Raw genomic sequence first — 57,671 nt, 5'->3', positions numbered from 1 at the left:
CTCGATTGCGAGGAACAGCATGACCGTCGAGTTGAACCACACCATCGTCCTCGCCGAGGACAAGCAGGACTCGGCCGAGTTCCTGGCCGACATGCTCGGGCTCGCCACCACGAGGCTCGGGCCGTTCGTCCAGGTCACCACCGCCAACGGGGTCGGCCTCGACTTCGCGAACGCGCTGAGGGACGACATCAAGCCGCAGCACTACGCCTTCCTCGTCGCGGAGGAGGAGTTCGACGCGGCCTTCGCCAAGATCCAGGCCAGGGGCCTGACCTACTGGGCCGACCCCGGTCACGACAGGGAAGGCGAGATCAACCGCAACGACGGCGGCCGCGGGGTGTACTTCCTCGACCCCAGCGGACACAATCTCGAACTGATCACCGTCCCATACGGCGGCTGGCCCACCTAGTGGTCAAGAGGCCGCCAGGACGGCCAGAGCCGTCGTCTCTGCAAGCACGCCTCCGGCTCCTATCGTGTCGCCGCCCGTGCCCAGACGGCGGCGCCAGCGGCGAGAGGCCGTCAGCGCGACGGCGAGGCCCGCCGCCGCGGCGGCGAGGCCGACCACCCAGCCCCGATCGCCGACGAAGCCGATCACGGCGGCCAGAGCAGCGGTCCACAGCGCCGCGACGATGAGCGCGCCGCGAGTCGCGGCCGCGGCCGGGCCCGCGGCCAAGGAACCCTCCCGAGGCCGGTTCGCCCGCAGCTGCCAGACCAGGGACAGGCGACCGACGACCGGGGCGAGGGCCAATAGTGGCCAGGCGCCGACGGAACCGGCGATCGAGCCCAGCAATGCGAAGCGGAGCAGGAGGGTGACCACCAGGGCGGCAGCCCCCACAGCGCCGACACGCGGGTCCTTCATGACCTCGGCCACCCGGTCGGGAGGGCGGTGGCTCGCCAGCCCGTCGGCGGTGTCGGCCACGCCGTCCAGGTGGAGGCCGCCGGTCAGCGCGAAGTCGACCGCGAGCACCAGGGCCGCCGCCACTAGTGGTCCTCCGATGTGGAAGCCCGCCCAGGCCGCCCCGGCCCAGGCGAGACCGACGACCAGGCCGGCCAGTGGAAAGGCCGCGACGGCTGTACCGGTGAGCGGCCACCGGCCCCGGACCGGCAGGACGGTCAGGAAGCCCAGCGCGTCGCACACCGCCCGCATCAGGTCCCGAGCTCGTCGAGCCCGGCGACACTCCGCAGCACCGCGGCCGCGCTGCGGACCAGCGGGACCGCGAGGAGCGCGCCCGTACCTTCGCCCAGTCGCAGTTCGAGATCGAGCAGCGGTTCGAGCCCGAGATGGGCGAGTCCGGCGGACGCGCCGGGCTCGACCGAGCGGTGGCCGGCGATGAGGTAACCGGTCGCTTCGGGGCGCAAGGCGGCGGCCGCCAGCGCGGCGGCGACGGTGTTGACCCCGTCGACCAGGACCGGTGTGCGCCGCGCGGCGGCGGCGAGCGCCACGCCGGCTAGGGCGGCGTGTTCGAGCCCTCCGAGGGAGGCGAGGGTGCGCAGCGGGTCGCGGTCGGCTCCGTGGCGGGCGAGGGCGGCGGCGACCACGGCGATCTTGACCTCCAGGGTCCGGTCGTCGATGCCGGTGCCGCGCCCGGTGACCCGGTCGGCGGGTTCGCCGGTGAACGCGGCTATCAGCGCCGCCGAGGGGGTCGTGTTGGCGATGCCCATGTCGCCCAAGATGATCAGGTCAGCGCCGGTGTCGATCATGCGGCCCGCGAGCTCGGCTCCGGCGAGCAGCGCGGCGGTGCATTCCGCTTCGGTCATGGCCGGTTCGACACTGAGGTCGCGGGTGCCGCCCCGGATCCCGGCGGCGCTGAGCGCGGGGTGGTCGGCGGGCGGCTTGGCGACGCCGGCGTCGAGGACGGCGACGCGCGCGCCGCAGGCTGCGGCGATGGCGTTGGCGCTGGCTCGTCCGGCGCAGAAGTTCTCGACCATCATGGTGGTGATCTCCTGCGGCCACGGGCTGACGCCTTGGGCGTGGACGCCGTGGTCGCCGGCGGCGATGACCAGGGCGGGGTCCTCGACGGCGGGCGGCGGGCAGGCGCGGGCGACGGCGGCCAGACGCGCTCCGAGGGCTTCGAGGCGGCCGAGGCTCCCCTGGGGTTTGGCGAGTCCGTTGTGGCGTTCGGCGGCCAGGAGGGCGAAGCGGTCGTCGACGGGTTCGACATCGGCGAGGAGGGTGGCGAGTTCGTTCATGTCGCGCCTTTCAAATGACGGGTGAGTGCGGTTCGGAGTCGGTCGGTGGTCGAACCGTCGCGGACGGCGATGCGCAGGTGGTGGCGGTCGAGTCCGGGGAACGTGTCGCCGCGGCGCAGGGCCAGGCCGTCGGCGAGCAGGCGTTCGCGCAGGTCTGCCTCGTCGGTGCGGATGAGCACGAAGTTGGCCGCGGCGGGCCAGGTCCGCAGGCCTGGGATGTCGGCGAGGGCCTCCAGGAGCGCTTCGCGATCGCGGGCGACGCCTCGGACGCGTTCGGCGCGCTCGTCCTCGGCCGAGGCGCAGGTCTGGATCGCCTCCAGGGCGAGTGAGCTGACCGGCCAGGGTTGGCGGGCGGCGTCGAGGCGGGCGACGGTGGCGGCGTCGGCGAGGAGGTAGCCGACGCGCAGGCCTGCGATGCCCCACAGTTTGGTGAGGCTGCGGACCGCGACGAGGCCGGGCAGGTCGACGCGGGCGGCCATGCCCGTGCCGTCGGGCAGGAAGTCCGCGAAGGCCTCGTCCACGACGACGGTCCGCCCGGGGCGGCACAGGCGCTCGACGGTCGCCACCGGGTCGAGGGCGCCGGTGGGGTTGTCGGGGCGGGTGAGGAGGACGAAGTCGGCTTCGTCGGGGACGTCGGCGGGGTCGAAGGTCCATTGCCCGCTTTCGCGGAAGATCCTGGTGACCGGCACTCCGGCGGCACGGAGCGCCGCCTCGCCTTCGGTGAAGGTGGGGTGGACGCAGACGGCGTGCTTCGGGCGGAGCTCTTGGGCCAGCAGCCAGAACCCTTCGGCCGCTCCGTTGAGGAGCAGGCATTCGGACGGTTGGCGTCCGTGCCGGGCCGCCGCGGCGGCTCTGGCGGTCCTCTGGTCGGGGTAGGCGGCCAGGTCCTTCGCGGCCTCGGAGAGCCGGTCGGCCAGCCACTGCGGCGGCCCTTCGAGGACGTTCACTGCGAGGTCGACCGCGCCCTCGGGCACTTGGGTGTCGCCGTGTTCGCGGAGCCGGTGCTCGGGGAACCGCTCCGGCGCCTCGGTCCGCTCCATCGCGGGCAGGGGCAGCGCTCGCCCGGCCACCACCAGTTCGCACTCGTCGGCGCTCTCGCTGAGCACCTGCACGACCTCGCCGTGCAGGTCGAGCCAGCGGCGGGAGGCGGCGGCGGTCGGGATGAGTCCGCCGCCCGGTTGCCCGGCGGCGACGATGACCGGCCCCGGGCGGGACTTGGCGATGTCGCGCCACGCCTCGGCGGCCGCGAGGATCCGTTTCCAGGCCGCGCGTTGGTTCTCGTCGAGCCGGGCCAGGATGGCGTCGGTCCACAGCCAGCCCTGGCCCATCTGGTCGGTGATCCAGCTGTCCAGGTCGTCGATGAGGACGCAGGTGTCGCCCGGCAGGTCGCGGAGCGCGGCGTCTATGTCGGTCGTCTCGACCGTGCGCCACGAGTCGGGGCGTCGTTCGCGATGGGCGGCGATCCGTTCGGACATCTCCTCGTCGAAGGCCGATCCGGTGGCGACGTAGGCGACGGGGAAGCCGCTGCGGGCGGCGAGCTGTTCGGCGCGGGCGCTCTTGCCCGAGCGGGTGCCGCCGAGGACGAGGTGGAGGGTCATTGCGCTGCCTCCGCGTGGTGGTGCTCGTGGTGGTTACCGTGGGTGCCCGGGTCGTCGGGGTGGAAGTGCAGGGTCTGCGGGGTGCCCACCCGGTGTTCGAAGCCCGGCAGCGCGACCCGGTACTGGCAGGTGTCGCAGTTGACGGACGTGCGCCCGGCCTCGGCCTCGTCGGCGCGGGCCAGGAGTGCCTCGGCGACGGCCCGGTCCGGGCCGAGGTAGGGTGCGTCGACCACTTCGATCCCGGGGTGCTCGGCGGCCCATTCGCGGGTCTGGGCCCGGATGCGGCGCTCGAGCACGCCGGTGAACAGGAAGTACGGCAGCAGTGCGATCCGCTTCGCGCCCAAGGCGCGGCAGCGGTCGAGGGCCTCGGGCACCGACGGATGCGCGAGGCTGACGAACCCGGTCTCCACCAGCGGCCACGGACGGCCCTCCCAGACCATGCGCGCGATCTTGAACAGGTCGGCGTTGGCGTCCGGATCGGAGGTGCCGCGTCCTATGAGGACCACGGCGGTCTCCTCCCGGTGCTCAGCTGGAACCGCTTCGCACAGTCGACGGTCGACCAGTTCGAGCAATTCGGGGCGGACGCCCAGTGGCGCGCCGTAGGTGAACCGCACGCTCGGATGGCGCTCCCGCTCGGCGGCGATCGACGCGGGGACGTCTCCTTTGGCGTGACCGGCGCCCAGCAGCACCAGGGGCACGACGGTCATGCGGTCGACCCCGTCTGCCACCGAGGCTGCCACGCTCTCGCTGATCGGCGGCGGACACAGCTCCAGAAAGGATAGATCGGCGCGAAGGTCAGGGCGCAGTGCCCGCACCTCCTCCAGCAGCCGGAACGACTCGGCCTGCCCGGCCTCGTCCACCGTGCCGTGCGCGACGATCATCAGTTGGTGGCTCATCTCGGGTTCTCCTCGAATGCGGTAGGTGCGGAGTACAGGAGGGCGTTGACGGCGGCCGCGGCGACGGCGGAGCCGCCCAGTTCCGACCGGTTCGACACGGCCGGCAGGCCCGAATCGCGCAGCGCCGCCTTCGATTCGACCGCGCCGACGAAACCGACCGGCAGACCCACGACCAGCGCCGGGTCCGGAGCGAGGGCGATGACCGCCTCCAATGCGGTCGGCGCGTTGCCGACGACCCATACCGCGCCCGGACCGAAGCGTTCGCAGGCGAGCCCGATCGCCGCGGCGCTGCGGGTCGTGCCGCGCTCACGGGCCAGGTCGGCCACCCCGTCCCAGGTGAGGGGCACCGCCGCGTCGGCGCCGGTGATCCCGGCGGCGACCATGCGGCTGTCGGCGACGATCGGCGCCCCGTCGCGCAACGCCTCCCAGCCGAGACGCAGCGAGTCCTCGTCGAGCACGAGGTCATCGACGTAGCGGACGTCGGCGGCCGAGTGGACGACCCGCTCGGTCACCGCGCGGCTCAATGGCCTCAGATGCGACAGGTCGACTCTGGAGGCGAGGATGCGCATGCTCTCGACCTCGATGGGGTGCACCCGGTCGCGTCCCATGCGTCTCACCGGCCCACCTCCGCCGGCGGCCGGATCGCCTCGGCCGGGCAGACCTCGGCGCACTCGCCGCAGCCGGTGCACCGCTCCTCCAGAACGATCAGCGGCACCGGTCCGCCGGGCGACGGACGCAGGCACCGCTCCGGACAGGTCCGAAGGCACGCCCCGCAGGCGGTGCAGTCGGCCGTGACGGTGAACGGGGCTTCCATCAGGGCGCCTCCGACCTGTAGCCGCGCGGGGTGACCATGCGGCCCGCGACCATGCGGGTCCGGCTGGAGCCCACCAGGACCAAGGTGGTCATCTGGACCGCGTCCACATCGAGCCCGCCGAGGGTGGTCACGGTGACGGCCTGGTCGGGCCGCTCGGCGTCGCGGACGACGCCCACCGGCGTGCCCGGATCCCGGTGGCGCATGAGGATCTCCAGCGCCCGGGACAGCTGCCAGTCGCGTCCGGCGCTGCGCGGGTTGTAGAAGGCGATCGCGAGGTCGCCGCGGGCGGCGGCTTCGACGCGCTCCTCGATCAGCTCCCACGGGGTCATCAAGTCCGACAGGGAGATCGAGCAGTGGTCGTGGCCGAACGGCGCGCCCAGCAGCGCGCTGGCGGCCAGCGCGGCGGTCACGCCTGGCACGACGACGACGTCGATGTCGTCGCCGGCTCGTTCGAGGGTCGGCGAGGCCATGGCGTAGACGCCGACGTCGCCCGAGCCGACGAGGGCGACGGCGTGGCCGGCCCGCGCCAGCGCGACGGCCCTGTCGGCCCGTTCGACCTCCTGGCCGAGACCGAAGCGCTCCATGACGGCGCCGCGCGAGGTCCAGCGGGCGGCCTGGTCCACATAGGGGCCGAAGCCGACCACGACTTCGGCGGCGGCCAGTTCGGCGGCGGCGCGCGGGGCGGTGAGGTCGTCGGCGCCCGGTCCCAGCGAGACGAGTGCGAGGCGGCCGCGGGCCGGTCTCCGGGCGACGGCGACGGTGGCCATGGGGCTGCGGCGCTTGGGGACGAGGAGTTCGCCGCCGAGGTGGAGGGCGGCTGCCTCGGCCACCGAGGGGGTGCCGACGGCGGCGCGGACGGTCTCGGAGGGGTTGGGGACGTCGACGGCGGCGAGAGTGTCGGAGGTGAGGTGCACGATGGACCAGCCGCGGGCGGCGACGGCTTGGTTGATCCCGGGCTCGTCGGCCTTGAGGTCGACTGTCACGGCGGTGTGGACGGCGAGCGGGGAGAGCCCGGCGTCGGCGAGGGCCCGGTCGATGAGGTCGCCCACCTCGGCGGCGGGGGCGCCGCGGGAGGAGCCGATGCCGATCACCAGCGAAGGGGGGCGGTAGGAGACGTTGGGAGTGGTCTCGGGGGCGAGGCGGTCGCCCACGCGCAGCAGCGGTGCTGCGGGGTCGTCGGTCACGGGCGCGGGGATCGGCCCGAGAGGCCAGGCGAGGTCGCGTTCGACGCGGACGGAGCCGCCGGCAAGCACGTGTCCGCCGACTGCGGCGAGGTCGCCTTCGGCTCGGACGCCGAAGTGCTCACCGAGCGAGCCGAGGCTGGGCAGCCCGGCTGCCTCGGAAGCGGTGGTGACGACCGGGGCGGCACGGAGGTGGGCTGCGATGCGGTCGGCGAGGTCGTTCGCGCCGCCTTCGTGGCCCCCGCAGAGGCTGACTGCGAAGCGTCCGGCGTCGTCGACGCACACGACCGCGGGGTCGGTCCGCTTGTCGGACAGGTGGGGTGCGACGAGTCGCACGGCCGCGCCTGTGGCCATGACGAGGACGAGCGCGTCGGCGCGGGACCAGGCCGCGGCGAGCGCGTCGCGGGGGCGCCCGGTGCGGTGCTCGCCATCGAGATGAACGGCGAGGTCGACGGCGAGGCGGCGGCCGGTCTCGGTGGCGGCGAGGACGACGGTGCGGGGCGCGGTCACGGGCGTACTCCTTGTACGAGCAGGACGGGATTTCGCGGGTCGAGGCGGTGGCCGCCGCCTAGAGGCACCAAGTCGGCGACCTCGATGAGTTGACCGGTTGCGGTCCACCCCGCTGCTTCGAGTCGATTCATGACCGGCCCGACGCGCTCGATGGTGGCCAGCGCGACGACGATCCGGTCGCGGCAGCGAACCGTCGCGGCGTCGATGATCGCTTCGAGGTCGGGCCCTCCGCCGCCGATGAACACGGCGTCGGGATCGGGCAGCGGCGCGAGGGCCGCCGGGGCACGGCCGTGGACGAGGCCGAAGCGGACGCCGTGGGATTCGGCGTTGGCGCGGGACCGTTCGATCTGGGCCGCGTCCGCGTCGACGGCGATGACGCCCGCGCCGAGGCCTGCCGCTTCGGCTGCGACGCTGCCCGATCCGCAGCCGACGTCCCAGATGAGGCGGCCCGGTCCCGGGCCGAGTGCGGCGAGTGCCGCCGCGCGAACGGCGGGCTTGGTGATCTGTCCGTCGCGGTGCTCGAAGTCTTCGACCGGTCGGCCCCAGACGGCGGCGGGTCGGTTGTGGGCCAGGATCGTCGGTCCGGCCCCGGCGGCGGTCGGGTCGAGGATCAGCATGACGTTAGGGTCGGGGAATTCGCGGCCCGCGGCTTCGGGCAGGTCGCAGTGGACGACGGTCTCGTCGTCGTGGCCCAGGCGGGCCGCGACCGTGACCGCTCTCGGGCCGCAGCCTGAGTCCAGCAGGGCCTGGGCGATGGCGCTCGGGGTGTCGGCGGCGTCGGTCAGGACGGCGACCTTGGCTCCGGCGAGCGCGGTGGCGAGGGCCGGGCGTGGGTCGCGGCCGTGCGCGGAGACGACTTGGGCGTCTTCCCAGGTGGTGCCGATCCGGGCGAAGGCTCCGGAGACCGAGGAGGCGGCCGGGTGGACTTCGAGCGGGCGGTCGAGTTCGGCGAGTCGGCGGAGGATGCCGAACCATCCTGGGTCGCCCGAGGCGAGGACGGCGACCGGTCCGGTGACGGCGGCGATGCGTTCGAGCACCGAGTCGAGATCGCCCGCGATCGGGATGGCCTGCGCGGTGGCGGGAGCGTGGGCGGCCAGGTGCCGCTTTCCGCCCGCGACGGCTTCGGCGTCTCGGGGAATCGGTCGGGACGGGCGGCCGTCGGGGCCGATGCCGATCACGATCACCGGCGCGGTCATCCTCGCCTCCACAGTTCCGGGTCGGTTCCCGCTGCGGCGAGTCGTTCGGGGGCGCGGGTGCTCCAGGCGACCGGGTCCAGGTCGTCGAAGTCGACCAGGACGGCGTCGACCTCCAGTGCTCCCCCGCAGTGCTCGGCCCAGGCGGCCAGGTTGATCGCCACGTCGTCGCAAAGGGCGTCTCCCGCGGCCGCGAGCAGTCCGTGCCGCACCCACAGTTCGTAGGCGTGCCTGCCGGTGTTGGCTTCGCCGACCGCTTCCACGAGTGCGGCGTCGCCGCCCGCCCTCGCGGTCACCTCCGCCAGGTAGCCGGTGTCCACTCGGGACTTCGTGTAGTGGGTCATCATCACCCCGGCGCCCAGTTTGGCCAGCTTCCCGGCCATGCCCACGAACACCAGTCGCCGCAGCCGGGCCTCCACGCAGCGCTCGACCGCCGCGCCCGTGAAGTCGCCGACCTCGGTGAAGCAGACCTCGTCGAGTCCGGGCATCAGCGCGATCGCCGCCCGCTCGGTCCTGCCGCCGGTCGTGAGCACGCACGTGTCCAGGCCCGAGGCGGCCATCACGTCGACCGCCTGCAGTACCGACGCCCGCCATGCCGCCGTCGAGAAGGGCCGGACGATCCCGGTGGTGCCCAGGATCGAGATGCCGCCGAGGATGCCCAGGCGCGCGTTCGTGGTCCGCTTGGCCATCCGCTCGCCCTCGGGGACCGACACCACCACGTCGACACCGCGGTCCCGGTAGGGGTCGCAGACCTCCTCGACGGTGATGCGGATCGTCTGCCGGGGCGTGCCGTTGATCGCCGGGCCGCCGACCTCCAGGCCCAGGCCCGGGCGGGTCACCACGCCGACGCCTTCACCACCGTACAGATGCACGCCCGCGTCGGCGCTCCAGGCGACCGTGGCGGTCAGGTGTGCGCCGTTCGTGGCGTCGGGGTCGTCGCCGGCGTCCTTGACGACCACCGCCTCGGCCGCTTCCCCGATCGTCTCGCAGCGGTCCACGGCGAACTCGACGCGGCGTCCGATCGGCAGCCAGACGTCGACCTTCTCGCTGCGCTTGCCCGTGGCCAGCAGCAGGATCGCGGCCTTCGTGGCGGCGGTCGCGCACGCGCCGGTCGTGAAGCCGGTGCGCAGGGCCTTGCCGTCGCGGACCTTGGCGGTGCGCGGCAGGTCGGGCTCGACCAGGTCCCGGGGCGCGGGCGGCGGCGGTGAGGCGCGATCGACGTGTACCGGACCGGCCTTGGCACGTTTGGGAAGCCGGGACGGGAACGAACGCGCGGGCCCCTCGCTCACGCCGTCCTCACCGGACGATAGGTGTGGGCGAAGCCCGGCGAGTACAGGTGGCTGCGGGTCCCTCGCGCCCCGAGAGCGGGTCCGACGAGCACCAGGGTGTGCATGGTGACCTTCATGGACCGGACCGTCGCCGCCAGTTCGTCGAGCCGGCAGGTCTCGATGCGCTCCTCGGGCCAGGTCACCCGGTAGCCGATCACGCAGGGCGTCTCGGGAGCGTAACCGCCGGCGAGCAGCTCGGCCTGAAGCCGCTTGGGGCGCGAGGCCGACAGGAACAGCGCGAGCGTGGTTCCGTGGCGGGCGAAGGAGGCCAGGTCCTCCCCCTCGGGCATGGGCGTGCGGGTGGCCATGCGGGTCATCACGACCGATTGGGCCACTTCGGGAATGGTCAGTTCGCGTCCGACCGCGGCGGCGGTGGCGGCCACCGAGGTCACCCCCGGGACCACTTCGACGTCCGCGTCGAGTGCGGCGACCGCCTCCAGCTGTTCCTGCACGGCGCCGTAAATGGACGGGTCGCCGGAGTGCAGCCGGGCCACGGTCAGGCCCTCGGCGGCCGCGCGGCGGTAGACGTCCAGGACCTCTTCGAGGGTCATGGTCTTCGAGTCCAGGATCTGGGCGCCGGGTCGGGCGTGTTCGAGCACGTCCTCGTGGACGAGGCTGGACGCCCACACGACGACGTCGGCCTCGCCGATGACCTTCGCCGCACGCACGGTCAGCAGGTCGGCCGCGCCGGGGCCGGCCCCCACGAACCAGATCTTCGCTCTGCTCACTGCGGTTCCTCGCGTTCGGGGGTGACGATGACGGTCGAGAGGTAGGGAGCGGGCCGGTCGGGGACGGCCGCGCGGACGTCTTCGTCCGGGTGGCCCAGGTGCGCACCGAACACCGCGCGGTCCAGCGCGCCGCCCGCTTCCAGGACGGCCCTGACCTCGGGGAGTCTTCTGCCGCCCTTGTAGAGGACGACGGTCCCGCCGTCCTCGAGTGCGCCGCGCACCCGGTCGGTTCCGGCGGTCATCGGCATGAGGGTCAACGGCTCGTCGTGCTCGACCAGGACCGTGCCGGTCCGCGAGGCGAGGTCCTGCATGGCGGTGACGCCGGGGACGGTCGCGATCGTCGCGGAGGGGACGCGCGCGCGGACGGCGCGGGCGAGATAGGAGAACGTGGAGTAGACGTTCGGATCGCCGATGGTCGCGAACACGGCGGTCTTGCCCGCGCGCACCACCTCGGCCACGGTCTCGGCCGCTCGGGCCCAGGCCGAGTCCCGCCGATCGGCGTCGAGCTCGAAGACCAGCCGGGTGATCGGCTTGTCATGGGGCACATGGTGAGCCACGACCCGCTCGGCGTAACCGGGCTCGTCGTTCGGCGAGGACACCGCGACCGGCACGAACACCGTGTCGGCGGACAACAGGGCGTCGCGGCCCTTGACGGTGATCAGGTCGGGGTCACCGGGCCCGGTCCCGACGCCGATGAGAGTGCCGCTCATACCGTTGCCTCCCTTGCGTGTGCGGATGCCACCAGACACCGTGCCATCTCGGGGGCACCGGTCCAGGCGGTATGGAGAAAACTGGCGTGGACGCCGCGGGAGTTGAAGCCTTCGGGCCGGCCGTCCTCGAAGGTCCAGGCCGAAGGCGTGCCGGACCCGGGAAGGACGGCGGTGCGGTGGAACTCGTGTCCGCGCACGGCCATGCCCTCGGGTCCGAGGGGGCCGGAGGACGCGGCGCGGGCGGTGCGGTAGCCGAGCGTCAGCCGCTCGGTGAACTCGGCCTCGGCGTCGATCAAACCGACCAGCCGGTGGCCGTCCAGGCGGCGGCACAGGTAGAGCAGGCCACCGCATTCGGCCACGATCGGACCTCCCGCCTCGGCGAGCACTCGCAGGTCGGCGGCGAGCCCGGTGTTGGCGGCCAGTTCCGAGGCGTGTACCTCCGGGAAGCCTCCGCCCAGATAGGCCGCTCCGGTCCCCTCCGGGAGGGCTTCATCGCGCAGGGGGTCCACGTCGGCGACCTCGGCTCCGGCCGCTTCGAGGAGTTCGCGGTGCTCGGTGTAGACGAAGGTGAACGCCGGGCCTCCCGCGACGGCCACCACCGGGCGGCCGGGGACGGTTCCCGGTTCGGGCCGCCACGGCTCGGCCTCCAGGGCGGGCGCGGAGCGGGCGATGCGCAGCACCGCCTCCAGGTCCATGCTTTGGGACACGGTGCGCCCCAGGGTCTCCACGAGCGCCAGGGCCTCGGGCCGGCGTTCGGCGGCCGGGACCAGGCCCAGGTGCCGCGAAGGCGTCGCGATCTGCTCGCCGCGCCGCAGCACCCCGACGACGGGGACGCCCGAGTCGGCGAGGGCTTCGCGAAGGATCTGCTCGTGCCGGTCGGAGGCAACCCGGTTGAGTACGACCCCGGCGATTTCTATCGATCGATCGAAACTGGCGAAGCCGTGGACTTCGGCGGCGACCGAACGCGACTGCGAGGCGGCGTCGACCACGAGCACCACCGGGGCGTCGAGCAGGTGGGCGATGTGGGCCGTGGAGGCCTCGCCGGTCCCGGCCCGGCCGTCGAACAGGCCCATGACGCCCTCCACGACGGCGATGTCGGCTCCCGCCGCACCGTGGGCGAGCAGCGGCGCGACGAGGTCGGGGCCGTGCATGAACGCGTCCAGGTTGCGCGGGGGCCGTCCGCAGGCCAGCGCGTGGTAGCTCGGATCGATGAAGTCGGGCCCGACCTTGTGGCCCGAGACGCGCAGGCCGAGGCCGCGCAGGGCGGCCATGAGACCGGTCGCCACGGTGGTCTTGCCGACCCCGGAGCGGGTCCCGGCGACCACGACGCGCGGCACGTTCACCATTCGATGCCCTTCTGGCCGCGCCAGCCCTGGTCGAGCGGGTGCTTGACCTTCGTCATCTCGGTGACCAGATCGGCCGCGTCCACCAGTTCGGCAGGGGCGTCGCGGCCGGTGATCATGACGTACTGCCAGCCGGGACGGTGCTTCAGCGTCTCGACGACGTCGGCGGTGTCGACCCAGCCCCACTTCATGGGGTAGGTGAACTCGTCGAGCAGGTAGAAGCGGTAGCGCTCCTCGGCCAGGCAGCGCTTGACCTCCTCCCAGCCCTCACGGGCGAGGTCGGCCGACTCGGCGAGGTCGCGGCTGGTCCACGACCAGCCGTCGCCCATCTTGAACCAGTCGATGCCGCCGAGCTTCTCGGCGGCGGCCTGCTCGCCGACCCGCCACTTGCCGGACTTGACGAACTGGAAGACCGCGATGGGCCACTCCTGGCTCCAGGCGCGCATCATCATTCCGAACGCGGCCGTGGACTTGCCCTTGCCGGTTCCGGTGTGGACCATGAGCAGCGGCGTCTCGCGTTTGCGCCTCTTCGGCTGGGTGTCGGCGGTGGCGCCTTCGGTGGCGCCGTCGTACTGGCTGCGTTCGGTGGTCATGTCTTCCCCTGTCAACGGCCGGTGGCGAGGCGGATGGTGCGGGCGAGATCGCCGGAGGCGAACCGGTCGAGTTCGACGCAGGGCGCGGCGAGGTGGCGGGCCAGCTCGGCGGCCAGGCCGGTGCGGACGAACCCGGATTCGGTGTCGACGACCAGGCCGGGTACGTCCTTGGCGGCCAGGAGGTTCGCGGCCCGGTGGGCCTCGTCGACCGCGTCGGGCCCGGCGTTGGCGCGGCCGTCGGTGACGGCGACGAGGAGCGGGCGTCGGTCGGGGTCGCGTCGGGCATGGCGTTCGACGAGGTCGGCGGCTCGCAGAAGCCCGGCGGCGAGCGGGGTGCGGCCGCCGGTGGGCAGGACGGCGAGGCGGCGTTCGGCCAGTTCGACGCCCGCGGTCGGCGGCAGCACGGTCTCGGCGTCCCTGCCGCGGAAGGTGACCAGGGAGACCAGGTCGCGGCGCTGGTAGGCGTCGAACAGCAGGGCGCGGACGGCGCCTTTGACCGCGCCCATGCGGCGGCGGGCGCCCATCGACCCGGAGGCGTCGACGCACAGGACGATGAGGTGGCCCTGCTTCCCCGAGCGTTCGTAGTGGCGCAGGTCGGCCCGGCCGACCTGGATCGGGCCGGAGCGCGCGGCGGCGGCTGTGAGCGTCGGCGAGGCGGCGAGGTCGGCGGCGCGGGGCGTCTCTCCGGCGCGGAGCGGCCTGGCCCGGACGGCGGCTCCCCGGCGGGACCGGCCCCGGCTGCGGCGGCCGGCGGCGCCGAGGCGGCGCTGCGGGGCGGTGATGAGGTTCGCCGACCTCGGGGTCTCGGTCGGGGCTTCGACGCGGCCCGAGGGCGCCGGGGCGAGGTCGTCCCGGCGCTCGCCGGGGGCGTCCGCTTCGGACGGCTGCGGGGCGGGTCCGTGCCGCGGCGTGCCCTGCGGTTCGGACGGTCGGCCTTGGTCTCCCGGTCCGGACGGGGTCGGCCCGGTCTCGTCGGGGTCGTCGCCGTCGTCGGGGTCGTCGTCGGGGCCTTCTCGGGGCGGTTCGGGTTCGTCGTCGCCGAGGAGGCGGTCGAGTTCGTCCTCGTCTATGCCGGGGTCGTCGAACGGTCCCCGGCGGCGGCGGTGCGGGAGCGCGAGCAGGCAGGCCTCGCGGACGTCGGCACGGGTGACATCGGTGCGCCCGTCCCAGGCCGCCAGCGCGGTGGCGGTCCGGGCGGTGACGATGTCGGCACGCATCCCGTCGACGCCGAACGCCGCGCAGACCTCGGCGATCTTCACCAGCCACGCGTCGGTGAGCGCGACCTGGTCGAGGAGGCGCCGGGCCGCGACCAGGCGCTCGGCCAGGAGTCGCTCGTCGTCCGCGAACCGGTCGGCGAATCGCTCGGGGTCGCCGTCGTGGGCGAGGCGTCGGCGCACCACCTCGGCGCGGTCGGATGCGTCGGCGGGAGCGGCGGTCTCGACGGTGAGGCCGAACCGGTCGAGCAGCTGCGGTCGCAGTTCGCCTTCCTCGGGGTTCATGGTGCCGACGAGTTGGAATCTCGCTGGATGGCGAGCCGAGACGCCTTCGCGTTCGATGTGGTTGACGCCCATGGCGGCGGCGTCGAGGAGCGCGTCGACGAGGTGGTCGTCGAGCAGGTTGACCTCGTCCACGTAGAGCAGTCCTCGGTGGGCGCGGGCGAGCAGTCCGGGTTGGAAGGTGCGAACCCGGTCGGTGAGGGCGCGTTCGAGATCGATCGAGCCGATGAGCCGGTCTTCGGAGGCGCCGACGGGGAGTTCGACCAGCGGGGTCGGGCGGTGCTGGACCGGTGCGTCCTCGCAGGTGGGGCACAGCTCGGCGGGATGGTCGGGCGGGCAGTTGTACCCGCAGCCGGCGCGGGTGGCGATGTCGGGCAGGAGCGCGGCGAGGCCGCGCACGGCCGTCGATTTGGCCGAGCCCTTGGAGCCGCGCACGAGGACCCCGCCGATGCGCGGGTCGACAGCGCCGAGCAGGAGCGCGGCGGTGAGCCGTTCCTGGCCGACGAGGGCGCTGAACGGGTAGGTCATGCTCGTTCCTCTCCTCGGTCCTCGACCGCGCCTTCGGCGTCGAGGTGGGCCTGGCGCAACTTGTCGAGCAGCTCTGGATCGGGTTCGGCCCACAGTCCCCGCTCGACGGCTTCGAGGAGCCGCTCGGTGATGCCGTGCAGCGCCCACGGGTTGGAGTCCTCCATGAAGTCCCGCACGTCCTCGTCGAGGACGTAGGACTCGGTGACCTTGGCGTACTGCCAGTCCTTCACGACGTTCGCGGTGGCGTCGTATCCGAACATGTAGTCCACTGTGGCGGCGAGTTCGAAGGCTCCCTTGTAGCCGTGGCGCCGCATGCTGGCGATCCAGCGCGGGTTGACCACGCGGGAGCGGAAGACCCGGTCGACCTCCTGGCCGAGCGTGCGGGCGGCCGGGCGGGACGGGTCGGAGGAGTCGCCGATGAAGGCTTCGGGGGCGGCCCCGGTGAGGTGGCGGATCGCGGCGATCATCCCGCCGTGCTCCTGGAAGTAGTCGTCGGAGTCGAGGATGTCGTGCTCGCGGGTGTCGGTGTTCTTCACGGCGACCTGGACGCGCCGCAGGTTGGCGTGCAGGTCGTCGTGCGCCTCGACGCCGTCGAGGCCGCGGCCGTAGGCGTGGCCGGACCAGACGGTGAAGACCTCGGCGAGGTCGGCGGTGTCGCGCCAGTTGCGGGCGTCGATGAGCGGCAGAAGTCCGGCCCCGTAGGCGCCGGGCCTGGCACCGAAGATCCGCGCGGTCGATCGCCGCCGGGCCGCGGCGCCGGTGATGCCTTCGGCTTGCAGCCGTTCGAGGTCGGCGAGGGCGTGGGCTCGCACGAAGTTCGCTTCGAGCGGCTCGTCCAGTGCCGCGACCGTCTCCACGGCGCGGTCGACGAGGGCCACGAGGTGCGGGAAGGCGTCGCGGAAGAAGCCGGAGATGCGGACGGTGACGTCGATGCGGGGGCGGCCGAGCTCGGCGAGGTCGACGACCTCAAGGTCGACGACGCGGCGGGTCTCCTCGTGCCAGACCGGGCGGACGCCGAGCAGGGCGAGGATCTCGGCGATGTCGTCGCCGTGCGTGCGCATGTTGGCGGTGCCCCACACGACGATGCCGACGGTCTCGGGCAGGCTCCCGCGCCGCTCCTCGTGGGTGGCGAGGAGCGCGTCGGCGAGCTTGACGCCGACGTCCCAGGACAGGCGGCTCGGCAGGCTCTTGGGGTCGACGGAGTAGAAGTTCTTGCCGGTGGGGAGCACGTCGAGGCGTCCGCGGGTGGGCGAACCGGAGGGTCCGGCCGGCAGGTACCGACCGTCGAGGGCCGATAGGAGCCGGTCGATCTCGGCGGCGGAGGCGCGGACGCGGGGCACGACCTCGGTGCAGGCGAAGCGGAGCACGTCGGCGACGGCCGGCGCGGAACGCCTCAGTCTATTGTCGACAATCTGATTGTCGGCTTCGGGATCCCAGCCGGACTCGGCCAGGTCCTCCACCATGGCGCCGGTAAGGTGGTCGAGCCGGTCGAGGACGTCGCCGCGGGTGGCGGCCGGGCCGGGGGCGAGGCGGGTCAGCGCGGTGGTGTCGGCCTCGACGCGGACGCCGCCGTCACGAGTCAGTTCGGCCTCGTCGAATCCGAACTCGGCGGCGACGACGGAGCGCAGGCCCGGGGTGTCGCCTTGGGGCAGGCGCAGGATCGCCCTGACCAGGCCGCGCAACTGCTCGCCGTCCGGCGGCGCGCCGAGGATGTGGAGGCCGTCGCGGATCTGGAGGTCCTTGATCTCGCACAGGTGCCCGTCGACGTGGGTGATGAGGTCGCCGAAGTCGTCTTCGCCGGGCATGGCCTCGACGTCGAGTTCGCGGGCGATGTTCGCCTCGACCAGCAGCGCCCAGATCTGCTCGCGGATGGCCGCGAGCTTGGTCGGGTCGAGCAGTTCGAGTTCGGCGTGCTCGTCGAGCAGCTGCTCCAGTCTCGTGAGCTCGTCGTAGGTCTCGGCGCGCATCATCGGGGGCACCAGGTGGTCGACGATGACCGCGTGGGCGCGGCGCTTGGCCTGCGTGCCCTCGCCGGGGTCGTTGACGACGAACGGGTAGAACAGCGGCACGTCGGTCAGGGCGGCGTCGGTCGCGCAGGTGGCCGAGAGGCCGACGCCCTTGCCCGGCAGCCATTCGAGGGTGCCGTGCTTGCCGACGTGGACGATCGCGTCGGCGCCGAAGACGCGGGTGATCCACCAGTACGCTCCCAGGTACTGATGGGTGGGCGGCAGTTCGGGGTCGTGGTAGATCGCCACGGGGTCGTCGCCGAAGCCTCGCGGCGGCTGGATCGCGAGGACCACGTTGCCCATGCGGAGGGTGGCGGTGACCAGGTTGCGTCCGTCGGGGGTGAGCAGGACCTCGCCGGGCGGCGGGCCCCATTGGGCTTCAACGGATTCGCGCAGGTCGTCGGGCAGGAGCTTGAACCAGGCGGCGTAGTCCTCGACGGGCAGTTTGGCGTCGGCGGCGGCGAGTTGGGCGTCGGTGAGCAGGTCGGCGTCGAAGCCGCCCCGGTCGATCAGGGCGTGGATGAGCGCGTCCGAGTCCTCCAGCAGGCGGGGGTCGACGTCGCCGAGGTCGTAGCCGGTCTCGCGCATGCGCCGCAGCAGCGCCGCGCACGAGGCGGGGGTGTCGAGACCGACGCCGTTGCCGATGCGGCTGTGCTTGGTCGGGTAGTTCGACAAGACCAGAGCGATCCGCTTGTCCGAGTGTGGGACCCGGCGCAGGCGGGCGTGGCCGGCAGCGATGCCCGCGACGCGCTCGGTGCGTTCGGCGTCGGCGACGTAGCGGATCACCGGGCCACCGATGCGCTCGTCGTCCTCGGTGAGTTCCTTGAAGGAGAAGGGGACGCCGATGACGCGGCCGTCGAACTCGGGGAGCGCGATCTGCATCGCCGTGTCCATCGGGGACAGACCCGCGACGCTGTCGACCCAGGTCTGGCGAGATCCGGTGGAGGCCAGCGCCTGGATGACCGGGACGCCGAGTCGCTGGAGCGCCTCGGCCTTCCAGGTGGGCGTGTCGGCGGCGGTGGCGCCTCCCATGGCCAGGACGGTGACGAGCAGCGCGTCGGGCTTCACCCCGGCTTCATCGAGCATGGACAGCAGGCCGACGCTCCCGTCGGCGTCGGGCCGCAGCGAGTAGCAGTGCAGTCCGACGGCCTGGGCCCCTTGGGCTTCGATCGCGTCGATGAGGGCGTCGACGAACGCGGTGTTGCCGCTGACCAGGTGCGAGCGGTAGAAGACGACGCCGATGAGCGGCCGTTCGGGATCGACGGCGGCGAGCGGGTCGGCCTCACGGGGATGGTAGACGCCGTGGTCGGGCAGCTCGATGGGCGGCTCGAAGCCGAGCCCGGTGAGCAGCAGCGTGTCCGACAGGAATCGCAGAAGCTGCTCGGTGTTGTCGATCCCGCCGAGGCGCAGGTATTCGAAGGCTTGGGCGAGTGCGGCGGTCGGGGCGGTGGACAGGGCGGTGAGCTCGGCGTCCGGGGATCCCTCGCCGGAGAGCGCCAGGAGCGGAATGCCTGCTTTGACGCAGCGTTCGCGCAGCTGGTCGAAGAGTTCGGGGAAGGCCGCGCGGCCGCCGAGTAGTCGGGCGACGACGACCTGGACGTCGGCCAGGGCCGTGTCGATCCAGTCCTCGTCGCCTCCCGCGCGGGCCGGGTTGAGCGCCCGCAGCTTCGGGGCATCCTGGGGAAGCCGGTCGACCGCGCCGGCCGCGGCCAGGATCTCGGTGTCGGCGGTGGTGAGGAACAGGATGGTCGCGTCGGCGACGCTTGCGGAGCCGTCAATTGGCATGGTGTTCGTCTTCTCCCCCAGTCCAGACGCGCGGCGCGGGTGCGCCGCCCGGCGGTGCGATCGGCAGGTCGGCCGGTGGGCCGTCCGCCAGCAGCGTTTCGAGCGCGTTCACGTCGAGGTGGTCGGCGACCAGGTCGCCGAGGCGGTCGAGGCGGCGTTCCCGGACGGCCGCGAACGGCTCGTCTCCGGGCTTCCACTCGCGTCCGGCGGTCTCGGCCACGATGGACAGGAAGGCGCGACGGGCCTCGTCGTGTTCGAGGACACCGTGCCAGCTGGTCCCCCACACCGATCCGACCACGCAGCCCTCGTCGCGGCCGTGGGCGTCGCGCAGCCAGGTCCGGCCGTCGTGGACGGTGGGGCGGCCGTGGCGGATGGAATAGCCTCCGGCGGGCGCGCCGCCGAGTCCCGGGGCGGTGCCGGTGTGCATCGCGAGGGTCTTGGACTCGGCGAACTGGCAGGTCACCGGGAGCAGGCTCAGACCCGGCACGGTGCCGGAGCGCGACTCGACGTCGTCGGTGATCGCTCGGCCGAGCATCTGGTAGCCGCCGCAGATCCCCATGACGGGGCCGCCGTCCGCGGCGCGGTCGGCGATCGCCTCGGCCAGGCCGTTGTCGCGCAGCCAGGCGAGGTCGCCGACGGTGTTCTTGGTGCCGGGCAGGACCACCAGGTCGGCGCGGCGGACCTCGGCGGCGGAGTCGGTGAATCGCACGGACACGCCGGGTTCGGCGGCCAGCGCGTCCACATCGGTGAAGTTGGCGATGCGCGGCAGCCGTACCACCGACACCGCCAGACTGTCGGACCCCAGTGGCGCAATGGCTGCAAGGGGCCGGTCGAGGGCGAGGGAGTCCTCGGCGTCGAAGTCGAGGCCGTTCAGGTGCGGAAGGACACCGAGGCACGGGCGGCCCGTGAGTTCGCGCAGCTGTTCCAGTCCCGGTTCGAGGACGGCCGGGTCGCCTCGGAAGCGGTTGATGACGAAGCCGGCGATGAGCGCCTGGTCGTCGGGTTCGAGCAGCGCGAGCGTGCCGTAGAGCGCGGCGAGGGCGCCGCCGCGGTCGATGTCGGCGATGAGCAGCACGGGCATGTTCGCCGCGCGGGCGAGTCCCATGTTGGCGAGGTCGTGCGGGCGCAGGTTGATCTCGGCGGCGCTGCCGGCGCCTTCGCAGACGACGGCGTCGAATCGTCCTTTGAGGTCGTTGAGGGCGTCGAGCACAGCGGGAAGGAGGGCGGTGCGGCGCCGGTGGTAGTCGCGCGCGCCGGCGTCGAACGCGGGCCTGCCCATGACGACGACCTGGCTGTGGCGCTCGCCGGTGGGCTTGATGAGTATCGGGTTCATGGCGGTCTCGGGCGGGATGCCGCAGGCGGCGGCCTGGGCGGCCTGGGCGCGGCCGATCTCGCCGCCGTCGACGGTGACGGCCGCATTGAGCGCCATGTTCTGGGCCTTGAACGGGGCCACCGAGACCCCTCGGCGTTTGAGGTGGCGGCAGACGCCCGCCGTGATGACGCTCTTGCCGACGTCGGAGCCCGTGCCCGCCAGTAGGATCGCGCCGCTCATCGCAGCCTCCCGGCACGTTTGCCCCTCTGCGGGCGTCGCCTTGACGCCGTTGCGGCCGCGCAGACGGCGGCGGCGGCGGACACGGCCGCGGAGAGGCGGACGGCTCGGCGCAGGTCGGCCGCGTTCGGGGCGGGCCCCCCGCCCATCGCGGGCCGGGTGTCGGTGTGGCCGGGGTAGCGGTTCTCGCCGCCGCCGAGCGTGCGGTCGAGGGCCCCGGCGAAAGCGGCCTCGACCTGCCCGGCGTTGGGGCTGGGATGCGCGCCGCCGTCTCGGTGCCAGATCCGCGCGGCGCTGCCCGGGGAGCCGCCGACGACCGGCGCGAGGACGACCGCCAGAGCGGCCGCGCAGCGCGCCGGGATCCAGTTGGCGGCGTCGTCGAGTCGGGCGGCCGCCCAACCGAACCGGCGATACCGCGGCGACTTGTGTCCGATCATCGCGTCGAGGGTGTTCACGGCGCGGTAGGCCGCGAGCCCGGCGGGCCCGGCCATCGCGCCCCACCACAGCGGGGCGACGACGGCGTCGGAGGTGTTCTCGGCTACCGATTCGACCGCGGCGCGCACCACCTCGGTCTCGCTCAGGTGCGCGGGGTCGCGTCCGCACAGTGCGGGCAGGCGCCTCCGGGCCTCGTCGAGGTCGCCGTGCTCGATCGCCGCCGCGATTCCGGCGGCCTCGCGGCGTAGAGAGTGTCCGCCGACGACGGTCCAGGTCAGGGCCGCCGCCATGGCGGCGCGGGCACAGGGGCGGCGCTTCGCGGCGCGGTCCGCGGCCACGGCGAGCAGCGCCGTGGCCGCCACCAGGGTTCCGGTGTGGACGGACCCGGCCAGCCGGGAATCTCGCCAGGTGCGCCGTTCGACGTCGGCTGCGAGCCGCCCGAATCCGGCGACGGGGTGGCCGCGCCGGGGGTCGCCGACCATCATGTCGGCCGCGCAACCGGCGAGGATGCCGATGCCCCAGGCCTTCATCTCCCCTCCCCGCCGGCGTCGGCGTTGACGGATCGGACCGTCCAGACCCCGGAGCGGCAGTGCAGGACGGTGACCGAGCAGGGGGCCACATCGAGCCGCCAGAATGCCGCGTCGGGGGCGTCGAGGACGGCCGCGACGGCGGCCTTGACAGGGCCGCCGCTGGTGAACACCACGGTGTCCTCAACGGTCTCGGCGAGGTCTGAGAGCGCCGCGCGGACGCGTTCGCGCAGCGACAGAAGGGACTCGCCGCCAGGCGGCGCCGATCGCGGGTCGTCGAGCCAGGCGGAGAGCCGTCGGGGGTCGCGGTCGCCGATCTCGCTCAAAGTCGAACCGGCCCAGTCCCCGAAGTCCAGTTCGGACCAGCGGGGATCGGACGCGACCGGCTCGAATCCGGCGAGGAGGGCCGTGCGGAGGCACCGCGCGGCCGGGGCCGCGACCGCCGCGGAGCCACGGAGCCTGCCGCGCAGCCCGCTCGCCTCGGTCTCACCGGCCTCGTCGAGCGGCTCGTCGAGCGGGAACGCGTGGCGGCGGGTCGCGGCGGTCGGCGCGTGGCGCACCAGGGTCAGCCGCGAGAACGACTTCACGTCGCCGCCTTCAACGCGGCACGGTGCCACAGCCAGGCGAAGCCGACGGCAAGGCCGAGCCACAGAATCGCCTGCGTACCCATGGACGCCAGGCGGAAGTCCCACAACAGTGCGGCGGGCACTTCGATCGCGACGCCGCTGGACGGCATTGCGACGAACAGCACGCCGTACAGGACCACGGCAGCGGCGCCGATCGCGAGCTGGCGCGTGACGTCGTCCATGCCGCGGGCGCGCAGTCGTCTGGACGCCATGCACAGCAGCACGGCCAGGGCGACCGAGGCGACGATCGATATGAGGAACCAGGTGGTCCGCGAGCCGACCGTATCCGGGTCGCCGACGCCGGGCGGGTTGGACGGGTACTTCAGCGCCGGAAACAGGGCGACGGCGGCCCAGGCTGCGACTCCGAAGGCCAGACCGGACTTCCACCGATCGCGGGATCCCTTGGCGAGCAGCGCGAAGGCGAGCCCGAACAGTCCGCCGTACGCCGCACCGACCAGCGCGGTACCGACCGGCAGGAGGCCCTGCTGCAGGGTGCGGTCGACCGCGAACCCTTCGTCGTGATCGTGGGCCGCTTGGGCCGATTCGTGGGCAGCGACGTCCGCTTGCTCCTCGAGCGCGATGGCCTCCCCGAGGGGGACCTCGCCGACGAGCAGCGCGAACGCTCCGGCCACGAGACCGGCCAGCAGCCCCGCCGCGAGTCCGCGGCGAACACTGTCGGTGAGCATCAGTGGCAGGGGAATCCGAGCAGATGGCGGGCGTCGTGGAAGGCCTCGTGCAAGACCGGCAGGCCGCCGGTGATCGTGCCCTGCTCGAAGGCGACCAGGAACAACGTCGCTGTGAAAGCGAAGAGCGACAGCGCGATGCGGCCCCACTTCGGCGTGGTTACGGGTATGGCGGTAATGGCAGTCATGTCGACCTCCTCGGGGATCCTCGTCCCCTCAGTCGTGACGGAAGGCCTCAGTCTTCTGGCTCTCGGATCATCACTGTCCGCCCGGCCTTCCCGGGTCACAGGACCCAGTGGCCGCGCTCGGTCCGGCCAGGGCTCCGCGCCGCGCTCGACGGCCGCTGAAGGCGTCCGTCGGGCTCCGGCGGCAACCCCGGGGCGGGCAGCTCTCCGAATACAGTGGCGGGACCGCCGCAGAATCACACTGCGTTCCTGACCGCCTCCGTCGAATGGAACCTGAACGTACTACACGCCGTAGCCGCTGTCCACCCCAGTGTCCGCCCAGACCCTGCGCGGCCACCTCACCGAGTTCACGACCGCGCGACCCGATGGTTCGCAGCCCCTCGCCGAACGCGCCGGGATTGAACCGGAGGTCACTTCGGCCGTCAGCGGCGCTCGATCACTCGGTCCTCGAGTTGCGCTGCTCCGTCGAGGAGGGCGGCGCCGGTCCCTTGTGGGTCCGGCGCCGCTTCGCACGTGGGACGAACGGCGTCAGGAATCGGAAGCCGACGCAAGGACACCGTCGAGCGCGGCGAACCAGTTCGCGGCGATCTTGACGTAGCCGTCCTCGTCGGGGTGGACCCCGTCGTAGGTGTCGACCTCCGGGTCGAACCCGGTGTACTGGTCGACCACGACGATCGGCGACCGCTCGGTCGTCAGTTCCGCGGCCCATCCGGGGATCGTGGCGTTCAGGTCGACGGCCCGCTGCGGGCACTCCGCGCAATTGTCCGGGTGCAGCGGGATAATCTGCGCTACCAGGACGACCGCGTCCGGGTTGAGCTCGCGCAAGTCCTCGACGATCGAGGTGTAGGCGTCGAGGATCTGCGCGGGGGGAATCGCCGACCACACGTCGTTGGTGCCGAAGTGCATCAGCAGCACGTCGGGGGTGTTGGCCTCCAGCCACATCCGCGTGTCGCCGTTCGCCACCGCCTGTGTGACCTGGACGCCGCCGTGCCCCTCGTGGTGCGGGTCGGCTTGGCTTGGCGGGCAGCCCTGGGACAGCGATCCGACGTAGGAGATCTCATGACCGGCGTCGACGAGGAGGTCCCACAAGTTGCCCCGCCAGCAGCCGGGACTGCCGGTGATCGAATCGCCGAGAGGCATGATCGACACCGGTCCCGTCGGCGGGTCGGTCGTGGGATCGTCGGTGGGGGTCACAGTGGGATCGGTCGGCGGCTCACTCGGATCCGCCTGCCCGTCGCACACGTCGCCGTTGACGGAGATCGTCCCCGGCGCGTCGGCGCTGCCGGATCCTATGAATCCGAAGACCTCACTGGTCTCCCCTGAGGCAATGGCGGCATTCCATCCGACGTCGGAACCGCTGAAGGTGGTGCCGCTCTGGCTCCAATCGACGTTCCAGGCGCTGCTGACGGTCGTGCCGGAGGGGAATTCCCAGCTCATCTCCCAGCCGTCGATGGGCTCGTCCGCAGTGATCGCGACATTCGCCTGGAAGCCGCCTCCCCAGTCGCTGACGATACGATAGTCGACATCGCAGCCTTCCTCGGCGAGTGCCGGGTTCGCCGAGGCGATCGTCAGCGCGGCGGAACTGAGGGCCACGACCGCGATCGCGGCGGCCGCCATCCTCCTATGATTTCGAGCTCTTTGCATATTTCAATATCCTCTGATCTGGTGGAGTCGGCGCCGCGGCTCTTCGAGCGGACCGCAGTGGCGGGTCCTGCTGGAGATGGAGCCGGGATCGAGTCGAAAGTCATTAGGGAGCGCTCCCAATAGGAACTTCCGTATGAACCCGACCATCTCGGTGACACCCCATCCGGAGTGAAACGGAAAGCCACCCTTACGGATCGTATCAGTAAATAATCAAGTATGTAAATGTCCTGCGATCTCCCCGAGGCCTTCTCCAAGCCCTGGCATTCCCGTTCTACGCGGTCGTCCCGACCTGGTGGTTGCTGCTGGCCGTCGCCTTCGCCGAATCGGTGGTCAGCCCCGTCTACAACGTGGCGCTCGACAACTACCGCCTCGCACGGACGCCCGACCACATGCGGGGCCGGGTGACCGCCGGCATCGCCACCCTGGTCACCGGCGCCTCCGCACTCGGTGCCATGGCCTGCGGCGCACTCATCGCCGCATTCGGTCCGGTGTGGCTCACCTGGGCGCTGGCGGGCTGGCTCGCATTGTTGGCGATCGCCGCCACCTGGAGTGGCACGGTACGACGCGCCGAGCAGCAGGCGGTCGAGAAGTACACTCACGCTCACCGGTCCCGCGACATGAAAGTATCCCTCGTACTACTGCGGCACTTGGCGTGACTGCGGATAGAGCTCGTCGGGAACCTTGCGGGCCACTGGACTGCTCGCCGACGCATCGGATCGCTCACGCCTCGCACGTCCGCTTCGCGGCGAACACCTACGCGCAAGGCGCGGCCCGACATACGATCCGGGCATGAGTCGTCGACTCGATGACGTGAGCACGCCTGCTCGGCTGGCCGAGGCCGAGGAGGGTATCGGCCGCGACGAGCTGGCGCTCGCGACCCGCAACCACGGCCTGCCCCTGGAGGCGCTGCGCTACGACGTGACCCCGCCTGGCCTGCACTACGTCCTCACCCACTACGACATCCCCTACCTCCCTGAGGACGCCGCTTGGGAGTTGACGATCGACGGTCTCGTCCGCCATCCGCTGCGGCTGGGCATGGATGATCTGCGGTCCTATCCGGCAGTCACAGCCCGCGTCACCATGGAGTGCGCCGGCAACGGTCGGGCCCGGCTCGTCCCCCGGCCGGTGAGTCAACCGTGGCTGGTGGAAGCGGTCGGCACCGCCGACTGGACGGGTGTGCCCCTGCGCCTCCTACTCGCCGACGCCCAAGTGAGGGACGGTGCGGTCGATGTCGTCTTCACCGGTGCCGACCACGGTGTGGAGCGAGGCGTCGAACAGGACTACCAACGAGCCCTCCCTCTGGAGGTGGCGACGGTCGATGAACCCGAAGTGCTGGTCGCCTACGCCATGAACGGCGCCCCGCTGCCGCCGCAGCACGGACAACCGCTGCGCTTGGTGGTCCCCGGCTGGTACGGCATGGCGCAAGTCAAGTGGCTGCGCGACATCACCGTCTCCGACGCTCCGTTCACCGGATTCCAGCAGACCTCGGCCTACCGGCTCAGGCAGGAACCGCACGAGCTCGGCGAGCCGGTCACTCGGATCGCACCACGTGCGCTGATGGTCCCTCCCGGGTTTCCGGACTTCATGTCTCGGTCACGTGTGACTCGACCGGGCCCAGTGTCCCTCGAAGGCCGCGCCTGGTCCGGCCGGGCGCCGATCGCGACGGTGGAGGTCACCACCGATGATGGGCGTACCTGGAGCGAGGCGGACCTGGACGAGGCGACCGCCCACCCCTGGGCCTGGCGCCGGTGGCGGTTCGAGTGGACGGCCGAGCCCGGCGAACACCTCCTGAGCGCACGGGCCACCGACGCCGAGGGCAACACGCAACCGCTGAACCAGCCTTGGAACAGAGGCGGCTTCGCCAACAACCTGGTCCAACGGATCCCGGTCCTCTGCCTGGACACGGAAGGCTCACGAAGCGGATAGACCTCATCCGGCGGTGATTCCGAAACCCGAGCTCGACCGGCTCAGATGAACCGCCCGTTTTCATCTCGATCAGGCGCTTCACACCATATAGTCGCGGTCAGGCCTACCTGAACGAACCAGCGGGAGCATTCTTGAGCGTACTGATCCCCGCCACCCAGCGCCGGAGCCTTGACACCCTCCGCGACAGCCTCGAACTGGACTACGGCGAGAGCGGTGCGAAACGGTCCGCCTATTGGTCCATGCTCACCCTGTCCGGCTTCATCGCGGTCGCCGGAGTCCTGGCCGACTCGACCGCCGCGGTCATCGGCGCCATGATCATCGCACCGCTGTCCACCCCGATCCTGGCCGTCGGCCTGGGCATCGTCGTCGGTGACGCCGCGATGGTCGGTCGTTCCCTGCTGTACGTGGCCGCCAGCGTCGTCGCGGTGGTCGCGATCGGGTTCGGCATCTCCTCGATGCTGCCCGATCCGACCGACGCGCTCGCCAATTCGCAGATCGAGGGCCGCACTTCCCCGACGATCATGGATCTGATCGCGGCGATCGCCACCGGCTTCGCCGGGGCCATCGCGGCCACTCGCAGAGACGTAGGCACCGTGCTGCCCGGAGTCGCCATCGCGATCTCGCTCGTGCCGCCTCTGGGCGTGATGGGGGTGTGCTTCGGAGACGGCAATCCGTTCCTGGCGCTCGGCGCATTCGTGCTGTTCTTGTCGAACGTCGTGGTCCTGGTGGTCGCATCGATCCTGGTCTTCAAGATCGGCGGCTACTTCCAAGAGGCTGAGGTGGCCGCGGAGCCGAGCTGGAGGCGCCGCGCCTACCCGGTCCTCGCGGCCGTGTTCGTGGCCGTCGCGATCCCCATCGGACTCAATTCCATGACAGCGTTGTGGAGCAGCCAGATCGAGGCCGCCGCAGAGAACTGGTCGGACGCCTACGTCGACGAGGTGAGCTGGCAGGCCCACAAGGTGGTGATCGAGGTGCGCAGCCCCGACGATCTGCCACCGGTCGAGGAGCTCCAGGAGGCGGTCGACAAACTGGTCTTCCTCCATCCGGAGGTTGTACTGGTGCATACCGTGGGCGAGCGCGTCACCGTAGAAACCGCAGGCCGCTGACCGTCCTAGTCCGTCAACGATGAAGGCTCCCGGCGACCAGGTCCTGAAGCCGGTTCTTCGCCTGGTTGACCGGTCTTCGCAGCCGGTGTTCACGGCGACGGGCCCGGTTGAGCTTGCGCACCCCGCGAGGCCTGTCGGAGCGATACCGCCACCGCGACCAAGGCGACTGCGGACGAGCCAGCCGGATCGCCCCGAACAGCAGCGGCAGGAGAATGAACATGCCGAACACCGCGGTCCAGACCTTGCCCTTGAGCACGGTGACGACCGCCAGACCGAGCCCGATCAGGAGGGGCCACACCTGCCAGACTCCCGAGGCCTCGGAATCGGGTTCGAACCCGAAGAACGGATGCATTCCCAGCAGCAGCATCGCGGTGACCGCGATGAGCCCGAACATCGCGTCCACCGAGATCCGGCCCTCCTCGGACCAGTAGACGTCGTCGAGGTGAAGGATCAGCGCGAACTCGTCGATCACCAGCGCGGTGCCGACGCCGAACAGGGCCGCCGCAGCGGACGTCCAGCCGACGAGCTCGTCCGGAACCGCCAGTCCGGACACTCCACCGACCACCATGAAGCCGAGACCGAACACCATGTGGTGCACATGTCTGCCTCCGGGCGTGACATTGCCGGGCCACCAACGCACGTTCGCCCGGATCAACCGCACCGAGACGCGAATGAACAGGAACCCGACCACCATGCCGGCGAAGAAGCACAACAGCGGCATGCGTCCGGGGTCGATGATCCGATCGTCGAACCAGTCCGCCATGGCCGCTAACCGCCGGCCACGAGCGGGAGCGGCAGACCATGGCGGATGCAACGACCGATGACGGCCACGACCGGCGAGTTCATCTGGTCATGTTCACACACGCCTCCCGAGTTGGGTGCCGTTTCGCCCCAGCCGGCGATCGGCCGACCGTTCATCCCTCGCAAGAAGCTCGGATGGCCGGCGGCGGATTCGTGATCCCATGATGATCGACAGGACTCGAAGTCCATTTAAAATCATCAATGTCAATTGCAACAGCAGTCTGTTTCAGCGCCCCTGGATCACCCTTTCCTCCATGATGTTCAGCCACTTATCGGCAGCCATCAACGTGCCGCGTTCTCCTTCCATTCCTTCAAGAATGGCAGCCTCGAAGGCTTCACATTACCGCCGAGTAACGGTAGTGTCCCTATTACAACTCGTCGACAGCGATGTTTCCGAATAGGAGACTGCCATGTCCACTCCCCGGATACGTTCGGCTGCGGCGCTGGCCACCGCAGCTCTCACCACCATGACTCTGTCCATAGCGGTGGCACCGGCTCAAGCGGCGGAACACCCTGACATCGTTCCCCTGCCCGACCACCTCGAATCCATCCGCGCCGCCGAGGCCACCGATCTGTACGGCAGCCCCGACATCCTCCCCCTCGAGGATCGCAAGACCTCTCTGATCTCCATGGGAGACAGTCAGATCTCGGGCGAAGGCGTCGGCAACTACGAACCCGACACCCACACGGACGGCAACTGGTGCGACCGCTCCTACGACCAGGCGCTGTTCCGCACCGGTATCGAAAGCGACGCCCAATACAACATCTCGTGCTCCGGCGCCACCTCCCAGCACCTGATCGAAGGCAACGGTCAGCAGCAGTGGGACGAGCTCAACCAGGGCGACCACCTCGCCGTCAAGGCCCGCAACACCAACGTCAAGTTGGTATGGATCATCGTGGGCGCCAATGACGAAGGCGGCATCGAGTTCGGCCCGACCGCCACCGAGTGCGTCGCCGACCGGATCCTGTTCCTGGGGCCGTGCTGGCCGGACCACACCGAGGACTGGGAGGCCCGCGTCCAGGTGAGCCGGCAAGGCGTGGAGACCGCGATCGACGCGGTCCGGCAGACCATGACCGACGCCGGCTACCTGCCGGCGGACTACGACATGGTCGTCATGTCCTACTCCAGCCCCGGCGGCCCCGACGTCGAGGACAACCCGGACTTCCCCGGGTGGTACCAAGGCGGCTGCCTGCTCTATCTCGCCGACGCCGCCTTCGCCCGCAACAAGGCCGTGCCCCTGTTCGAGCAGGGCATCCGCCAGGCTGCGCTCGGCAAGGACGTCCGCTATCTCAACGCCCAGCGTCTGTTCGACGGTCACGGCGTATGCGACGACGACCCTTGGGCCCGCGGAGTCTACGCCGAAGTGGGACTGCTGCCTTCAGAACACGCCTTCCGGCAGTCGCTGCATCCCAACTACCTCGGTCACGGAGCATTCGCCCAATGCATCACCCGGTTCCACGAGCGTCCCGAGTGGGACACCTCGACCTGTGTGGACCCGGCCAGTACCGGCAGCGCCACACTCTACGAAGGGCTGTTCGAGTTCAAGGATCTCAAGAACACCGGCAGCGGACTGTGCGCGGACGCCGAGGGCTACGACTCAAGAAACGGCACCCACCTGATCTCGTGGGACTGCCACGGCGGCCGCAACCAGGGCTTCTGGCATGACGAGGGTCGGCGGTCACTGCACGTGGAGCTCAGTCACGACCGCTGCGTCGATGTCGACGGCGGCAGGATGGAGGCCGGGACCGCGCTCGTGCTGTGGGACTGCCACGGCGGCCTCAACCAGGAGTTCGTCCTGACCGACACCGGCATCCATCCGGCAGGCCACTCGGACCTGTGCATCGGTTTCGACGGGACCGGGACCGCGGCACCGCTGGTGCTGACCGAGTGCGGCACCGCCGCCAGCGGCTTCGAGCTCGCCGACCGCTCCTACGACGATCCGGTCGGCTACGGCTATGACGATTGGATCGGCGCGAGCGTCTACTGATCGCCCCGAAACGGCGTCGGATCTCGATATTCGGTAGGCCGTCTGTGTAAGGGTTGAGCATGCCTCTGCACACGTCCTATGACGCCGTCATCGTCGGCGGCGGCCACAACGGCCTGGTCTCGGCGGCCTATCTCGCCCGCGCCGGCAAGAGCGTCCTGGTCTTGGAGCGACTGGGACACACCGGCGGAGCGGCGATCTCCGCTCCGGCGTTCCCGGGCGTGGACGCGCGGCTGTCGCGGTACTCGTACCTGGTCAGCCTGCTGCCGCGCAAGATCGTCGACGACCTCGGCCTGAAGTTTCAGATGCGCAAGAGAAGCGTCTCCTCCTACACCCCGGCCCAACGCGGTGGGCGGGCGACGGGGCTGCTCGTCAAGCACGACCAGAACCAGACTCGGGAATCCTTCGCACGCCTCACCGGTTCTGACGCCGAGTTCGAAGCGTGGCAGAAGTTCTACGGCTCGGCGGCCTACCTGGCCGGGAAGGTCTTCCCGACGCTCACCGACCCCTTGCCCTCGGAGTCAGAGCTGCGTCGACGCGTCGCCGACGACGGCGTCTGGAACATGTTCTTCGAGCAGCCCCTCGGGGAGACGATTCAGCGCGTCTTCGCCGACGACCTCGTTCGCGGGGTCGTGCTCACCGATGGCCTCATCGGCACGTTCACCTCGGCGTGGGCCGAGGACCTGCGGCAGAATCGCACCTTCCTCTACCACGTCATCGGCAGAGGCACCGGGGACTGGGACGTGCCGGTCGGAGGGATGGGCGCCCTGACCGACGCCCTGGCCGCCGCGGCACGGTCAGCGGGCGCGGAGATCCTCACCGGGCACGAGGTCTCGGCCATCGCCACGGACGGTTCTCGAGCCGAGGTGACCTATGCGAACGAGCAGCGCACCGGGACCGTCGGGTCCCGGCACGTGCTGGTCAACGCCGCTCCTGAAGCTCTGGCGGGTTTCCTCGGTCAGGAGAGCCCGGAGTCGGCCGAGGGAGCCCAGCTGAAGGTCAACATGCTCCTCAAGCGACTTCCTCGGCTTCGTGACGCGGACGTCGATCCCCGCGAGGCGTTCTCCGGAACGTTCCATGTCTCCGAGACGTTCGAGCAGCTCGAGGCCGCCTACGCCGAGGCGGCGTCCGGACGGCTTCCGTCAAAGCCTCCGTCCGAGCTCTACTGCCACTCGTTGTCCGACCCGTCCATTCTGGGTTATGACCTGGTACGCCGGGGATACCAGACCCTGACCCTGTTCGGCCTGCACGCGCCCGCGCGGCTCTTCGAAGGAGAGGAGACCGCGAATCGGGAGACGAGAGTGAGACTCCTCGATGCGACGATCGAGCAGCTTGAGGTGCATCTCGACGAGCCGTTGGCCGACTGCCTGGCGACGGACGCGAACGGAGACCCGTGCATCGAGGCCAAGACTCCCGTCGACCTCGAACGCGACCTCGGGCTTCCGGGTGGGAACATCTTCCATCGGGACCTGTCGTGGCCGTTCCGGACCGACGAGACGCCCGGCCGGTGGGGCGTGGAGACCGACCATGCCAACGTCTTCCTCTGCGGAGCCGGCGCGGCGCGCGGCGGCGGAGTGAGCGGCATTCCCGGTCGCAATGCGGCAATGGCCGTTCTGGAGGCCCGGTCCTGAGGCACAGGGGGCCTCCGGCCGCGGTCGTCACCGTCGGCCAAGGTGAATCCCCGGCCTCGACGAGCGGGTCTTCCGGCGATAGTCGTCCCGCCTTCGGCCGGCGGGCGGCGACTGCCGCATTCGTTTCTCCACGGCCACCACGAGACTCGCCCCGATACCTATTGCCATGATGCGCAGCCAAACGTCCCCACCGATGGGGGCGGTGCCGAACACGGTGTTCATGGCAGGAAGGTAGGTGATGGCGAGTTGGCCGACGGCTTGCACGGTGAGGCCGACGATGACCCACGGGTTGGAGAACAGTCCGATCCGCCAGACCGAGCTGGTCAGTGAGCGGCAGCTGAAAAGATAGAACGCTTCGACCGTCACGAATACGTTCATCGCCGCGGTCCGAGCTTCGGCGGGGTCGGCGCCGTGCGCGAGCTCCCAGTCGAATATCCACCACGAACCGGCGACCAGTATGGTGGAGACCAGAAGGATTCGGAACATGAGCGCTCGTGTGAGCAGCGGCTGATCGGGGTCGCGCGGCGGCCGGGTCATGATCCCGGACTCTTTGGGTTCGAAGGCGAGCATCAGGCCCAGCGCGACGGCGGTCGTCATATTGATCCACAGGATCTGGGTGGGCAGGATCGGGAGCGCTGCGCCGAACAGGATCGCGGCGAGGATCACCAGGCCTTCTCCGATGTTCGTCGGAAGCGTCCACGTGATGAATTTGGTGAGGTTGTCGAAGACACCTCGGCCCTCTTCGACGGCGGCTTCGATGGTGGCGAAGTCGTCATCGGTGAGCACCATGTCGGCGGCGTCCTTCGCGACCTCGGTACCGCTTTCGCCCATCGCGACCCCGATGCCCGCCTGCCGGAGGGCGGGTGCGTCGTTGACTCCGTCACCGGTCATAGCGACCACATGCCCGCGGGCCTGCATTGCAGCGACCAATCGCAGCTTCTGCTCGGGTGAGACTCGAGCGAATACATTGGCGCGATCGACCGCCTCGGGGACTTCCTCGTCGGGAAGCGCGGCCAATTCCGCGCCCGTCAGCACGACGGCCGAGTCACGGTGCTCGAACAGACCTACCTGACCTGCGATCGCGACGGCGGTGGCGGCGTGGTCACCGGTGATCATCTTCACCGAGATGCCTGCACTGTGGCAGGCCGTGACCGCGCGCGCGGCGGCGGCGCGGGGCGGGTCGAGCATCGCCTGCAGCCCGGTCAATACCAGCGTGCCGGGCAGCGCATCCTCACCGAAGCGGTCCGGTTCGAGGCTCCTTGCCGTCGCCGGACACATGGCCGTAGCCAGCACTCGCAGACCTCGATCGGCCAGGGCCTCCGCCGTGCGCGTCGCGGCCACGCGGTCCAGCGGCCGTACGGTGCCCTCGGCGTCCAGCTGGCCGTCGCACAGATCGAGCACCCGCTCGACGGCGCCCTTGGCAAGCACCAGGTGCGCGGTTCCGGGTCCGCTGGCGGCCTCGGAGTGCAGGCTGGCCATGTATTGGCGTTCGGAGCTGAAGGGTATGGTCGCGAGCCGGGGCAGGAGCTCGGCGACCAGGTCGGGGCCGAGTCCCGCCTTCCCGGCGGCCACCAGCATCGCGCCTTCAGTGGGATCGCCGACGATGCCTCTAGTGCCGTCATGCACGGTCAGAGTGGCGTCATTGCAGGCTGCGCCGGCCAGGAGCGACCACCGCAGAGCCTGGTCGCTTTCCACGGACGCCTGCATGCCCGCGGCGTCGCGCACGGCACCGTCGAGGCCGTAGCCTGAGCCCGAGACCTCGTATTCGCAGTCGGGGGTCCAGACGGCTCGCACGGTCATCTGGTTCTCAGTGAGCGTGCCGGTCTTGTCCGTGCAGATGACCGTGGTGCTGCCGAGAGTCTCGACCACCGGCAGGCGCCGCACCACGGCGCGTCGACGGGCCATTCGTGCCACGCCGATCGCCAGGGTGACGGTCACCGCGGCGGGAAGCCCTTCGGGAATCGCCCCTACCGCAAGCGCGATCGCAGCGGTGAACATCTGTGCCGCCTCCTGCCCGCGCAACAGGCCCACGCCGAACGTGAGTGCGGCGAGAGCGAGAATGCCGACGGTCAGGAGCCTGCTGAACCTGGCGAGTTTCACCGTGAGCGGAGTCGACAAGGACTCCGCCGCGCCGACGAGCCGGTGAATCTCCCCCAGCTCCGTACGCGCGCCCGTCGCGCAGACGATGCCGACGCCGCCGCCGGTGGTGACCAGGGTTCCCGAGTACACCATGTTGCGCCGGTCGGCCACCGGGATCGCGTCGGGCAGCGTGGTCTCGCTCTTGTGCACCGGCACGGACTCACCGGTCAACGCCGATTCGTCCACTTGAAGCTCCGCCGAACGGGTCAGCCGCATATCGGCGGGCACCTTGTCACCCGCCTCGATCAAGACGAGGTCGCCCGGCACGAGTTCCTCGGACGGCGCCGTCCGTTGGTGGCCATCGCGGACCACCTTGGCGTGGGTGAGCACCATCGAACGCAGGCTCTCGAGCTCGGATTCGGCCTTCGACTCCTGGATGAAGCCCACGAGCGCATTGATCACCACCACTCCGAAGATCACCGTCGAATCGACGTAGTGCCCCAGCACGGCGGTGATCACGCCGCCGGCGATCAGGACATAGATCAGCGGATTGTGGATCTGGCGCAGGATGCGCACCAGCAATCCGTCACGTTTGGCGGTCGGCAGGCTGTTCGGCCCGAATCGCGCCGACCGGGCTGCGGCCTCTCGGCCGGTGAGGCCGCGCTCCGGGTCGGCCCCCAGCGTCGTCAGCACCTCGTGGACCGCCAACCCGTGATACCTGTGAGGCGCCGTGGGCTCGGGCGCGGTAGTCAGATCATCCCGCAGCATGCGAGTCCCGCTTCGTTTCGCTCATAGAGCCAGCATGATCGGTGGAATGACGTTCGGCAGTAGGTCGAACGTCCCGGCCCATCTCCCCCGGGCATCGCGAAGGTCAGCGGCAACGTCGACCTCGGCCGCGTGGCGCGCCCGGCCCCGGCGTGCTCTGGCGGAGTGGTCAGCCTGCGCTGGAGATGTAGCCCTCGAGCTGCTCCTTCTCGAACTCGAGTTGGCCGATTCGGCCCTTCACGACATCGCCGATGCTCACGATTCCCGCGAGGACCCCGTCGTCGGTGACGACGGGGACGTGCCGAATGCGCTGGTCGGTCATCAGCACCATCAGGTCCTCGATCGAGTCCTCCAAGACGCAGGAATGCACGTCCTCGGTCATGATCTGCAAGACTGGCGCGTCGAGCAGGCCGGGTTCGTTGTGCAGCCCCCTGGCCACGTCCCGTTCCGAGACTATGCCGGCAACGGCGGCGCCGTCCGGACTCACGATCAGCGCGCCCACATTGTGCACGGCCAACTCGGCCAGCAGTGTTCGCACCGGCTCCTCCGGCCTGATGGTGACCACGGCAGATCCCTTGGATCGCAGAATGTCACTTATTCGCACAGCGATCATCCCCTATGCACAGCGGGTAGTCTTCAAGATTACCTCATCCAAGCCCGGCAAAACAGTGGCAATCCACCATTTCTGGGCAGACGATGAAGGTTCACGCAGGGCCGCTCGTGAACGGGCCCGCAGGCAATGGCACCTGGCATCGCCGCCGAACCCGAGCCGGCCGACCGAGACCACGACTCTCCAGCCGTGCGTTCTCGTCCGGTCACCCGGGCCGGGTCCTCGTTCCCGACCAGCAGCCCGAGTCGGTCGGGCGCGACCTGCCACCTGCGGGTACTCCACGATCTCCCGCTGGCGGTCGGCACCGAAGTTCGCGTCCAGCGCCTGGCCGATATCGCGTTGACGCTCCCGCGGTCGTACCGCAGTATGAAGAACACGTTGAAGCCCCTTGTCCCCCAAGATGTTCACGCGGAAGGAAAGTTGCCGTGCCATTCACCCACCTCGACTCCAAGGCGGCGCCGATCCGCCTTTGGGGCGATGTCGATGCCGTCGAGCCACAGGCGCGGGCACAGCTGTACAACATCGCAGAACTCCCGTGGGTCCACGGCGTCGCCGTCATGCCGGACGTCCACTTCGGCATCGGCGCCACCGTCGGGTCGGTCATCGCCATGCGCGGGGCGGTCTCACCGGCCGCCGTCGGCGTCGACATCGGCTGCGGCATGACCGCGCAGCGGACCTCGCTGACCGCCTCGGACCTCCCCGACGACCTCGGACGACTCCGATCCGACATCGAGGCCGCGATCCCGGTCGGGCACGCCATGCACGCCAACTCGGTCGACGCCAAGGGCCTCAAGACGGGCCTGCACGGCTGGCACGGGTTCTGGTCCGCCTTCAGCGACCTGGCCGAACCGGTGGCCCGGCGGGTCGAGGCCAAAGCCATGAAGCAGCTCGGGACCCTCGGCGGCGGCAATCACTTCATCGAGATCTGTCTGTCCGACTCGGACGAGGTCTGGCTGATGCTGCACTCCGGGTCCCGGTACGTCGGCAACGCCCTGGCCCAGCACCACATCGAGCGGGCCAAGAGCCTGCCGCACAACGCCGACCTGCCCGACCCCGACCTGGCGGTCTTCGTGGCGGACACCCCGCAGATGGAGGCCTACCGCCGGGACCTGTTCTGGGCGCAGGACTACGCCCGCCGCAACCGGGCGGTGATGATGGCGCTGCTGCGCAAGGCTTTCCAGAAGCGGTTCCACAAGGCCCGGTTCGAACCCGAGATCTCGGCGCACCACAACTATGTGGCCGAGGAGACCCACGACGGCCAGGACCTCCTGGTCACCCGTAAAGGCGCGATCCGCGCCGGAGCGGGCGACATGGGGATCATCCCCGGCTCGATGGGAGCCTCGAGCTTCATTGTGCGCGGACTCGGCAACGCGGCCGCATTCGAGTCGGCCTCGCACGGTGCCGGCCGGAAGATGAGCCGCAGCGCCGCCAAGCGCCGGTTCACCGCCGAGGACCTGGCCGCCCAGACCGAAGGCGTCGAGTGCCGCAAGGATGCCGGAGTGGTCGACGAGATCCCTGCCGCTTACAAAGACATCGAACAGGTCATGGCCGCCCAGTCCGACCTGGTCGAGATCGTCGCGCGGCTCCGCCAGGTCGTCTGCGTCAAAGGGTTATGGCCACCACCCGGCTGAGGCCGATGGCTTGTCGCTCGTGCCCGCCGCTGACTGCTACAGCGCGAGTCGGGCCCGACCTCCCGACGCTTCGAATTCACGACGTGCGTACCGCGAAGTTCTGGGAGACCTGGACCGACCCGGGACTCGCCACCCGCTACGGCAGGATCGGCGGGAAGGCGGTGGTCTCGACCAAGTGATGAGGGGACCCGGCAAGCCGCGAAGCTCATCGCCGCCACCGAGAAGACCGGGGATCGGGGGGCCGCGGCGCAGGCTCCCCGACCGGGCGCCTCGGTCACTCCTCGCGGGTGCGCCTGCGGCGGTGTTCAGGCACGATGATCAGGCCGCTGGCGGTCCCGGGCAGTCCGGTGAGGTCCTCGCGGCCGCCCGGTGAGGCCCGCCGCTCACCGGTCGCCCAGCCGAGCGCGTCGCGCACACCGATCACATAGGACTCGGTCCAGGTCGCTTCGGGACCCCTCACTCGCGGCGCGCCGGGACGGCCTCGGGCCGCGTTGTCGGCGAGCTGCGCCTCCGCGACGGCGCGCGGCTTCGTCGCAGGAAGGTCGCCTCCGGAGAGGGGCGCGGTTTTACGGCCGAGCAGCCAGTCATAGGCGTCGATCGCGCCCTGAGCCTCGTCGGTGCGCGAGCTCGGCTGGTAGGCCAGGCAGGCGGCGCGGTCGGCCTCGATCTCTGCTGCGGGGCGAAAGTCGCTCATTGACGCAAAACTAACACCACGTCGAACGAGCGTCTCGATCAGATCAGGAGCTTGCGCGAGAACTCGGCGTGGGTCTCGGCGAGCTCGTCCACCTCGACCTGAATTCAGGCTGCCACCGCTCGGCGACGCGGATGCCCATGGAGTCCAATGCGGTCACTGCTAGCAGCGGCTCGAATTCGTCGAACACGCCCCGCTCCCGGCCGCGCTCAACGCCGCGGCCTTTATGCGTTCGGGCTGCGCCGACCGGATCCATGCCGAAGAACGGCCCGTATGCCCCTGAGTTCAAAGACAACGCCGTGGCACTGTCCCATCTGCCCGGTAAGACGATCGTCGGAGTCGCTCGTGACCTGGGCGTCGGTGCCGAGCTCACCGCTGCACGTCACCGGCCCGGTTGAGCAGTTGAGAGCAGAAGGCCGGCCGCACTATGGCAGGATCGGCCGGTACCGCCCCGATCCTGACTGGAGCCCCTGATGCCGCCGACCCTGCCCACCACCGCGACCCTGGACGAGTCCAACGCAGGAGAGGCCAAGGCCGCGTTCAAGACCGCGATCAGGGTCGGCGGGATGGGCGACGCCGTCGCGGCGGCCCTCCCGGACCAGTCGAAGGCGGTGCGCCTGGCCGCCTACGGAGCCCTGCGCAGGGACCGGGACGAGGCCCTGGCCGACCGACTCCTACCGGTCGTCAAGGAGCGGTACGGCATACAGGAGGCCGAGCGGCTACTGTCAGCCTGCTCCTCGGCCGTGGTCGCTGCCGAACTCCCCACGTTCGCCGCGCACACGGCCACCTGGTCGACTTACGCCAAACATCACATCCAGGTCTTCACCGCGTACGCGACCGCCGCCCTCGCCGACCGGACCCCCGAGCAGTGGACCGACTGGTGGAGCCACCACCGGACCGGGCTCAGCGCCGCCCTGGAAAACGCACCGGAAGCCTGGCTCACCCTGCTAGTGCGCCACCCGGCAGCGAGCGTCGACAGTGCGGCGGTGTTCAAGGCCCTCCCCGCCCTGCTCACCGCCGACCGTGACGGCACCTGGGCCTATCTGCTCGACCCGCACCGCGAGCGCATGCTCGCCTCGCTGTTCCAGCGCAACGCCCACCTGCGCCGGATCGCCGCCGAGCCCGCCGAGCGCATCGCGACTTTGACCGCCCGGGCCGGCGAGAACGCGAACGTGCCCGGGGTCCTGCGCTATGTCGCGCCGTCCCGCCGGATCGAAGTACTCGACGCGATTCGCAGCGCTGGCGTTCACCTCGACGAACGGAGCCTCCTCGAAATCTTGCCGCACCGGGCCCGGATCGAGTCGGCCCGCAGGCTCCTCGAAGAACGTCGCACCGCGGGCAACGCCGTGCGAAGGGAGGCGACCCGCGCCCACATGCCGTACGAGGAGGTCCGGGACCACTTCAGCGCCGCGACCAGGCGATCAGACGTCGAAGAGCGAGCGCGAGCCTACGGCAACCTCGTGACTGCCGCCGCCTTCAGAAACAGCCCCGATGCGCTCACCGACCTGTTCGGGCGCCTCAAGCGCGCCGCGGGTGATCAGGGCCTGGTGCACGAAGCGATCCTCCGAGCCCTGACGAAGGTCCGCCCGCAGGACTGGACCTCGGCGCACCTGGGCGAGCTGGCGTACCTGACCGAGTCGTGGCTGACGGCGCTCCCGCGCTCCTCGACCACTGTGTCGCTCATCGTCGGCCTGGCCGCCCGCATGGTCAACACCGGACTCAGCGTGGACCGCCCCGACCTCGTCGTATACGGCGAGAACGAGTTCGACCGCCTGCTGACCGAGACCACCCGATGGCAGCTCACCGCCGCCCTCCGCGCCCTCCCGCACCGGTTCACGGTCGAACTGGCCCGGCGGGCAGCGCCCGTACTCGCGGCCAAAGCCGAGATCGGCGAGTACCACCTCCTGTGGACTCTCGCGGGCGCCCTCGGCAGGAGACTCGCCGAAGCCCCCGAACTGGTGGCCCTGCTGCACCGGGTGTCGGAATCGAAGAACCTCTCGCACGCCCGAGAAGCAGTTCGCCTCCTCGCCGGGATACCCCAGGGCCGCCACGACAGGCTCGCCGAACTCGCCACCGCCCGCCCCGGCCTGCCCGAACTCTTCCCGGCTCTGGCCCTGCACCGCGGCGATCTCGTAGAGGCCTGGCTCGCCGCCGAGCGCGACACCGTCCCGGGCGTCCTGTTCCAGCCCTGGAACCCGACTGTCCTCGGCCGGTGGCCGCAGGCGGCACTCGACGCCTACCGGGAGGCGCTGCGGGTGATCGCGACCGACGACCGCCGCACCGACGCCCACCGCGGCCAGGCCGTGCGCGCCCTGTCCCGGATTCCCGGGATCCCCCTCGAAGCGCTCCTTCCACTGCTGCACAGCGACAACTCGCACGTCAAAGCCATCGCCCTCGCGGACCTCCACCACGCGAATCCAACCCAAGCCGTCTGGGAGGTCCTGCCCGAATACCTCGACTCGAAGGACGCGCCCACGGCCGCCGCGGTCATGGACCGGCTCGCACACGTCTCCAAACCCGTGGTGATCGCCGCGCAGGCGCCCCGGCTCCTCGACTCGCCCAAAGTCACCGTCCACAAGCAGGTCGTCCGGGTTCTGTCCCGCTACCGCGTGGCGGGCGCGGCCGAGATCCTGACCGGGCTCTGGGCCGAAGCCGACCTGCACCCCAGCGTCCGCGAGGCCGTCGCCGCGACCGCCGCCGACCGCCTCGCCGAACCCTGGGCGCAGGCGATCGTCGCCGCCGTCGACGAGCACACCCCGGACGTCCAAGCCGCCGCGCTCGGCCTCGCGCCCGAGCGGGTCCCGGCCGACTTCCGCGCCCGCTACACCGAACTGCTGACCGCGGCCGCCTCCGACGACGACGCGCGCCTCCAGGTCACCGGCTCCCAGGGCCTGGCCCGCTGGGCCCGCTACGAAGCGCGCGCCGCCGACGCGCTGGTCGACCTCGCGACCGACCTCGACACGACCGACGTGTGGGCTGCCGCGATGAACGCCCTGTGCGCCAACGTGACCGCGGGCGGCGACCCCGGGCCGCTGCTGCGCGCCGTCGACGCCCTGCGCGCCGTGACCGACGAACCCAACGCCGAGAAGGACCGCGACCTGCCCGTCCGCCAGCGCTTCGAGCGAATCGTCTCGCTCCTGTCCCCGCTGTACGGCGGCCCGACCCCGGCCGCGACCACCGTCGAAGCGCTCACCGAACGCCTGCCCACCCACCTGGGCACGAAGCTCCTCGCGGGCACAATCGACTGGGACGCGGGCACAGAATCGGCGGTAGCGCTGACGAGCCGTGCCCAAGACCCGGTCGAGGCTCGGCTGATCGGCGAGGCCCTGGACGAGCGGATGAACTACGGTTCCCACACGTTCACGCTCGGTTTCTTGACCTCTCTGGTCGGATCCGGGGACCTCCACGCAGCGATCGTCGCGGCCGGCATCATCGAGAGCGCCGCGGTCGCCGACGATTGGGAAGCCCCCTGGCGTGAGGTGCTGCGCCGCCTGCGCGCTCATCCGTCCTCGATGGTGCAGGTCCTGGCGTTCGGCGTCTACACCTCTGAGGAGTATGAGGGCGGCAACCGGTGACGCCACCGCGACGACACCGCGGACCGGCAAATCCTCACCAGCCAGGGGACAAACCGGCGCAAGCCCAGGCTGCTACTCAAGCCACAAGAGCCGCTGACGAATCCAGGCAAACACCGCTTCGAACGAGCGTCTCGGTACACGGGCAGGCAGTCGCCACGAATTCCTCCAGGCCGTAAACGACCTGGGCCCCTTCTGGAAACCTGCTGAATCCCGTCATGATCAGGTAGTCAATTCATTACGCAAGGACATTCGCGTACCCCATGATGGCGAGACGAGTGCCATACTCAGGTTGTCGCATGCAACGTCCACTTAAACTGACAAACGCACTAATTGGACATTTGAGACCCGCCGAATTCTGGTATTAGACCAGCTTGTAAGCGCGTGCCTCCGATTCTGCCCATCATTCCAGGCACCCCGCTCCAAGCCGTCCCTCCGCCCATTGAGCACATCGCACAGGAGCCCGAACCATGGGAAATCTCGCGCTCATCGATCTGATCCGGCCGTACTTCTTCGTAGGTGTTGACCTCGGCGAGGAATTCAACCAGATCCTCGAATTCCTGCACGTGGACGAATACGAGGAGGCCTGGGACGACGACGGGGTCGTCATCTGCGGCGTCGCGCGTGTCGCCGACGAATCAACAGGCGTCCTGGCGTTCTCGCTGAATTCCAACGCTCCCGGAGCGAGCGACCTCGAGTTCGACCCGCAGGACACGGCCATCGACTTCAGGCTCTCGGTCGCCCGTCGCCCGGCCGAGTCGCTCTCCGCCGACGACCTGACCGACAGCGGCCTCCAGACGGCCGTCCGGGCGCTCGGGCCCGCCGACAGCGCCCCCAGCGACTACCCCAACACCCAGTTCCGCCTCGAGCTGCTCTTCAACCTGATCACCCTCACCTTTCCCGGCCTGGTCGGCGCCGAACCCGACGGCGCGTTCCTCAAGCCCGACCCGAACAACAGGGAGGTCAAGTTCGACCTGCCGCGCATCGTGCTTCAGGTCGACCAGGACTCCGCCTCCGACACCGACGCCGAAGTCGAAGTCGCCTCCTGGGGCGCCGAGACGCTCAACGAGCCCGACGAGGAGGTCGCCTCCCTGTTCAAGATGCGGCCCGCGCTCGCCCTGTTCCACAACGACCAGTTCGGCATCGGCCTGGAGAAGGCAGTGCTCGACCTGTCCGACGAGCACACCCCTCCAGACCTGCTCGACCGCTTCGGACTCGGCGACGACTTCACCGGCATCCACCTGCCCGAGTTCCGGTTCTACTTCTCGCAGGCGAAGTCGGTCGGATACGCCGGCAACGTCGGAGCGCGCGACCTGATAATCGGCTTCAAGCCCGAGCCGGCCATCTGGGGCGACATCAGCTTCGATCTGGACTTCCGAGGCGACGATCTCGCGGCCAGTCTGCGGCTGATCAGCGCCGGCGGCTCCTCGGCCGAGATCGAGCCCTCGGGGGGCCGCACCGGCGACCCGGCTGAGCTCCGCCGCTACCGCGCCAACATCAGCTCGAACATGCGGCCGGAGACCGAGAACTACCTGCTCATGGTCGACGTGAACTCCGGCGCGGCCCCGTACACCATCACCGCCGCCCACGCGCTCGACCACGGCGCGGTCGACGGCCACACCGCTGACACCGACACCCTCGACGCCTTCATCGCGGGCACGACCGACGTGCGAGATCTGTCCGCGCTGCAGCGGATGCGCCTGTTCCCCCACGACCAGCAGGTGGTCGTGAGCATCTCCGATCGCGAAGACCGGAAGCTGTACCTCGTCCTCGACCTCTACGCCGTCCGTGAACTAAGCGGCCGTTCGGTGGAGACCGACCCGAACGGCGCGCCCGCGGTCCGCCTCGAACCGCCCACCGACCGCGTCCGCATCGTCGACCAGTCCGACCCGAACCAGGTGACCGTCCGCCTCGATCCGCCCGACGGCGCCATCGCGGGCACCATTGTGACCGACGGCCGCGCCACCGTGCCGATCGCGCCGGGAGAGACCCGGCCGCTGAACGTCGAATGGACCGTTCCGCCCACCCCCGAGCCGGCCACCCTCAAGGCCTACTTCCGGTTCGCCGAGCCCGGCGACCGGGAGACGACCGACACCGCCACTCTGAGCGGCACCGCCTTCACCTCCGGGAACGGCACCGCACTCGACTTCGGAGCGTTCCGCCGCGGCTGGGAGGCTGAGCTCGCCTCGGGCACCAGGCCCCGGATCGAGATGAACGCCTACGCGAGCCGAGAGGGGACCGCCAACCCCGACTACAACCTCGCCCTCTCCGCACGCCGCGCCGAAGCGTTCAAGGCTGCCCTGATGGAGGAGATCAGCAGCCTCCGCGACTCCGACTTCCGGGTCATGCCCTGGGGCGAGGCCCCGGCCGAGGAGGTGATGAGCTCAGACCCGAACTACCGCAGAGAGAACTTCCGGTACGTCGTGGCCACATTCGTCCGCACCGCGCCGCGCACCGACCCGTACTCGGGCGAGCTGATCCGCGACCCGGCCGAGCCCGACGAGGACGAAGACGACGATCCGATCGCGCCGCCGGAGTCGCAGCGGCCGGACTGGCTTCGCAGCATCGGCGCCACCATCCGCTGGGAACGCGACCCCGTCCCGACCGCCGCCGAACTGCGAGGCACCATCGACTTCCAGACCGCCCACGAGGACGCGCTGGAGCAGTACCGCGACGACCTCGGCACGATCGGCCCGGGCCTGGAGGAGCCCGAGGAGAGCAACCTCCCCGCGCTCGGTTCGGAACCCAACCCCGACGACGGCGTCGTCGAGTTCCGGATCACCGTCACGCACGACCCGGCCACCGCCACCTTCACCGAGACCCTCGTCGCCCGTGCCGGCGCGGGCGACCGGGACGGGCTGTGGAGCTGGGGCGAGATCCCGGCTTCGGAGGACGCGACGCCGTCCGACGACGCCTGGCGCGACCTGCTCGGCCTCTACTTCGCCCTCGCCCCGCTGACCTCGTCGACCGCGGCCGACGCCGCGAACGGCGGCGATGTCGTCCCGCTGGTCGTCTCCCTGGCAACGCCGATCGTCGTCACCGCGCTCGGTATCGCGCACGTCGACCGGCTCACGCACTACGGGATCGAACTCGGCGTCACCCACGACGAGGACGAGGTCAACTCGGTGCTGCTGTTCGACGTCGAGAGCGCCATCCGCCTGAACCTGGCCATCGGAGACCTCGAGATCGTCACCACCCGCGTCGACAAGCCGATCAAGGTGCGATACAAGGCGATCGGTTTCGGACTCGACGTCGCCCCCGACGGCACGCCCGACTTCCGCCCGGTGTTCGACTCCTCCCGCGGCTACACGCTCGACCTGGCCGACTCCGGGTCGCTGCGGGTCCTGCCCGCTCTTGGCGACGCCATAGGCGACATCATCCAGGTTCTGGGCGCCCGCATCGCCAGGACCAACCCGCTCAACATCGAAGTCGACCTCGGCCTCGGCGTCGACCTCGGCGTGTTCAAGGTCGACAAGTTCGGCTTCCGGCTGCCGGTCGATCCGCTCGGGGTGCCGGCGATCACCGCCATAGGCATCGGCGTCGACATCCCCGACACCCTCGTCGGCAAGGGCTACCTACAGATCCTCGACGACAGCTTCGCCGGGCAGCTCGACCTGGCCCTGCCGACAGTCGGACTGCGGGTGGCCGCCGGCGTCAAGATCGAGACCGTCGAGGAGGGCGACCGCTCCGCCACCGGCGTGCTGGCGACCCTCGAGGTCGAGTTCCCCGGGGGGATCCCGCTCGGCGGCACGGGCATGGCGATCTTCGGCTTCCTCGGCCTGTTCGCGATGCACCACGCACGCGACGAGAACACCTCCGCGCGCAACCCCGCTCTCGACTGGCTCGACTCCAAAGTCCACGGAAACCCCACCGACATCACCGGCTGGAAGGGGCAGCTCGACTCCTGGGCCTTCGGCCTCGGCGTTGTCGCCGGCACCATCGAGGGCGGCACGATCCTCAACATCAAGGGCATGCTCGTCCTCGAGCTGCCCGGACCGCGGATCCTCCTGTTCGTCAAGGCCCAGTTGCTCAGCGAGAAACCAGCGACCAAGGGGACGACCACCGGGAACCTGCTGGCCGTGGTCGACATCAACCCGAACGGGGTGATGATCGGCATCCAGATCGAATACGAGATCAAAGAGATCCTCCACCTCCAGATCCCCATCGAGGCCGGCTTCCCCTTCGAGGACCCCGAGAACTTCTATGTGGACATCGGCACGATCGGCGAGCCGATCAAGGCCACGGTCCTCGAAGTGTTCGATGCCACCGCCTACCTCATGGTCCACGGCAACGGCATCCCGCAGTTCCCGCTGATCAGGGACGGCCTCCAGGGATTCTCCCTCGCCACCGGCTTCGAAGTCTCGATCACCTGGGGCGATAAGGACATCGGCCTGTACCTCGAGGTCGCCGCGGGGTTCGACGCCGGTATCGGCTTCGCGCCGCTCACCTTCGCGGGCCGGATCTACCTCAGGGGCGCACTGCACCTGATCATCGTCGCCATCGAGGCCAGCGCCGCGCTCACGGTCAAGGCCGCCGAGGTCGAGACCGGCCACGGCGACCCGCCCTCGACCGAGCTGGTCACTTACATCCACGGCGAGGTCTGCGGGAAGATCAGCCTGCTGTTCTTCACCATCGAGGCCTGCGTGGAGTTCTCGCTCGGCAACGACCCCGACGAGCCTCCCCCGCCCCGGCCGATCCGCGACCTCACACTCCAGAGTCGCTCCCCGGCCCTTGCCGAAGGCAGCGCGGTCGACCGCGGCGTCGACACGGTGCTGTGCCGCGGCACCCGGGACGGTACCGTCCCGGTCGTCGACGGCAGTGACGGTCCGCGGGAGGTGCGCGTCCCGATCGACGCGATCCCGCTGCTGCAGTTCGAGGCCGGCCCGGTCGTGGACGGCTCCGCGATCGACGGGACCGTCCAGGGCGCGCCGCCGCCCGGCGACGACGGATGGCAGAAGCGCGGCACGGTCTACGTGCGCTACCACGTCAGCCGGGTCGAGCTCGAGCTGGTGGCCCAGCACGGCGTCCCGGTCGCGGCCGGGACGGAGCCGACCACGGACGGCCCCAGGCCGTACACGTGGCGGATCGGGTCCGACGACGGCAGCGGCGACGGCCTTCCGGTCGATCTGGCCATGCTGGACTGGAAGCCGACGAACACCGACAAGGCGATCCTCGAGGGCGAGACGCTCGACCGGATCGTCGAGGACGGCTGGGGCGAGGCGTGCACGCCGGTCGCCCGGCCCGCGAGCGTCCTGTGGACGTTCCGCGACAGCCCGCTGGGGCCGAACGACGCCGGGTGGAGCCCGCACGGCGAGGCCTGGCCGGACGAGCCGGGATCCCGCCGTACCCGGCCGGTCGACGCCGAGGTCGTCGTCCGCGAGATCTGGCGCACCGGCACCCCGCTCGACGGGCTCCTCCCCCACAAGCCCGCCGAGATCGTCGGCTCGCGGGTGCAGTGCCCGTCGAAGGAGCTGCAGGAGCGCGCCCACCGGAAAGGCGAGAAGATGTGCGCCTCCAAAGTGCTCGAAGCGCCCTACGAGCTGCTCGGCACCTCGCTGCAGCCGGAGGTCTTCGACAGCCCGCTCGGCGAGGCGCTCGCCGTTGCCGACGAAGCGCGGGCCAAGGGGCTCAGAGACGTCGTCCGGATCAGCGGCGGCCCGCACGAGGTGCTGACGCTCCTGGTCGTCGCCGACGAGAAGCTCGTCGGCGCCGGGCTGATGGGCGCCGCCGCCTACGACGCCGCGAACCGGGACCTCGGCCCGGTCGACATCGCATTCGAGCGGGTCGGCGCCGAGTCCGACCTCCCGGAGCGATGGAGGGACACCCGCGGCCCCTGGTGGGACGAGGTGCGGCTCGCCCGCGGTCACGAGTCCGGGACCGGCCGCCGGGCCGAGTTCCTCGTCCACGTCAAGCCGCCCCGGGCCGCCTTCCACATCGACCTGGGCCTCCGGCCGCTCCGGGACGCCGTCGAGAATTTCGGGCTGCTCGCCCCGTCGTGGTTCCTGGTGGCGTTCGAGGGGCTCTCGGAGCGCGAGAGCCGCCGCCACGAGGCCGAGGACCGGCAGGCCGAGGCCAATGAGGAGGCCCTGGCGGACTCACTGGACTCCGACCCGCACGCGCTGCTGCTGCCCGACGCCGAATACCGGGTCGTCGTCCACTACACCGCCGAGACCGGGCGCAAAACGAGCGACGGCGAGGAGGGCGACCCGAACCAGATCGACGTCAAGTGGACCATCGCCGATGAGACCGACCCTCGCACCTTCTTCACCGACGACAAGGCGCCGCGCAATCTCGAACCGTGGATGCTCGCGCAGTTCCCGGCTCCGGACGAGCCGCACCACTTCCACGACGAGCCGGTGGTGTTCGTGTTCGCCACCGACGACGTGCTCGAGCTGTACGCCGCCTACGACCGGTCGCTGCGGGCCGCCGCCCGCGCGGCGTCGTTCCGCGGCTCGGACGGCACCCCGGAGGCGCCGTTCACCCGCGTCATGCTCGACGGGCTGTTCGAGCGGATGGAGGCGCTGGTGCTCTCCCCGTTCGAGGCGACCGCGCGGCGCCTCCTCGCAGACAAGCCCTGCCGGGACTTCGATCCGGGCGGGGACCGGCATGGCCGCGCCGCAGTCGACTTCCACCTCGACCCGGTCACCGACTACGTCATCGACATCGAGGCCCTGGACGACGGCGGCGACGTCGCCGCGCCCGAGCCGCGCGAGGGCGAGATCGGCGAGCGGCCGCTGTATCGCCAGCGGATGACGACCTCCCGGTACGGCAGCCGGGACGAGTTCGCCCGCGCCGTCCGCGAGTCCAGGGTGGTCCACCGGCGAGTGGAGGGCCTGTCCGCGCTCACCGCGCTGGACGGCGCGGTCGGCGACGACGAGTTCGACCGGGCGCTGACGGAGGTCGGCCTGGAGGCCCGTCCGCGGCCGGCCAGCCCGCAGATCACCGTCCTGTGGAACGCCGACGCGGAGGCAGTCCCGGTCGCGATCTACATCGAGGCGCCCGAGCCGCTGTGGCGCAGCCGCCTCGAACCGGAGCCGGTCTACGCCGACGACGGCGTCCACATCCTGCAGTGGCGGCTGAACCGGAGCGAATGGCTCGTGGTGGACGAGTTGATCGAGTCCGGCGGCGGCTCGCTGGCCGAGTCCGGGTACGTCCGGCCGGGACGGGCGACGCCGGAGGTCACGGCGCCGACGATCGCACAGCTGCGCGAGAGGTTCCTGCGCCACCTGCCCGAGGAGCTGCGGCCCGAGCCGCCCGCCACCGCGAAGGTCGAGCGGTTCGCCCGCGACACCAGCGGCGCCCGCACCCTCGCCTTCCTCAAACCGGGCTCGCGGGGTTCGACGGTGGCGCTCGGCCTCGCCCGCGAACTGCACCCGCTGCTCGACCTCGACACCGCCGACACCGCCGCGCTGCTCGGCGAGTTCCCGCTCGACCGTCCCGCTTGGGAGATGCCATGACCCGCACCGTGATGCCGAACCTGTTCAACGCCAAGGGCGCCGTGATCGACACCCGCGACGGTGCAAGGGCCGCGCTGCGCTGGATGATCGATCCGGAGCTCGGCCTGCCGACGACGCACTTCAAGGTGTGGCACCTGCCGAAGCCGTCGACCAAACCGGAGAAGGTCGACGTCCGGTCGGACCGGGCCGTACGGGATCGGGTGCTGCACATCTGGCCGGACGAGCGCGCCGCAGCGATGGTGCGGGTCGATCTGGACGTCTCCTCCGGGCGGGCGCTGGTCCGCGCGCACTCCGGCCCGTCGGGGTCCGGACAGGTGGTCGACGAGGTCACGGCCGCCGGTCCCGCCACCGGGGTCGGCCTCACCCTCGCCGGGGCGTCGATCCGCTCCCTCACCACCAGTCCGAATGCGACGGTCACCGGCGTGGTGGTCCTCGATCTGCAACGGCACGTCGACGACCCCGGGTGGAAGCTGCTCGAGCACGTCGGCCTCCCGGTGGACGAGCGGTTCTCCGGCGGGTACCCGCTCGACCGGCAGGGCCCGCCCGGCGCCTTGACCGACCCGGTCAAGGCCGCCGTACGGCGGGTCGAGCGCGGCACCCCGGCCGACTTCTGGGCGCCCACGACCGACTCCGGACTCCCGGTGCCGCCGTTCGAACCGCCCGACCCGGAGGCCCTGGTGCGCGGCGAGCTGCAACCCACGATGGAGCAATTGGCGCAGATGCTGCGGGAGGCCGGCGACCGGGGCCGCCACGCTCGGTACGTCCTCGAGCAGTCCGTGCCGGTGCCGCAGTCGGTGCACGGCACCGACGCCCCCTCGCACTGGCGATCGAGCTCGAACGCGAAGCTGCCGCCGCTGCAGTCGGCGCTGCTCGCGGCCGGCACCGACCCGTACGCGGCGCTCGCCCTCGGCTTCGGCACCTCGATCGACGCGGCAGCGCTCATGTCCGCCCCGCCGGCGGTGACCCACCGGATCGAGTACCGGTCGATGGTGAGCGGGCTGCTGATGGTGACCTTGAAGCACAAGGCCGAGTTCAAGATGACGGTCGCCGGCCTGGACCTGCGGCTGCCGCTCGAACACGACCTGGCCGCGCTCGTCGTCGTCGGCGGCGACCCGCCGGACCGGCCGGCGCGGCTGCGTGTCAACGAGAACCGGACGAGCCCGCGCCTGGACCGACCCGGCGGGATCGACCGGCCGTGGCTGGAGATCGTGGACCTGACCTGGGATGCGGACCGGCCGGACACGGCCTCGAGTATCGGCGCGTCGAGCTACGCCGTGCTCGGCTCGGTCGGCGGATCCGAGCTCGAACCGGCGCTGGACGAGCGGCCCTCGGGCGGTCACCGGGTGTTCGTGCCGGGCCTGAGCGACGAGACCGACCAGGTCAGGTACACCCGGTCCGCCGTCCCCGAGCGTTTCCCCGGCGAATCGGACGAGGCCCGGTTCAGCGTCGCGGCCCAGGACTGGTTCGGCCGCTGGAGCCCGTGGCGGTCGGTCCGGCACGACCGGCTGGTCATGCCGCCGCAGCGGCCGACGGTGCGCCGGGTCGAGATCGACGAGTCCGGGCCCGCCCCCGCCGCCGCGGTCGAGTTCACCTGGGACTGGGCCGACCGCCGCCCGGCCGAAGTGCACATCGGCCTCACCGTCCACCCCGAAGGCACCACCCCTCCCGACGCGGACGGCTCGGTCTTGTCCCCCGGCGGCCCCAGGGTCGGCGACCACGTGATCTCGTTCTCGGGGGCCTCGAGCGAGTCGCCGCCGACCGGCGTCGAGGAGATCCTCGAGGAACGTCGAGGCGAGCTGCGGACCTACCGGTGCACCATCCCCGGCCTGGGACTGCCGTACGCGGCCCACCCGCGCATCCGCGTCCAGGCCAGGGCCCGCGCGGCCGAGCTCGTCCGCCCGCTCGCGCTGAGCGAGTACTCCTCGCCGGTGGGCACCGCCGTGGCCAGCCCACTGCCCCCGCCGGCGCCGGTGACGACCGCGCCGATGCGGTGGTCCTCGCTCCCCGACGCCGCCGGAGTGTCCCGCGCCGTACTCGACTGGTCCGGAGCGGGACCGAGCTACACGGTGTACGTCGCCGACGAGACGGCCGTGGCCCGCGAACTCGGCCTGCCGTCACCGGACCTGGATGAGCCCGCGGTCGAACGGCTCGCGGACCTGCGCGGCCACGACTTCGGATCGGCCAGGCGCGCCTTCCGGCGCCACACCGAGCGGCTGACCGAACCGAGGCTGGAGGTCGAACTGCCCAAGGGCAACCGGCTCATCCACTTCTACGGCATCTCCTCGATCAGCGACACCGGCATCGAACGCCGCCTCCCGGCCGACGCGAACCGGTACCTCGCCGTCGCCGCGCCGGTGCGGCTCGAACCGTCCGTGCCGCTGCTCCTGGCGCGCAGGGACGGCGCGTCGGTCCGGCTCTCGGCCACCGTGGACGATGAGCCGGTCGCCGCCGAACGCATCGAGATCGGCAGGGTACGCGGCAGGGTGAACGCGGGCACGCCGGAAGCGGCCGGAGCGCCGGAGCTGATCGCGAACAGAACCACGGCCACCGCCGACGACGGCAAGCTCCACTGGGAACTGACCGATTCGGACCCGCTGCCGCCGTGGGAGCCGGTCTACTACCGGGCCGTCGCGGTCGCCTCGGCGGACGCCTCGCTCGGCCAGGTCCCCGGCCGCTCCCACCCGACCCCGGCGGCCGAGGTCATCGTTCCCGCACCTGACGCGCCGACCGTGACCGGCCTGACCGTCGTGCCCGCCTCCGACGGCTCCGGCGGGGCCGTCGCCACCTTCCGAACCGACGCCTCGCCGCTGCGCACCCGGCTCGGGGCCTTCACCGTCTCGGTCGTCGCGGTGCGCGCGAACGCCGGCGATACCGAGACGACCGTGCTGCGCGGCGAGATCGGCTCGCTGCCGTCCTACACCGGGACACCGCCGCCGGACGCGCCGGAGCTGTTCCTGCACCGCGCCACCGCCGCCGACCCGTACCGTGTCACCGCCCGAATCGCCACCGTCCCGTTGTCGGTCACCGCCTCGGCGACCGACCCACTGGGGCGCCGCACCTCGTCAACCCGGAGCGCCCCGTGATCAACTCGACTCTCGCCAGCACCGCCTTCAACACCACCGGCCTGGAGGCCCTCGGCCACGCTTCGGCGCAACTGTCCGCGAACTGGGCCGACACCAGACCGAGCCTCGACGAGGCCTCGATGAGCCTCGACTCAGGCGCCCCCTGGCGCGCCCCGATCGACGGCTACCTGGTCTGGTCGCGGCTCGGCGCGCCCGAACTGACCGACCACACCGGCGCGAGTCTCGACGGCACAGTCGCGGTCCTTCGGTTCCACCCGCAGGGCGCACTGCGACTCAAAGGACTCGCCGCCGACCGGTTCGACGGCGGCGAACACCGCCGGCCCACCCCGTTCTACGCCGCGCTGCGCGGCGGCACCCCGCCGTCGGGTCTGCCGGGCGACAAGCCCATGCGGCCGGACACCGCCCTCGCCGGAGAGGACATCGGCCAGGGCCGCTTGACGTTCCACGACGAGCGCGGCCTGATCATCGATCCGGTCGCCGTCGCCTGCATGATGCGGGACCTGTTGCGCGCCATACCGGCCCTGCACCGCCGCGAGGCGGGAACCGCCGACGACGTCACCGACTCGGCCCGGGCCGGGTCGGTCGCGCAGATCGCCGGTCTGGGCACCGCCGCCGCCGTGCGGCTGCACCTGGTGGACCTGTTCGGGAAGCTGTGGAACGACGAGCCCGCCCGCGAGGGGGTCCGCATCGGCTCGGGCGCCCGCCTCGGGGCCGGACCGCACGAGTGGAGCGGCGCGCTCACCGTCACCGACGACTCCGGAGCGGTCCGCATCGGATCGCTCCCCGACGGGGAACTCGGCACGGCCGCGATCTCGGCCCCGGCCCTGCCGACCACCGGTGTACCCGCCGAGTCGCCGGCCCCCGAGCTCGAACGCCAGTTCTTCCGCGTGGCCGTGGCCGACCTCGGCCTGCACCTGGCCGGCAACCGCGGCACCGGCGCGATCGGCGGCGTCGACGGCGCCGACGAGGCCACCGCGAACGAACCGGCCCCCGACCTCGGCACCGGCGACCTCGAAGTGCTGTCCAACGGGCAGTCCTTCCTCGGCGCGGCGGGCGAGATCGCCGGCCTCTCCGGGACGCGCCTGGCCGTCAGCCCAACCATCGCCGACGACTTCCCGCTGCCGGGAAGCCGCACCGAACGCTGGCCGGAGGTGCCCGCGCCGGCCGGCACCGCCGAGGACCTCACCGCCGAGCACTCCGCGGCCGCCCGCGCCGACGCCACCGCCGCCTACATCGGCACCACCCCAGACGTGGTCGTGACCTGGCCGGCCGGGGCGCTGCCCGCCGAGGCGTTCGTGCGGGCCTTCCCCCGCGTCGACCCGGGCCGGGCGACCGGGCCCCTGGAGCGGCTGCGGTTCTCCAAACGCGGCGACGGCGGCGGCGCCATCGTCCCGGCCGGCTCCGAATGCCGAATCCGCGTCCGGGACCCGTTCGGGATCGGTGCCGACCCGCGACCGTCCAGCCCGAAACTGGTCTTCGACCTGCTCGTCGTGACCCGCGGCCCCTCCGGAGGGGCCGAGCGGCTGTTCGGCTCGGTAGAGATCGACGAGGTCGGCGACGGCGGCACCGCACCGCCCGACGGCACCACCCCGAACGCCTTCGACGACATCGCCGACGACCACCGCGGCATCGGTCCCACGCCGGTCCTCGGGCTCGAGCAGACCGTGACGCACACCGGGACCGACATCGTGCTCGACGCGCTCGGCGCGGCGGCCCCGCGTGAATCGCCGCGGTTCGCCACCATGGCCCGCACCGAGACGACCGTGTGCGGGCACGACGGCGCCGGCCCCGGATCCTGGACCTCGGTGACCGGTCCGGGTTTCCTCACCGCGGACTCGCTCGGCGGCGACGCCCGCCGCGGCAGCCCCGGGCTGCCCGCCGGGCCGGAGGAGCACGCCCCGGGCGTGCGGGTCACCGGCCCGCTCGCGCAGCACCTGGCCCGCGCGGCGCTGCGCCGCACCCACCACATCGTGACGCGGCTGGTAGAACTCGACGACGCGAAATGGAACCCGGTCTCCAGCCCGTCCGGCAACGCCACCGGGACCGTCCTCCAATCGGTGGCGCACACTGTGGAATCGCCCGAGCTCCGGGCCGCCTTGGAGCTGGTGGACGTTGAAGCCCTCCCCGACACCTGGGCCGGGCTGATCAGTGCGATCGGCTCGCTGCTGACGGGCTCGCTCGCGCCGCTCGACTCGCTGCCGACGCCGACGGCGGGCGACCGCTGGGTCGCCGAGTTCAAACGAGAGGCGAGAGCGTCCCACCAGGGACGGCGCGACGCGCAGTGGGCCTGGCGGTGGGCGCTCTCCCAGGCGCGCGAACTGGTCTACATCGAGACCGCCCTCCTGTCGCACACCTCGGATACCACAGAGGACCACAAGGTCGACCTGGTAGACCTGCTGCTGAACCGCATGAGCGCCGAACCGAACCTGAAGGTGGTGCTGGTGACGCCCCGCCGGATCCCGTTCGGCCCCGGATACGAGCCCTTCGCGCACCGGATGTACCTGGAACGGAACCGCGCCGTCAAGACGCTGACCGACGCCTTCCCGAAACGCGTCGCGGCCTACCACCCGGTCGGGTTCCCGGGACGGCCCGAGAACCTCCGGGGCACGTTCGCGGTCGTGGACGACGTGTGGGCGCTGGTCGGCGGCTCGACGTTCTCGCGGCGAGGACTGACCTTCGACGGCTCGACCGACCTGGCGTTCGTCGGCCACGATCTCAAGGACGGCGTGAGCGCGACCGTGCGGGACGCCCGCCGCTCTGCCATGGCCCGCGTCCTCGGCGTCGGCCCGCGCGAGGCCGGCTCGACCGCGACTCCCGACCCGCGCTGGACGCAGCTCGCTGGTCGGTGCAGCGCCTTCCGGTTGATGTACCGCACGGTCGCCAACGGCGGGGAGGGAGAGGTCCAGCCGAGTTGGCCGGGCCTGCCGGAGTCCGACATCCTCGCCCCCTCGAAGGACATCGTCGACCCCGAGGGAAGGGAGTTCTCCTCACTGCTCGACGGCTTGGCGGCCGCCCTGGCGGGCCTCGGGTCCGACCGGCTCTGAGCGCGGGACCGATGGTCAGGGCCAGTCCCCCGCGAAGCTCAACGGAAACCCAGTACGGCGTGCCGACGTCCGAACCCCCTTCAACACGCCAGCGATGACCGCGCGATGCAAAAGCGTTTGCTATTGACCTCACTGCCCATCGAGACTGGTGCCCTGCCAACACGCAGCACCAGCTTCCTCGAACCGACCTGGAAGGAGGATCTCCCGATGAAGATCAAACGGGCGACAACGCTGAGCGAGGTGCTCGACGCCGAACCCGCCTTCGACTACACCGTCGACCCCGAAGCCACGCAGCGCTTCCTGCGCTCGCCTGAGCATCACCTCTTGGTCGCCTATGACAGCGACAAGGGCGTCGGCTTCGTCAGCGGCGTCGAGATCACCCACCCCGACAAGGGCACCGAGATGTTCCTCAACGAACTGGCTGTCCTCGAGTCCCACCACCGCCGTGGTATCGGCCGCGCGCTGATCGAAGCCCTCGCCGCGCTCGCGCGCGAGCGCGGGTGCTCGGGCATGTGGGTACTCACCGAACGCTCGAACCCCGCCGCGATGGCCACCTACCGGGCTGCAGGAGGCACCATCGACAGTGACAACATCATGATCGACTGGCGCTTTGACGACCGCAATCCAAGCGAAGCATGAGGCTTTCGGGAAGGGTGTCCTCGACGGGGATTGACGCTCCCGGTCGGCTCCCTTCTCAGTTCCTTTTAGCCCTCGGTGGAAATTCCGTCGAGGGCTGGGCATGAGAAAAGGCCCTGGTGACGGCCGCCCACCGCTCGATCGATGCGATTGTGTTCTTTCCCGCGAGCATCACCGCGCAGGCGAGCGCGATCACTGTGAAGAACCCGTGGCGCCGTCCCCTGGCCCGACGCGGATCAGGAACGTCCGCGACATGCAGCGTCCACCGCTGGTCATTTCCCAACCCTGCGGCTTCGGGGCCGGCCTCCAGTGCCTGCTCCAGCGCCTGTCGCTGCGCATCGTCCAGCAGCGAGTCCGGGCCCGGTGGCAAAACGCCCGAAGACCCTGTCACTTCAAAGTCAGTAGCCGCGGTTCATGCGGCGAACTGCGAGTTCCGCCAAGAGCGCGGCCCCGTCGGCGAGCACGCTGTCGTCGAATGCGGCCCGCGGGGAGTGGTTCGACGCCGCCTCGTTCGGGTCGTCCTTCACGGTGGCGCCGTAGAACATGTAGCTCCCGGGCACCGCCTCGAGGACCCGCGAGAAGTCTTCCGAGCCCATTACCGGCTCGGGCATCTCGGCGTAGCGTTCCTCGCCGAACAGGTCCTTCACCGTTTCGGCGATGAACGCCGCCTCGTTCGCGTCGTTGATCGTCGCCGGGTCTTCACGGTTGAACCGGACCTCGGCGGTCAGGCCGTGCGCGGCGGCGATGTCCTCGGCGAGCCTTACCGACTCCGTCTCGACCTGAGCAAGCGCCTCCTCCGAGAACGTGCGGACCGACGCCTCGAACCGCGCGTTATCGGGGACGATGTTGTGCCGCGTCCCGGCGTGGAAGGTGCCAACGGTGATGACGATCGGCTCGAACACACTGAACCGCCGCGTCACCAGCGTCTGGAGGGCGGTGACGATCTCGGCGGCGACCGGGATCGGGTCGAGAGTGGCGTGCGGGCGCGAGCCGTGCCCGCCTTTGCCGACCACATTCACGAACAGCCCCGAGACCGCGGCCATCATCGGCCCCGGCTTCGTGCTGAACACCCCGCGCGGCAACCGGTCGGACATGACATGGAGGCCAAAGGCGGCGTCGACCTTGCGGCCGGCCGCTTCGAGGACGCCCTCGGCGAGCATGTGCTTGGCGCCGTCGTGGCCCTCCTCGCCGGGCTGGAACATGAACACGACGTCTCCGGCCAGCCAGCCTGGTGCGCCGACAGCAGTTTCGCGGCGCCAACGAGGCCCGCGGTGTGGAGGTCGTGCCCGCATGCGTGCATGGTCCCTACATGCTCCGACACGTAGTCGGCGTCGTTCTCCTCGGTCACCGGCAGAGCGTCCATGTCGCCACGCAGCAGCACGGCCGGACCCGGCTTGCCACCGCGCAGGACCGCGGTGACCGAAGTGGAGCTTCGCCCGAGGGTGATCTCCAGCGGCAGACTCTCCAGCGCGTCGAGGACAGCTGCCTGCGTCTTCGGCAGGTCGAGCCCGATCTCGGGAATCTGGTGGAGCTCGCGGCGCAGCGCGATCAGCTCGCCCTCGATGGCAGCGGCCTCTTCCTGAAAGTCCATGTGCATGCGCTCCTGGCATGTTGGGTGCTCGTTGCTAGCCGGGCGGTCGCGCGGCAAACGATGCCACGCCGGTCTGTTCGACGACCGATACAAGAAAGCCAAGCGCGACAAGACCATCGCGCAACGCAAACAACGTCTCACCAGCAGACAAGCTTAGAAATCAAGTCTAAGCGATGTTGAAGTGTGAAAGAAATTCAAGACATCGAGACCCTCTTGACCGCACTCTACGTGATCATCGACGATCACGTCATCCCCCACGAACCCGACAGGCCCAAGCAGCTCAGCGATGCCGAGCTGGTGTGCCTGGTCGTGGCCCACCAACTGCTCCAGTGTCCTCGAGGACGCCGAGGGGGTGTTCGAGGTGGACCTGGCGGGCCGCGAGCCGGGGCCGCGGGTAGTCGGCGGGCTCGCCGAGGACGATGCGGATGATCTGGTCCTCAAGCGGGAGCCCGGTGGCAAGTTCGAAGAGCGGGAGCACGTCGGTGTGGGTCATCGCTGTCCTTCCTGGTCGGTGGAGT

Annotated in this window: 37 protein-coding genes, 1 pseudogene and 1 riboswitch; of the genes and pseudogenes, 12 read left to right on the top strand and 26 right to left on the bottom strand. The window is 70.9% G+C overall.

Features of this window, described 5'->3' with window-relative positions:
* Positions 1 to 19 precede the first annotated feature (19 nt).
* Positions 20 to 406 (top strand): VOC family protein, encoded by a 387-nt coding sequence (locus tag L0U85_RS08235; RefSeq protein ID WP_241377273.1) that lies wholly within the window; start codon positions 20 to 22, stop codon positions 404 to 406.
* A 3-nt stretch (positions 407 to 409) separates the two neighbouring features.
* Here L0U85_RS08235 and cobS read toward each other — a convergent pair whose 3' ends face one another.
* The 21 genes from cobS to L0U85_RS08125 all read right to left on the bottom strand — a co-directional run bounded on the left by cobS (position 410) and on the right by L0U85_RS08125 (position 24,518).
* Positions 410 to 1,144, bottom strand: coding sequence for an adenosylcobinamide-GDP ribazoletransferase (gene cobS, locus L0U85_RS08230; protein WP_241377272.1), 735 nt, complete (start codon positions 1,142 to 1,144; stop codon positions 410 to 412).
* On the bottom strand, positions 1,144 to 2,187 hold the full coding sequence (gene cobT / locus L0U85_RS08225; protein ID WP_241377271.1) for a nicotinate-nucleotide--dimethylbenzimidazole phosphoribosyltransferase: 1,044 nt from the start codon (positions 2,185 to 2,187) through the stop codon (positions 1,144 to 1,146). Before cobT ends, cobS begins: the two co-directional genes overlap by 1 nt.
* Positions 2,184 to 3,785 (bottom strand): Rv2231c family pyridoxal phosphate-dependent protein CobC, encoded by a 1,602-nt coding sequence (cobC, locus tag L0U85_RS08220; protein ID WP_241377270.1) that lies wholly within the window; start codon positions 3,783 to 3,785, stop codon positions 2,184 to 2,186. The genes cobT and cobC overlap by 4 nt, the downstream gene beginning before the upstream one ends.
* Positions 3,782 to 4,681 (bottom strand): sirohydrochlorin chelatase, encoded by a 900-nt coding sequence (locus tag L0U85_RS08215; RefSeq protein ID WP_241377269.1) that lies wholly within the window; start codon positions 4,679 to 4,681, stop codon positions 3,782 to 3,784. The genes cobC and L0U85_RS08215 overlap by 4 nt, the downstream gene beginning before the upstream one ends.
* Positions 4,678 to 5,289, bottom strand: coding sequence for a precorrin-8X methylmutase (locus tag L0U85_RS08210; protein ID WP_241377308.1), 612 nt, complete (start codon positions 5,287 to 5,289; stop codon positions 4,678 to 4,680). Before L0U85_RS08210 ends, L0U85_RS08215 begins: the two co-directional genes overlap by 4 nt.
* A 5-nt stretch (positions 5,290 to 5,294) precedes the next feature.
* Positions 5,295 to 5,495 carry a 4Fe-4S binding protein gene (locus tag L0U85_RS08205; RefSeq protein WP_241377268.1) on the bottom strand — a complete coding sequence of 67 codons (201 nt, stop codon included), beginning with the start codon at positions 5,493 to 5,495 and terminating at the stop codon, positions 5,295 to 5,297.
* Positions 5,495 to 7,186 (bottom strand): precorrin-3B C(17)-methyltransferase, encoded by a 1,692-nt coding sequence (cobJ, locus tag L0U85_RS21220; protein WP_347177387.1) that lies wholly within the window; start codon positions 7,184 to 7,186, stop codon positions 5,495 to 5,497. Before cobJ ends, L0U85_RS08205 begins: the two co-directional genes overlap by 1 nt.
* On the bottom strand, positions 7,183 to 8,382 hold the full coding sequence (cbiE, locus tag L0U85_RS08190) for a precorrin-6y C5,15-methyltransferase (decarboxylating) subunit CbiE (RefSeq protein ID WP_241377267.1): 1,200 nt from the start codon (positions 8,380 to 8,382) through the stop codon (positions 7,183 to 7,185). The genes cobJ and cbiE overlap by 4 nt, the downstream gene beginning before the upstream one ends.
* Positions 8,379 to 9,560 (bottom strand): cobalt-precorrin-5B (C(1))-methyltransferase, encoded by a 1,182-nt coding sequence (locus tag L0U85_RS08185; protein WP_347177390.1) that lies wholly within the window; start codon positions 9,558 to 9,560, stop codon positions 8,379 to 8,381. Before L0U85_RS08185 ends, cbiE begins: the two co-directional genes overlap by 4 nt.
* Positions 9,561 to 9,664: 104 nt before the next feature.
* A complete protein-coding gene (gene cobM, locus L0U85_RS08180) occupies positions 9,665 to 10,435 on the bottom strand; it encodes a precorrin-4 C(11)-methyltransferase (protein WP_241377265.1) in 771 nt (256 codons plus the stop codon).
* The gene (gene cobI / locus L0U85_RS08175) at positions 10,432 to 11,145 is read right to left on the bottom strand and encodes a precorrin-2 C(20)-methyltransferase (RefSeq protein WP_241377264.1); all 714 of its coding nucleotides are present in this window, start codon (positions 11,143 to 11,145) and stop codon (positions 10,432 to 10,434) included. Before cobI ends, cobM begins: the two co-directional genes overlap by 4 nt.
* Positions 11,142 to 12,491: a cobyrinate a,c-diamide synthase gene (locus L0U85_RS08170; protein ID WP_241377263.1), complete on the bottom strand. Its 1,350-nt coding sequence runs from the start codon at positions 12,489 to 12,491 to the stop codon at positions 11,142 to 11,144. The genes cobI and L0U85_RS08170 overlap by 4 nt, the downstream gene beginning before the upstream one ends.
* Positions 12,485 to 13,081 (bottom strand): cob(I)yrinic acid a,c-diamide adenosyltransferase, encoded by a 597-nt coding sequence (cobO, locus tag L0U85_RS08165; protein WP_241377262.1) that lies wholly within the window; start codon positions 13,079 to 13,081, stop codon positions 12,485 to 12,487. The genes L0U85_RS08170 and cobO overlap by 7 nt, the downstream gene beginning before the upstream one ends.
* Positions 13,082 to 13,092: 11 nt before the next feature.
* On the bottom strand, positions 13,093 to 15,105 hold the full coding sequence (locus tag L0U85_RS08160) for a magnesium chelatase subunit D family protein (RefSeq protein ID WP_241377261.1): 2,013 nt from the start codon (positions 15,103 to 15,105) through the stop codon (positions 13,093 to 13,095).
* Entirely contained in the window at positions 15,102 to 18,896 is a 3,795-nt protein-coding gene (gene cobN, locus L0U85_RS08155; protein ID WP_241377260.1) for a cobaltochelatase subunit CobN, read from the bottom strand. The genes L0U85_RS08160 and cobN overlap by 4 nt, the downstream gene beginning before the upstream one ends.
* Positions 18,886 to 20,448 carry a cobyric acid synthase gene (locus tag L0U85_RS08150; protein WP_241377259.1) on the bottom strand — a complete coding sequence of 521 codons (1,563 nt, stop codon included), beginning with the start codon at positions 20,446 to 20,448 and terminating at the stop codon, positions 18,886 to 18,888. The genes cobN and L0U85_RS08150 overlap by 11 nt, the downstream gene beginning before the upstream one ends.
* Positions 20,445 to 21,410 carry a cobalamin biosynthesis protein gene (locus L0U85_RS08145; protein WP_241377258.1) on the bottom strand — a complete coding sequence of 322 codons (966 nt, stop codon included), beginning with the start codon at positions 21,408 to 21,410 and terminating at the stop codon, positions 20,445 to 20,447. The genes L0U85_RS08150 and L0U85_RS08145 overlap by 4 nt, the downstream gene beginning before the upstream one ends.
* Complete coding sequence (locus L0U85_RS08140) at positions 21,407 to 21,994, bottom strand: histidine phosphatase family protein (protein ID WP_241377257.1); 588 nt, start codon at positions 21,992 to 21,994, stop codon at positions 21,407 to 21,409. The genes L0U85_RS08145 and L0U85_RS08140 overlap by 4 nt, the downstream gene beginning before the upstream one ends.
* Positions 21,991 to 22,719, bottom strand: a complete 729-nt coding sequence (locus L0U85_RS08135) for a CbtA family protein (protein WP_241377256.1) — start codon at positions 22,717 to 22,719, stop codon at positions 21,991 to 21,993. Before L0U85_RS08135 ends, L0U85_RS08140 begins: the two co-directional genes overlap by 4 nt.
* Positions 22,719 to 22,904 (bottom strand): CbtB domain-containing protein, encoded by a 186-nt coding sequence (locus L0U85_RS08130; protein ID WP_241377255.1) that lies wholly within the window; start codon positions 22,902 to 22,904, stop codon positions 22,719 to 22,721. Before L0U85_RS08130 ends, L0U85_RS08135 begins: the two co-directional genes overlap by 1 nt.
* 48 nt (positions 22,905 to 22,952) lie before the next feature.
* A riboswitch (cobalamin riboswitch) is annotated at positions 22,953 to 23,154 on the bottom strand.
* Between the two features lie 275 nt (positions 23,155 to 23,429).
* Positions 23,430 to 24,518, bottom strand: coding sequence for a cellulose binding domain-containing protein (locus tag L0U85_RS08125; protein WP_241377254.1), 1,089 nt, complete (start codon positions 24,516 to 24,518; stop codon positions 23,430 to 23,432).
* A gap of 233 nt (positions 24,519 to 24,751) precedes the next feature.
* Between L0U85_RS08125 and L0U85_RS08120 the strand changes: the two genes are divergently transcribed.
* The 3 genes from L0U85_RS08120 (at position 24,752) to L0U85_RS08110 (ending at position 27,577) form a co-directional block, all read left to right on the top strand.
* The gene (locus L0U85_RS08120) at positions 24,752 to 25,201 is read left to right on the top strand and encodes an MFS transporter (RefSeq protein WP_347177389.1); all 450 of its coding nucleotides are present in this window, start codon (positions 24,752 to 24,754) and stop codon (positions 25,199 to 25,201) included.
* Positions 25,202 to 25,334: 133 nt separating this feature from the next.
* The gene (locus L0U85_RS08115) at positions 25,335 to 26,471 is read left to right on the top strand and encodes a sulfite oxidase (protein WP_277605557.1); all 1,137 of its coding nucleotides are present in this window, start codon (positions 25,335 to 25,337) and stop codon (positions 26,469 to 26,471) included.
* A 131-nt stretch (positions 26,472 to 26,602) separates the two neighbouring features.
* Positions 26,603 to 27,577, top strand: coding sequence for a TIGR00341 family protein (locus tag L0U85_RS08110; protein ID WP_241377251.1), 975 nt, complete (start codon positions 26,603 to 26,605; stop codon positions 27,575 to 27,577).
* A gap of 13 nt (positions 27,578 to 27,590) precedes the next feature.
* On the opposite strand, the gene L0U85_RS08105 is transcribed toward L0U85_RS08110, so the two are convergent.
* Entirely contained in the window at positions 27,591 to 28,340 is a 750-nt protein-coding gene (locus tag L0U85_RS08105) for a hypothetical protein (RefSeq protein ID WP_241377250.1), read from the bottom strand.
* A gap of 448 nt (positions 28,341 to 28,788) precedes the next feature.
* On the opposite strand from L0U85_RS08105, the gene L0U85_RS08100 reads away from it, so the two are divergent.
* Positions 28,789 to 30,366: a ricin-type beta-trefoil lectin domain protein gene (locus L0U85_RS08100; protein WP_241377249.1), complete on the top strand. Its 1,578-nt coding sequence runs from the start codon at positions 28,789 to 28,791 to the stop codon at positions 30,364 to 30,366.
* A gap of 59 nt (positions 30,367 to 30,425) precedes the next feature.
* On the top strand, positions 30,426 to 31,994 hold the full coding sequence (locus L0U85_RS08095) for an NAD(P)/FAD-dependent oxidoreductase (RefSeq protein WP_241377248.1): 1,569 nt from the start codon (positions 30,426 to 30,428) through the stop codon (positions 31,992 to 31,994).
* A 27-nt stretch (positions 31,995 to 32,021) separates the two neighbouring features.
* On the opposite strand, the gene L0U85_RS08090 is transcribed toward L0U85_RS08095, so the two are convergent.
* Both L0U85_RS08090 and L0U85_RS08085 read right to left on the bottom strand, forming a co-directional pair.
* Positions 32,022 to 34,841, bottom strand: a complete 2,820-nt coding sequence (locus L0U85_RS08090) for an HAD-IC family P-type ATPase (protein ID WP_347177386.1) — start codon at positions 34,839 to 34,841, stop codon at positions 32,022 to 32,024.
* Between the two features lie 166 nt (positions 34,842 to 35,007).
* Positions 35,008 to 35,442: a CBS domain-containing protein gene (locus tag L0U85_RS08085; protein WP_347177385.1), complete on the bottom strand. Its 435-nt coding sequence runs from the start codon at positions 35,440 to 35,442 to the stop codon at positions 35,008 to 35,010.
* A gap of 431 nt (positions 35,443 to 35,873) precedes the next feature.
* Between L0U85_RS08085 and L0U85_RS08080 the strand changes: the two genes are divergently transcribed.
* Positions 35,874 to 37,079: an RtcB family protein gene (locus L0U85_RS08080; RefSeq protein ID WP_241377245.1), complete on the top strand. Its 1,206-nt coding sequence runs from the start codon at positions 35,874 to 35,876 to the stop codon at positions 37,077 to 37,079.
* Between the two features lie 274 nt (positions 37,080 to 37,353).
* Here the strand turns inward: L0U85_RS08080 and L0U85_RS08075 are convergent, their stop codons facing one another.
* Complete coding sequence (locus L0U85_RS08075; RefSeq protein WP_241377244.1) at positions 37,354 to 37,773, bottom strand: hypothetical protein; 420 nt, start codon at positions 37,771 to 37,773, stop codon at positions 37,354 to 37,356.
* A 470-nt stretch (positions 37,774 to 38,243) separates the two neighbouring features.
* On the opposite strand from L0U85_RS08075, the gene L0U85_RS08070 reads away from it, so the two are divergent.
* The 5 genes from L0U85_RS08070 to L0U85_RS08050 all read left to right on the top strand — a co-directional run bounded on the left by L0U85_RS08070 (position 38,244) and on the right by L0U85_RS08050 (position 55,565).
* On the top strand, positions 38,244 to 41,345 hold the full coding sequence (locus tag L0U85_RS08070) for a hypothetical protein (protein ID WP_241377243.1): 3,102 nt from the start codon (positions 38,244 to 38,246) through the stop codon (positions 41,343 to 41,345).
* Positions 41,346 to 41,812: 467 nt separating this feature from the next.
* A complete protein-coding gene (locus L0U85_RS08065) occupies positions 41,813 to 48,799 on the top strand; it encodes a hypothetical protein (RefSeq protein WP_241377242.1) in 6,987 nt (2,328 codons plus the stop codon).
* Complete coding sequence (locus L0U85_RS08060) at positions 48,796 to 51,882, top strand: hypothetical protein (protein ID WP_241377241.1); 3,087 nt, start codon at positions 48,796 to 48,798, stop codon at positions 51,880 to 51,882. The genes L0U85_RS08065 and L0U85_RS08060 overlap by 4 nt, the downstream gene beginning before the upstream one ends.
* On the top strand, positions 51,879 to 54,926 hold the full coding sequence (locus tag L0U85_RS08055) for a hypothetical protein (protein ID WP_241377240.1): 3,048 nt from the start codon (positions 51,879 to 51,881) through the stop codon (positions 54,924 to 54,926). The genes L0U85_RS08060 and L0U85_RS08055 overlap by 4 nt, the downstream gene beginning before the upstream one ends.
* Before the next feature lie 240 nt (positions 54,927 to 55,166).
* Positions 55,167 to 55,565 (top strand): GNAT family N-acetyltransferase, encoded by a 399-nt coding sequence (locus L0U85_RS08050; protein WP_241377239.1) that lies wholly within the window; start codon positions 55,167 to 55,169, stop codon positions 55,563 to 55,565.
* A 395-nt stretch (positions 55,566 to 55,960) separates the two neighbouring features.
* Here L0U85_RS08050 and L0U85_RS08045 read toward each other — a convergent pair.
* Positions 55,961 to 57,153 (bottom strand): annotated as a pseudogene (locus L0U85_RS08045) (M20 family metallopeptidase).
* Between the last annotated feature and the right edge of the window lie 518 nt (positions 57,154 to 57,671).

Source organism: Glycomyces sp. L485, assembly GCF_022548875.1.
Lineage (GTDB): Bacteria > Actinomycetota > Actinomycetes > Mycobacteriales > Micromonosporaceae > Glycomyces.
The sequence above is the reverse complement of the archived record's forward strand: the minus strand, read 5'-3'. Positions and strand labels throughout refer to the sequence as shown.

Bases quoted from the DNA above. Each gene is read 5' to 3' on its own strand.
- L0U85_RS08065 (WP_241377242.1), top strand. From the start codon at position 41,813: ATGGGAAATCTCGCGCTCATCGATCTGATCCGGCCGTACTTCTTCGTA.
- cbiE (WP_241377267.1), bottom strand. From the start codon at position 8,382: ATGACCGCGCCGGTGATCGTGATCGGCATCGGCCCCGACGGCCGCCCG.
- L0U85_RS08215 (WP_241377269.1), bottom strand. From the start codon at position 4,681: ATGAGCCACCAACTGATGATCGTCGCGCACGGCACGGTGGACGAGGCC.
- L0U85_RS08070 (WP_241377243.1), top strand. From the start codon at position 38,244: ATGCCGCCGACCCTGCCCACCACCGCGACCCTGGACGAGTCCAACGCA.
- L0U85_RS08135 (WP_241377256.1), bottom strand. From the start codon at position 22,719: ATGCTCACCGACAGTGTTCGCCGCGGACTCGCGGCGGGGCTGCTGGCC.
- L0U85_RS08100 (WP_241377249.1), top strand. From the start codon at position 28,789: ATGTCCACTCCCCGGATACGTTCGGCTGCGGCGCTGGCCACCGCAGCT.
- L0U85_RS08075 (WP_241377244.1), bottom strand. From the start codon at position 37,773: ATGAGCGACTTTCGCCCCGCAGCAGAGATCGAGGCCGACCGCGCCGCC.
- L0U85_RS08235 (WP_241377273.1), top strand. From the start codon at position 20: ATGACCGTCGAGTTGAACCACACCATCGTCCTCGCCGAGGACAAGCAG.
- cobN (WP_241377260.1), bottom strand. From the start codon at position 18,896: ATGCCAATTGACGGCTCCGCAAGCGTCGCCGACGCGACCATCCTGTTC.
- L0U85_RS08170 (WP_241377263.1), bottom strand. From the start codon at position 12,491: ATGGTGAACGTGCCGCGCGTCGTGGTCGCCGGGACCCGCTCCGGGGTC.
- L0U85_RS08095 (WP_241377248.1), top strand. From the start codon at position 30,426: ATGCCTCTGCACACGTCCTATGACGCCGTCATCGTCGGCGGCGGCCAC.
- L0U85_RS08205 (WP_241377268.1), bottom strand. From the start codon at position 5,495: ATGGAAGCCCCGTTCACCGTCACGGCCGACTGCACCGCCTGCGGGGCG.
- L0U85_RS08060 (WP_241377241.1), top strand. From the start codon at position 48,796: ATGACCCGCACCGTGATGCCGAACCTGTTCAACGCCAAGGGCGCCGTG.
- cobO (WP_241377262.1), bottom strand. From the start codon at position 13,081: ATGACCACCGAACGCAGCCAGTACGACGGCGCCACCGAAGGCGCCACC.
- L0U85_RS08115 (WP_277605557.1), top strand. From the start codon at position 25,335: ATGAGTCGTCGACTCGATGACGTGAGCACGCCTGCTCGGCTGGCCGAG.
- L0U85_RS08160 (WP_241377261.1), bottom strand. From the start codon at position 15,105: ATGACCTACCCGTTCAGCGCCCTCGTCGGCCAGGAACGGCTCACCGCC.
- L0U85_RS08150 (WP_241377259.1), bottom strand. From the start codon at position 20,448: ATGAGCGGCGCGATCCTACTGGCGGGCACGGGCTCCGACGTCGGCAAG.
- L0U85_RS08125 (WP_241377254.1), bottom strand. From the start codon at position 24,518: ATGGCGGCCGCCGCGATCGCGGTCGTGGCCCTCAGTTCCGCCGCGCTG.
- L0U85_RS08105 (WP_241377250.1), bottom strand. From the start codon at position 28,340: ATGGCGGACTGGTTCGACGATCGGATCATCGACCCCGGACGCATGCCG.
- cobS (WP_241377272.1), bottom strand. From the start codon at position 1,144: ATGCGGGCGGTGTGCGACGCGCTGGGCTTCCTGACCGTCCTGCCGGTC.
- cobC (WP_241377270.1), bottom strand. From the start codon at position 3,785: ATGACCCTCCACCTCGTCCTCGGCGGCACCCGCTCGGGCAAGAGCGCC.
- L0U85_RS08090 (WP_347177386.1), bottom strand. From the start codon at position 34,841: ATGCTGCGGGATGATCTGACTACCGCGCCCGAGCCCACGGCGCCTCAC.
- L0U85_RS08130 (WP_241377255.1), bottom strand. From the start codon at position 22,904: ATGACTGCCATTACCGCCATACCCGTAACCACGCCGAAGTGGGGCCGC.
- cobI (WP_241377264.1), bottom strand. From the start codon at position 11,145: ATGAGCGGCACTCTCATCGGCGTCGGGACCGGGCCCGGTGACCCCGAC.
- L0U85_RS08145 (WP_241377258.1), bottom strand. From the start codon at position 21,410: ATGAAGGCCTGGGGCATCGGCATCCTCGCCGGTTGCGCGGCCGACATG.
- cobT (WP_241377271.1), bottom strand. From the start codon at position 2,187: ATGAACGAACTCGCCACCCTCCTCGCCGATGTCGAACCCGTCGACGAC.
- L0U85_RS08210 (WP_241377308.1), bottom strand. From the start codon at position 5,289: ATGGGACGCGACCGGGTGCACCCCATCGAGGTCGAGAGCATGCGCATC.